The sequence below is a fragment of the Actinomyces bouchesdurhonensis genome, assembly GCF_900128465.1.
Taxonomy (GTDB): Bacteria; Actinomycetota; Actinomycetes; order Actinomycetales; family Actinomycetaceae; genus Pauljensenia; species Pauljensenia bouchesdurhonensis.
In genome coordinates, this window is record NZ_LT635862.1 from 64,861 (window position 1) to 122,531 (window position 57,671).

Below are 57,671 nucleotides of genomic sequence, written 5' to 3' on the forward strand. Positions count from 1 at the left end.
CATGGCGCCCCTAACCCCCCCCCGCCGCGTCCAAGACCTCGTGCTAGCCGCCGAGCCGGGCGTCGTCATGGTGGGCGGGCGCATCCAGGCGGCCCTCATCGGCCCTGGTTTGGATGAAGACCGCCGTGAGGATGCTCTCGAACTGGCTCAATTCTGTGGCCATTGTGGGATGCCGCTCGTTATCGATGCGTGGGCCCTCGACCTGGTCCCCGATCTTGCTGACGTCATCAACCCTGAAGTGACGGTCCTCACGCCACACCATGGGGAGGCCGCGCGCCTGCTCACCAGTCTGGGCGCGCCGACCGCCAGAGAAGACGTATCAGCGGACCCACTCCGCTACGCGAACCTCCTCCACGAGGCCACGGGATGCCACATCGTCCTCAAGGGTCCCATCACGGTCGTTCGTTCCTTCGAATACGCGGACATGCTCCGTGACCAGGCGCTGTTGGCGAGCTTCATCAACCCGGAGTCGGGCTTCCCCGACCTGGACAGCATGGAACAAAACGTCGTCCGCCGCGACTCCACGGTGGTCGCGCCGACCACCACGTCGTGGGCGGGGGTTGCCGGCAGCGGCGACGTCCTGGCTGGCCTGACCGCCGGCATCCTGGCGCGCCCGGTCAGAGACGAGGGGGCGCTGCCCGGACCCGACGGGAAGGCGCAGGCTGTTACGCCTGAGCGACTGGCCACAGCCGTATGGATCCATGGAAGAGCGGCGACGATGGCTGCCGACCGGTACGACGGTCGTGCCCCCATCCAGGCGCGCGACATTGCCGACGCGATCCCGGAGGTCTTCGCCATACCAGGGTTCTGAGATGGGCGGTCACGGGGCTGAGCGCACCGCATCCGTGGACCGGCCAAGCGGCGGGGAGGGGTGCGCGTGAGATACTAGGGGAGTGACTTCCACGAACGAACNGCCGCATCATCCTGCGCGCGCACGGACACCGCTGGGACGGCATCCTCGACGCGCTCGTCGCCGCCCACGGGGGAACGCGTATCAACCAGGCCGGGATGCCCGGCGCGGACACGGAACCGGGTGCCAACGCTCCTGCCAGCGACGAGCGTACCCGCGGCGAGTAGGATTTCAGCGTGCGAGAGATAGCCCTGGACACCCAAGCCGCAACCGTCGTCGCCATCATCGATGAGGGTCGTGTCGTCGGTCGCGCCCGCAACGACTCCGGGCGACGCCACGCCGAATCCATCACTCCGCTCGTGCGTGCAGCACTGGAAAACGCGGGACTTCCTCCTACCCTGGCCAACGCGGGGATTGACCGCGTGCTCGTGGGCACCGGTCCAGCCCCCTTCACAGGACTGCGCGCTGGCCTCGTCTCAGCCCGCGTTCTCGCCCGCGTCGCCGACGTTCCCGCATACGGGGTCTGCTCGCTGGATGTCATCGCCCGCCAAGGCCTGGACGTGCTGGCCCCCGAGACCCGCGTCTACGCGATCGCCGACGCGCGCCGCCGAGAACTCTACTGGGGCTCCTACGTTGCCGCCGGGCCCAACGACGTTACCCTCGAAGGACGCCTCGAAGTCGGTGACGTCTCCACCCTGCTCTCCGCCATGCACAGCGCACCCGGCCTCGTGGTCGCCGGAGCGCCCGTCCCCGCGCACTCAGCCTCGGCCCTGGCGCGCGTCGACGTCGGCCCCCAGGTGGAACTCGATCCTGCCGTCATGAGCCGCCTCGTCGCCACGCGGCTGGCCCACGGTCAGGGGGACCGCCTGCGAACCGACCCTCTCTACCTGCGTCGGCCCGACATTCAGGGCCAGCCCGCCGCGCGCCTATGATCAGCCAGCTGCGCGTCGCCGATCTTCGCGACCGCGATCTCTTCGCTGCCTTGGAAGCCGAGGTCTTCCCTGAGGACCCCTGGACTCCCATCATGATCGCCGAGGAACTCTCCTCGCCTGCCTCACGCTACTGGATCGCGACCGACGAGGCCGGGGTTCCCATCGGGTACGGCGGCGTGAAAGTTGGCGCAGACCAAGCGGACGTGATGACGATCGGCGTGCGCGAGTGCGCGCGCGGACAAGGCGTCGGCGCCGCCATCCTTGATGTCCTTCTCGCGTGGGCGAGTAAGGCCGGGGCCGTCGATATTTTCCTGGACGTGCGCCCCTCGAACGAAGGAGCCATCGCTCTTTACAAGTCACGTGGATTCACCGACATTGGGCGCAGGCCGCGCTACTTCCGCAACCCTGTCGAGGATGCCCTCGAAATGCGCGCATCCCTGCCCGGACCGGGCGCAGGGGCCGTCACCAAATAGGAACCGTCCGCATCACATTATTCGGCTATCGAAAGCTCAGTATCGGCAGCGTTAAACAGGGGTTATTTTCGACGCGTGAAGGTTCGTGGGAGGAGGCATAAACCGCGGGAAATAGCGGAAAATGACACGGTGTCAACGCGCGCTTTGCCAGGCCTCGTGCGATAGTCCTACAACCGGCGCTGACCACGCCGATATGCTTTCAAACATGGCCACTCAAAATGTCGCAACGAAGAAGCGCCGCGCGTGGACCACCAGCGTCTTTATGAAGCAGCTGATGGCCGTCTCGGGCTTCGTCTTCGTTTTCTTCTTGCTGTTCCACTCCTACGGCAACCTCAAGATGTTCCTGGGCGCGCAGGTCTACAACGACTACGCGCACTGGCTGCATGAAGAGGCTTTCGTGCCGATCTTCCCGCACGGCGGATTCATCTGGGTCTTCCGCGCCGCCATGGCGCTGATGCTCATCATCCACCTGTGGGCTGCCGCCTACACGTGGAGGCGCTCCCGTCGCGCTCGCTCCACCCGCTACGTTGTGAAGAAGTCCGTCACGGATTCCTACGCTGCGCGCACCATGCGCATGAGCGGCATCATCATCCTGCTGGTGCTGATCTTCCACATCGCTCACTTCACCACCGTGAGCCTGCCCGCGAAGATCGCGAACTTCGGCGCTGACGTCACCACGCCCTACGATCGCATGATCCACTCTTTCCAGTCGCCGGTCCTCGTGATTCTCTACGCCGTGTTCGTTGGCTGCGCCTGCATCCACGTCTCCCACGGCTTCTGGTCCATGTTCCAGTCGCTCGGATGGGTGCGCCCCGCGACCCGCAACCCCCTGGTCGTTCTCTCGGGATTCGTTGGCCTGCTCATCTTCGTGATGTTCATGGCCCCGCCCGTCGCCATCGTCACCGGCTTGATCCACTGAGGAAGGGCACGCAATCATGACCGACACACTCATCCACGGTCTCTACCGTGAAGGCGACAAGATCGCGGACACCAAGGCTTCCCACGACGTCCCGATCGCGCAGCGCTGGGCGCGCCGCCAGTTCGAAGCCGCCCTGGTTAACCCCGCTAACCGCCGTAAGCTGCGCGTCATTATCGTCGGCTCCGGCCTGGCAGGCGGCGCAGCAGCCGCATCGCTGGGCGAAATGGGTTACAACGTCGACTGTTTCTTCTACCAGGATTCCGCCCGCCGCGCGCACTCCATTGCCGCGCAGGGTGGTATCAACGCCGCGAAGAACTACCGTAACGACAACGATTCCGTCTACCGTCTGTTCTACGACACAGTCAAGGGCGGCGACTACCGTGCCCGCGAAGACAACGTCTACCGGCTCGCTGAGGTGAGCGCGAACATCATCGACCAGTGCGTCGCCCAGGGTGTTCCTTTCGCCCGCGAGTATGGCGGCCTGCTCGACAACCGTTCCTTCGGTGGCGTCCAGGTCTCCCGTACCTTCTACGCGCGCGGCCAGACCGGTCAGCAGCTGCTGATCGGCGCATACCAGGCGCTCGAACGCCAGGTCGCGGCCGGCACCGTCACCGAGCACTCACGCCACGAGATGGTCGAACTCATCGTCGACGAAGGTAAGGCGCGTGGCATCATCGCCCGCGACATGTCCACCGGCAAGCTGGAGACCTTCATCGCCGACGCGGTCGTCCTGGCCACCGGCGGCTACGGCAACGTGTTCTTCCTGTCCACCAACGCGATGGGCTGCAACGCGACCGCCATCTGGCGTGCCTACCGTAAAGGCGCATACTTCGGCAACCCCTGCTTCACGCAGATCCACCCGACCTGCATCCCCCAGCACGGAGACCAACAGTCGAAGCTGACTCTGATGTCGGAATCGCTGCGTAACGACGGTCGCATCTGGGTTCCCAAGCGCGCTGAAGACTGCGAGAAGGATCCACGTCAGATTCCCGAAGAGGATCGCGACTACTACCTGGAGCGCATCTACCCCTCCTTCGGTAACCTCGTGCCCCGCGACATCGCGAGCCGCCAGGCCAAGAACATGTGCGACGAAGGCCGCGGCGTCGGCCCGAAGATCGACGGTGTCGCTCGCGGCGTCTACCTCGACTTCTCCGAAGCCATCCAGCGCATGGGTAAGGCCGCCGTCTCCGCCAAGTACGGCAACCTTTTTGACATGTACGAGCGCATCACGGGCGACAACCCCTACGAGGTGCCCATGCGCATCTACCCTGCCGTGCACTACACGATGGGTGGCCTGTGGGTCGACTACGACCTCGAGTCGAACCTGCCCGGCCTGTACGTGGCCGGCGAGGCGAACTTCTCCGACCACGGAGCGAACCGCCTGGGAGCCTCCGCGCTCATGCAGGGCCTGTCGGACGGATACTTCGTCCTGCCCAACACAATCAACGATTACCTGGCGCACTGCTTCCACCTGCCCAAGCTCGACAAGAACTCGCCCTCCGTCAAGGAAGCACTCGAGTCGGCGCAAAAGCGCATCGACACCCTCATGTCGGTGAACGGCACCCGTTCCGTGGACTCCTTCCACAAGGAACTGGGCAAGATCATGTGGGAGTACTGCGGCATGGAGCGCACCGAAGCCGGCTTGAAGAAAGCCATCGGTCTGATCCGCGAGCTGCGCGCCGACTACTGGAAGAACGTTCGCGTCCCCGGCAAGTCGATCGGTGAACTCAACCAGTCCCTCGAGAAGGCCGGTCGCGTTGCCGACTTCATGGAGCTGGGCGAACTCATGTGCATTGACGCCCTGCACCGTGAAGAGTCGTGCGGTGGCCACTTCCGCGCGGAGTCCCAGACTCCCGAGGGCGAGGCCCTGCGTCACGACGACAAGTTCCTGTACGTGGCGGCCTGGGAGTTTGCCGGCGACGGCCAGCCCCCGATCCTCCACAAGGAAGACCTGATTTACAACGACATCGAGCTGAAGCAGCGGAGCTACAAGTGAACCTGACACTGAGGATTTGGCGCCAAAACGGTCCGACAGACAAGGGCGCAATTCATGAATACCAGGTGAAGGGAATCTCGGAAGAGTCCTCGTTCCTGGAGATGCTCGACGTCTTGAACGAAGAGCTCTTCGCACGAGGCGAGGAACCTATCGCCTTCGATTCCGACTGCCGCGAGGGCATTTGCGGTCAGTGTGGCATCGTTATCAACGGTATCGCTCACGGCCCGGAGGTCACCACGACCTGCCAGCTGCACATGCGTTCCTTTAAGGACGGCGACGTCATCACGATTGAACCGTGGCGCGCGTCGGGCTTCCCGGTCATCAAGGACCTGGTGGTCAACCGCTCCGCCCTGGATCGCATCATTCAGGCCGGCGGCTACATCTCCGTCAACACGGGTGCAGCCCCGGACGCCCACGCGACCCCCGTCCCGAAGCAGGACGCGGATCGCGCGTTCGAAGCTGCCGCATGCATCGGCTGCGGCGCGTGCGTCGCTGCCTGCCCGAACGCCTCCGCGATGCTCTTCACCTCCGCGAAGGTCACTCACCTCGGCCTGCTCCCGCAGGGCAAGCCTGAGAACTACAGGCGCGTCGTCGCCATGCTCAACCAGATGGATGAGGAGGGCTTCGGTTCCTGCTCGAACATCGGCGAGTGTGCGGCGGTGTGCCCCAAGCAGATCCCGCTTGACGTGATCGCAAACCTTAACCGCCAGCTCGGAAAGGCTGCCTTCAAAGGCATCTGACCTACCGGAGTGGCTACGGGCCCGGCGCACCTCGGTGCGCCGGGCCTTTGAGCACCGCAGCCTCCCATGTTTCGACGTCAGGGCTATCGGGTTCTTTGCACGTGGGTGCGTCCTTGCGTCTTCGTCTTGTTCCTCGCCCGTCATGACCCGTCAGGGGTTGGTCGAGGGTCCTGTGGCTGGCGAAAGACGCTTGCGAGTGCGATTTGGGCGTATCATGGTGAGACGTCATCGGCTCAGAGAGGAGTTCCGCCATGCAATTTGATGAAACTGGTCCGAACACGCATACGCGTCGTTACTGGGTCAGCGCAACTATCGGGATTGGCGCGATGATCGTTTTCGCTCTCCTGTCAATCCTGTTGCTCGTGGGTGTCGTTTTCGGCTCCCCCCAGGTCAAACCCGTCGCCGATTCGCTTTTCCCGTGGTCGCTGCTGGTGTTCGCCGTCGCTGGGGTCGCGATGTTCGTCGCGAACGCGCGGTCTGGTAAAGACAACGACGAATAGCCGATCAACGGCGTACGGCGACGGCGCGCGCACCGACTTACACTAGAGGACGTGAGTGAACCCCTGGTCCTAGGTATTGAGTCAACGTGCGACGAAACTGGTGTCGGCTTGGTGCGTGGCACACAGTTGCTGGTCGACCGCACGGCCACATCGATGGATGAGTATCCCCGCTACGGTGGCATTATTCCGGAGATCGCGTCGCGCGCGCACCTGGAGTCTTTTCTGCCGACCCTTGACGCGGCTTTTAACGAGGCCGGGGTGACTCTCGCGGATGTGGACGCGGTCGCGGTCGCCGCTGGACCCGGCCTGGTCGGGTCGTTGACGGTTGGTATTTGTGCGGCCAAGGCCCTGGCCTCTTCCCTGGGCAAGCCGCTGTATGGCGTCAACCATGTCATCGGTCACCTCGCGGTCGACAAGCTCGCGGAGGGGCCGCTGCCGGATCATTTCATTGGTTTAGTTGTTTCGGGCGGGCACTCGAACATTCTGGAGGTTCGAAACATTGCGACGGATGTCGTCGAGTTGGGCGGCACGCTGGACGATGCCGCTGGCGAAGCTTTCGACAAGGTCGGTCGTCTTCTCGGCTTGCCCTACCCGGGTGGCCCGCACGTGGATCGCCTGTCGCAAGAGGGCGATCGTGAGGCGATTCGCTTCCCGCGTGGCCTGGCCGCGGGTAAGGACAAGGAACGCCACAAGTACGACTTCTCGTTCTCGGGCCTGAAGACCGCGGTCGCCCGCTACATCGAAGGAACGCGGGATTCCGGCGAGCAGCTTCGCAGCGAGGACGTGTGTGCCGCGTTTTCCGAGGCCGTCAATGACTCCTTGACGGCCAAGGCAGTTCGCGCGGCGTTAGACACGGGTTGCAACACGATCGTCGTGGGCGGCGGATTCTCCGCAAATTCCCGCCTGCGTGCGTTGCTTACGCAGCGAGCGCAGGCCGTCGGCGTCCAGGTGCGTATGCCTCCGCTGCGTTTCTGCACGGATAACGGCGCCCAGATCGCGGCTATCGGTTCGGAGCTGGTGGCTGCGGGCCTGCCTCCGTCGGACTGGGATTTCTCGCCGGATTCCGGCATGGAACTCACGACGACCTACGTTCCCCCACGCGCCTGAACGTGTGGGGTTGTGCTCAGCGCAGCCCCTCCATGATGGATTCGGCGACAGAACCCCACGAGGTGTAGAAGCCACCTGCCATGTTCGCGCACACGCCGATGAGTGCGGCGCCGGCGAGCGCCGCAGCACTGAGGCAGCCGAGACGCGCCAGGTAGGTGACGCATGCCGCGATCGGGCGGGGGAGCGAAGCGATGATCCGCGGCATGGGTAGCCGAAAGAACCGGGAACGGGCGGCGACCTGGTCGGTGTCTCCCACCAGGAAGGTACGCCACGTCCCCCCGAAGCGCCAGGTCGCTGTCACGAACGCGGCGGTCGCCAGGATCAACACAATGAGAGCCAACACTCCGTTCGGGGCGGTGGGCCGCTCCGAACGCGTCACGGTCGTGGCCGGCACGATGGACGCGTAGGCATCGGAGGCCTGGGCGACCTGCGCGGTTGGTGCCGCCCCCACTGCGGTGGCGACCCGATCGGAAGACCCCCACCAGGCCAGCATCGTTGGGATGTGCTCACGCCATAGTGGCCCGGCGTGTCCGCCGGTGGGAGGCACGTCCGTTGTGACAGTATCGGGCGCCTTTACGGCCTCGGCCATCTTGATAGCCGCGGGTGCTCCACCCGCCCCGTCATCAGCGGCCGCCATCGCGTAGATGCGTAACCCGTCGGGGACTCGTTTGGCCAGCATGGTGGATAGCGTGTTGTCTGCCAGGTACTGGTCGCCCTGGTTGGTCATCTGTCCCTCAATTTGGGTGTCGTAGCCCGACAGTGAGGCGGCCGATCCGAAGGTCTGCGGCGTGCGCATGGCGGTCCACACCGCACAGTACGCTCCGGCAGAGAAACCGCCGAGCATCCACGCGTCGCGCTTGTCGGAGGCGCCGGGGAAGTTGTGACGGATGAACGCCGGTATCTCGCGTGCCGCCCACGTGTAGACGGCGGGGCGTCCTTCGATGTCCGCGCAGTCGTGCGCTTCCTCGTCGACGCTTAGGGAAGGCACGACGATGATGGTTGGCGGGATAATCCCGGCGTCGATGGCGTTGTCCAGAGCTTCCTGGACGTGAGCGCCCTGGGTGGTGCCGTCGGCTTCGCCCGGGTATCCGTGGAGTAGTTCAATGACTGCGTAGGTTTTGCCGTCTGTGGGGGAGTAGTCGCGGGGGGCGATGACGAAGACGGGCAGCGTGATACCGCTGATCGGACCTGTCCACGTGGTAGTGAGCATCCCGTCGTCGGTCCGCGTGAATGTTGCGTCGAGGGAGGCCGGGTCGATCGGCTGGTTGGCGATGGTTGCTTCACCCCCGGACTGTGCGTCCTCGCCCACGATGGTTGACGCGATGAGTTCTCCGAGATCGCCGCTGGTCTTAACGAGACCGAGGGAACGATTGAGAACAAGTGCGCCGCTGGAGGTGACGAGGAGCATAGGCACGAGGATGAGGGCTGCGCGACCCAGCCGGTGCCTCGCGGTTCGAGGAAAACGCCGGGGTGCCCAGCGCGGCAGCAGGAAAGCTCCGACGAGGAGAGAGAAGACGGCGAGCGCGGCGACGACTGTGAGGGTGTGCAGCGAGGTTAAAGAAAGCGAAGCGAGAAGGGACATGGTCAGTCCTTCGAGGAGGTGGCGGATGCGGCGGGGCGCTGCGTGGCGCGGGCCGAGCGCAGGTCACCGACACCCTTCGCGGCGAGCTTGGCGAGACCACCGGTCACGGAAGCTAACAGGGTGAGGGTTTGGGCGGGGGAGACCGAGGGAACGTAGGCGTGCGAGATTGCCAGTCCGACGGTGGCCAGCGCGGTGGGTTCGGGGACTGCCAGGTACAGGGGTTGCGTGCGCGGCTTGAACTTGCGCTTGAAGGCGTGCAGGGACGTGAACCCGTAGAGCGGCTCCATGATCGCCGCCAAAGCGTCGGTGAGGGGGCCGAAAACGGACGTGTCGTCCGCGGAGCGCCTCAGGGGTGCGCCGGACAAAGACAATAACTCTAGGCCTTCCTCCTGGGCGGACAGGGCCGCCTTACCGATGAGGAACTCGATGGCGGGGCGCCAGCCGGTTGTGCGGCGACGCATAACGTCGAGCGTGAGTCCGATGATCTTCCCGCCGCGATAGACGGGCAGCCATGAGGTGACTGCGTGGATCGTAGAATCAGCGTCGATCGCGACGAGGATACGGGTTTCGGGGACGGCGAGTTCGCGCACGCCGCCGAGCGTGAAACCCATTTCGGGCAGGGCCTTGTCGGAACTCCACGCTTGCGAGATAACGGTGATCTGGTCCTTCCACCCCTGCGGACATTCGTCCCAGGTGGTCCAGCGGGCCTCAACACCCTCACGGTTAGCGTGGTTTATAGCGGTGCGCACATCCTGGTAGGCCTTTCCCTTGAAAGCAAGGCCAGGCAGATCCAGGAGTGACTCCTCAGCGACCTGCATGATTGTCCAGCCCTGCGCGCGGGCAGCGTCGGCCAAGTCCGCGTGGATGGAATAGAGCGCCGGCGTGAGGCCCGCGGAGGCGGAGAAGGAAGAAAACTCAGCGATCGCCAGGGAGGCTTTGCCCTCCTCGTAGGCGAGGTCGGTGACGGTGAGCGCGACGCCCCCGGCACCCCGGTAGGCGACCCCGGCCTCGTCGAAGGGGGACACCCACACCTGGTTGCCCTCCCAGGTGTTCATCCAACCGAGCGTTCCACCTCCGTGTGCGCGCAGGAGCGGCGTGAGATCGTCGAGCGGCGAGGACGCGGGGACGCGCGGCAGAGCGAGGAGTGCACGCAGCACGAGCGCGAGGGTTCCCGCCCACGCGACGAGGGGCATCCACAGGACGGGAGCCTCAGCCAAGAGAGTCATGGGCACGAGCGAAGGCTCGAAGATCGAAGCTGTCGCCGTGGGCAGGAGCGCGAGGGCGTAGTCGTGGAACACCTGCAGGGGCGTGGCGTTGGGCGCCTCCGAGAGGTCTTCACCCGAGGCCAACGCGGAGAAAGGAATGAACGAGTCGCTTGTGAGGAGCCCGAGCACGAGGACGGTAGCCGCGCACACGGCCATGAGGATGAGCCAGCGGCGCGCCAGCGTCGAGGTCGTGGATGGCGCGGCGTGGATCGTGAAGGATCGGCGCATCCACAAGGTGACGGCGCACAGCGCGACATTGAGGAGGACTGGCATGAGCAGAAGCGAAGCAGCCGTCGTCACCTCGGGGCGCAGGGGATCGTCCGGTCCGTTCCACGCTAGGAGTTCGACGGTGGTTGACGTCAGCGTCGAAATGCCGAGGAGGCCCTGGAGAATGAGAGTGCCAATGTAGGCGGCTCGCCGCCCCTTACGCAGTCCGTAGGCGAAGACAAGCTGCAAGGTGATGGGTGCCAGGCACAGGAGCGTCGTGATGACTCCCGTACGGCCCTCGAGCCACCAAGCCGGCCCGAGCGACCAACGCATTTGCGCGAGGGGACCCTCGGGCGCGGAGGACACGACCGTGAGAGCTGCCGCGCACGCCCAGCACAGGGCAGCAATCGACACGAATTGGCGGCCGGTAGTGATGTCGTCCGATGCGTCGGATTCTGTGCCGCGCACTCCTGCCGCCCGCGCGGCGACCATGCCGGCCAGGAGCGCCCACACGCGCGCGTAGGAGATCGCCGAGCCGAGGATCGCGGAGGAGAGAACGAGGACGCCAATGAGGAGGAAGCGGGCCCTCCACCGCCAGCGCGAACCCAGGGACTGCACGGCAGCTCCCGCCAGAGCGACCAGGATGAGGCTGGTCCCCCACAGGGTTCCCTCACCGATTGCCTGGCCCCATTCTGAGATGGCGCGCTTGAGTAGGGGCAGGGTCGCCCACGTGGCGGCCACGCCGACGACCTGTCCGGACAGGGCCGCTGCCACCCACGCGCGTGTGCCGAGGTGACGTTCGATCGCGCCTCCGGCAACGATCATGGTGACGATGCCGAGCACCGCGGTGGCCAGGAAGTGGCCGGGGACCGCCCCGATGGAGGAGATGATTGACCACCAGTGGGATGAGGAGGGGTTGGCCTCGAGGGTGGCGAATTGGTCGCGCCACACGAAGTAGGTGGCTGAGACTAAGGCGAGGGCGATCGTCACGGCGGCCGTAGCCGGGGCGTGGGAGAGCCAGCGGGCGGTGAGCCGCGCTAGCGAGGAGACGAGGAGCCTCAGAGTTCGTGCCGTCGCGGCCAGTGGGGCGGTGATGCTTCGAAGGGCAGATGTGCGGGGTTCGGGCGAGTCAGTTTCATCCTCAGCCACGGCGGGTTCCTCTCAAACCGTTGTGATGCTTCCGAAGCATAGGATAAACCCGTATGNGGCCGCCGCGACCGCGCGCTGGCGCTCGTAGGCGGCTCCGATCGCCAGGATCGTGTCAAGGCCGGCGAATTCGCGCGCGCATCCCATGTCGGCAGCGATGGGCGCTAACTCTTCGCGCAGGCGCGCAATGCCGTCGCGGGCGCTCTCGGTTGCGCCGTCGCGTGAGACGATGAGAGTCGCGTCCATGCCGTAGCGGGCAGAGCGCCACTTGTTTTCAGCGACGAACCAGTCCGGCAGGAAAGGCAGCGGCTCGCCTGCGTCGTACAGGCGCGAGAAGTGCTCGACGAGGACGTGGGTGAGGGCCGCGAAGACACCGACCTCGGTTGCGTTCGTCGCCGCGTCGTACACGCGGTTCTCGATCGTGCCGAAGGCGGGCGAGGGGCGAATGTCCCAGCGGACTTCGTCGAAGCCCTCGATGACGCCCGTACGGATCATGTCGTCCGTGTAGGACTCCAAATCCTCCCACGTGTCGAACTGGCGGGGAATGCCGGCGGTGGGCAGCTGCTGGAAGACCATCGCGCGGTTGGAAGCGTATCCGGTGTCCTCGCCTGCCCAGAAAGGGGAGGACGCGGAGATGGCCTGGAGGTGGCCGAGATGGGCGGTTAGCGCCGCCTGAATCGGCAGGATCTTCGCACGGTCCTCGATGCCGACGTGGACGTGGACCCCGTACAGGAGCATTTGGTGGCCCCAGTAGGCGGTGCGCTCGACGAGCTGGGCGTAGCGCTGGGAGTCGGTGACGCGCTGGCGGCCGGGGCGCGCGAAGGGATGCGTTCCGGCTGTTGCCAGGTCGATTCTCAGGTCCGAGGCCAAGGGGTGCAGGAAGTCGATGCAGCCGGTGAGGTCGCCGATGCACTCGGCGACGGTCGCGCGAGGCTGTGAGACGACCTCGATCGTGTTGAGGAGCATCTCGCGGTGGATGCCAGGGTACAGCTTTCCGTCGATCGTGGCGCGGTCGATGATCGCGTCCGCGCTCTGACGCAGGTCGTGTGAGTCGCGATCGACCAGTTGGAGTTCCCACTCGATACCGATCGTTGAACGCTGGGAGGAACCGAAGGGCAGGGTCATGATGATCCTTTCGCTGATTGCCTCCATTGTGTCAGGGAGTTCCCCGGTGCCACTCGAGAGCTTCCTTACAGGTTTGCGGGCAACCGCCGACAGATGATCGCCCGGTGGCGTCCCCCCACGCGCGTCGCGATAACTGTCAATTCGGGGTTTGCGCCTGTGAGCTTGAGGGCTTTGCGCAACTCGTCGGGATTGATGTCCGCTCCTCGCTTCTTAATTTCGACGCTGCGGGCGTCTCGCGATCTGAGAGCTGCGGCGATCGCCTTGGAGCGCAGGTTTGTCACTTCGAGGACTTCGAAGCGATCGTAGAAGGGACTGTCAGGCATGTTGTCGCCTGTCAGGTATGCGATCTTGTCGGAGACGATGCCCGCTCCGGCCTGGTGCGCCAGGCGCGCCAGGAGACCTGAACGGATCACCGCTGGGTCTGGCTCTGCGATGATTCGACCCAGGGGAGCGACCTCCACGCGTTCGGCGGGTTCATTTGCCGCCATTGGTTCAGGACAAACGAGGCGGTGGGCCACCCCGGCCTCGTTCAGGAGCAAACACGAGCGGCCGGCGCCTTCCGGCGCGAGGGCAGGGGACCACAGGGAAGCCTCGACGAGCTTTCCATCCACGCTCACCCACTGGGCATGCCAGTGCGCCGGAATGAAGTCATACGCGATGCCCGGCGCCACCTTGACCCCTACTCGATCGATGGTGCGAGCCCAACTGAGAACCGTGGACAGGGGAGGGGACCAGGCCTGCGGGTTCGTGATCCGAGCGGAGCCTCGCGAGGCCCCGGTGCGCCGGGCGGGATCCGCAAAGAGCGCATCAACGCCCTCAGCGGCCAACTCGGCGATGTCCAGGTCCATGACGTCCCCCAAGCGCACCTGGGCGCCCTCGAAGTCCCGCAGATTTGCGGCCACCGCTCCGGCGGCATCCGGGTCGATGTCGACGGCCAGCACGTCGAGACCCAGCCCCGCCATTGCCAGGGCGTCCGCCCCGATCCCGCAGCCCAGGTCGCCCACCCGCGTCGCACCACAGTCGCGGAAACGCTGCGCGTGACGCACTGCCACTACCAGGCGAGTGGCCTGCTCCAGCCCGTCTCGCGTGAAGACCATGTGGGAGGCAACCGGACCGAACTTTGTGCGCGCCGCATGGCGCAGGGCCAGCTGGGTGAGAATGGCTGCCGTTAGTTCCGCTTCGATGCCGCGGGCGCGCAGAGCGCTGCCCAGCTCGGTCAAGGGGATCGGGTTGTTCTCCTGGCGGGCCTGCAGGGAGGCCAGCAGCTCCCAGCCGGGAGAAGAGAGGATCGAGGTCAGGGCGCTCACCGCCCCATTGTCCCATCTCTGCACGGGCGCGTGCGTGCCCGACGCTGCGAGGTGAGCAGTGTGGGCGAATCGCCCAGGGTGAACTGCTTGGCACTCAGGTTGCTCGAGTGCCAGGAGCGCAACTACACTCATGGAGGAAACGCGGGATCGCCCCGCGACCCGGTCCTGCACCTGACCCCCGCGACGGCAGGGAAAGGACGAGCACCTTCGTGACAAAGAGAAAGGGAACGACAATGTCGATCTCCATCAAGCCCCTCGAGGACCGCATCGTCATCCGTCAGGTTGAGGCCGAACAGACCACTGCCTCCGGCCTGGTTATTCCGGATACCGCCAAGGAGAAGCCACAGGAAGGCGAAGTTATCGCCGTGGGTCCTGGCCGCGTCGATGACAATGGCAACCGTATCCCCGTCGACGTTAAGGTCGGCGACGTTGTCATCTACTCGCGCTACGGCGGCACCGAGGTCAAGTACGAAGGCCAGGAATACCAGATCCTGTCCTCGCGCGACGTCCTGGCGATCGTGGAGCGCTGATCGCCTCAGCGGCCAGCCACTTGTGGGGCGGCCCGGAAGATTTTCTTCCGGGCCGCCCCCGTTGTATGCCCAATGCTGGGCGCTGCGTTGCGTTAGGAGACGGCCTCGGCGGCCTGGGCCAGCACGGTGTTACGCACGTAGGATGCGTCGCGGAAGCCGGGGATGTAGGCCTTGTTAATGAAGAGCGTGGGCGTTCCGGTGATACCGGCCTGATGGGCTTGGTCTTTGGCGGAGGCTACCTTGGTGACGGTCATCGGGTCGAGCATGGTCGCGCGGAACTTGTCCAGGTCAGGCACGCCGGCTGTCGCTGCGAAGTCCACGAGGGACTGCTCAGAGTACTGGGGGTGCCCGCTCGGGTCGGCAGCCGCGTACACGGCATCGTGGAATTCCCAGAACTTGCCCTGCTCTGCCGCGGCGATGCCCGCCTGGGCGGCCAGTGGAGACGTTTCGGTGATCTGCGCCAGGTCATACCACTCGATGCGAAGGGTGCCGTCTTCCACCAGGTCGGCCAGCGCGGGGTCGACCTGCTGGGCGAACTTCGTGCAGTAGGGGCACGCGAAGTCGGAGAAGACGACCATCGTGACGGGCGCGTTAATGTCGCCTTTCGCCTGCTGATCGCCAGCGTCGTGTCGTATGAACGAACTCATAATTGACAGGTTGTTCGGGTTTGTTTGGCTCGGTTCAGCGCTCTGCTCGGCCGTGGGCAGCTGGGATGAGGCGGTGGCGGCGGGGGTTGCCTGACTTGCCGGTGATGTGGAGGACAGTTGGACGCCCATCCACACGCAGGCTCCTGCGAGCATGGCGGTGACGGGCGCGGTGACCAAGAACAGGGTCTTGTAGACGTTGGGCTGGAACCGGTCGGTGTCCGTCTTCTTCTTACTCGTGGACGAGGCCTTGGCGTCGTTGGTGGTCATGCGTCCTCCTGTGGAACGTTAGTTGTGGTGCCGGCAGAGCCTGGGCATTAAAATGGTGCGGCATCGCGGTGGCGATGCCGCACCTGCAGTTCGGTTGCGCGTTAGGAAACGCGACGCCCGCGTCCGGAGGAGCGGATTTCTTCGCGTCGTTCTTCCTCGGTCATTCCGCCCCAGATGCCGTAGGGTTCCTGGGCAGCCAGTGCGTAGGACCGGCACTGTTCGATGACCGGGCAGGTTGAGCAGATCGCCTTGGCGTTTGCCGCGCGACGCCGACGCGTCGAGCCGCGCTCCCCCTCGGGGTGGAAGAACAGTTCGGTGTCCAGGTCTCGGCACGCCGCTTCGTACTGCCATTCCCAAGCGTCGATCATGGGTCCGGGCAGACGGGAGACGTCAGTCATGTGTGCCTCCTTCATGTCTGTCGTGCCGACATTTTCGGCACACGATGTCCGCAAGAATAAGCACTTATGCGGTAGTTATTCAAGACCCTTGTCAGAAGTATGAGACAGTTCTCATAGCGCGGGGCCTGGTCTGTACAAATGTCGAAAAGAATGCGGTGGACGCTGCGAACGACGCGTGAACAACTTGATGAACAACTATGGGCTACCAGCTATTCCTCTTCCTGTGGCGCTCGCGCGCCTAACAAGCAAGAATCTGAAAGAAACACGGAGACAATACTCGGGAGGGACCATGCCGCGAGCGATCCTGACCCACGCTGGCCGCGCCGACCGCTCACGCACCGTGTCCGCCGTCGCTGACGAACTCGGCGTCTCCGCCTCCACGCTGCGCACCTGGGAACGCCGCTACGGCCTCGGCCCCGAAAGACGCGAAGCCGGATCGCGACGCCGCTACCAACCAGAAGACGTCGAACGTCTGCGCGCCATGGTCAACCACCTGCACGCGGGCCTACCCGCGGGCGAAGCCGCCAAGCGCGCCCTCGCGGACGTGAGCGTGCACCCGAGTACGGGCCCCGCCAACGCCGCTCAGCTGCGCTCAGTCATCCTCGCTGACGACCTCCCTCGCCTCGAGGAAGTCCTCGAAGCCGCCGTCGCCAGCCACGGCCTCGTCCATACATGGTCACGTTTCGTCGAACCCACCCTCAAATCCCTGCGCTGTGCCCCAGCCGGCGAACCCGTCGGATGCCCACCGGCCCTCATGCTGGTCAACGCCTTCCAACGCCTGTGCCGAACCGTCTACCTCTCGCGACCAACCCGTTCACTCGTCGGCGGAGACCGCGTCGCCATCCTCACCGACCTCCTCCACGAGACCCCCGCCCAAGTCATTGGCGTCGCCCTAGCGTGGTACGGATGCGACGCGCGCCTGCTCACCAGTGAACAGTATGGGGGAGTGCGTGCTATCGACCGCTTCCGCGAATACGTGCGCGCCGGAGTACCAGCCCTGACCGTTGTCCTCGGGTCCGGCCCCTCCTGCGCGAACACCGTCCAAGACCTGATTGCCCGCTACGGCGGCCCCACGATCATCGTGGGCGCCGACACCCCTGACATCCTGGCCACCCAGGTTCAGCGGGTACGAACGGTCAGCGCCTGCGTCGAGGAAGCCCTCGCGCTTCTAGCACCTCAAGCCGACCTGCAGCTCATCGGCCGGTCCTAACCTGCCAGGCCCCTGCACCCTAGCCGAGACAGTCAGCCCCCTCGTGTCGCCCGCTCACGCCAAGAGTCCTGGTCAGGTGATACCGTGAGAGTACGCACCGGCAGGAGAACAGTCATGAACGCCCCCTGGAACAATGAGGATCTACGCCGCGCATTCGACGCCGACTTCGACGCGCTCGTTTCCTTCGCGTCCCGGTCGAAGGCGCGGGTCGGTTTTGCCTACCTGCGCGCCGACGGCCAGGCGGACCTCGGACGCCCCCTGGACGCGCGCATCAGCGCCCGCATGACCCACGTCTTTGCGCTCGCCCAGATGCGCGGCATTGAAGGGGCCTCCCACCTGGTCTCCCATGGACTCGCCGCCCTGACAGGCCCGCTGCGCGCTGCGAACGGCTCCTGGTACGCCGAGGTCGTCCCCACCTCCGAGACCAGCGCCACCCCCGTGCCCCGCGCAATCCTCTCCCAGCGCGCCCAATCCGCGATGATCGGCGCAGCTGCCGCCGCCATCCTGGCAGGCCACGAGGACGCGCGCACCCTCCTGGATGACCTCGACCGTGACCAGGATACGCGCTGGTGGGATCCCTCCTACGGAGCCGTACGCGAAAACATCGACGCGGCCAGCGGTAAGCGCTCGCCCCTGCGGCGCCTGTCCACCAACCTCGACACCGCCCAGGCCTACCTGGCTGCGTGGGAGGCCACGGGACAACGCGTCTGGTTCGATCGCGCACGCTCCATTGTTCGCCTCGTCGGGGAAGTCGCTGCGCGCTGCGGCTTCGCCCTCCCCGACTTCTACGACGAGGAGTGGCGGCCCCTACCCCCCTCCTGTGAGCAGCCTCCCCTCGAACTTATCCGGCCCGGCGACACCCTGCCCGGCCTCGGCTTTAAAGCCGCGCGTCTCATCGGCCAGACCCACGCGATTCTCACCCGCATGGGAGAGACCCCGTGCCTCTGGATGCTCGACACGGCAACAGCACTCTACGACCGCGCACTCGCCGACGGCTGGACCGATCAAGGCATCGGCGGCATCATCTACACGCGTGACCCCACCNCAGCGGCCCACCGCAGCAGCGTCGCTTGACCCCGGAGCTGCACCGGCCTCGAACCTATGGCGTATCTCGCGCGCCTCGGCCCGTATATGCGCCCCGGCCTCGTGCACGGCGCTCCGCGCAACACCCGAAGGGACGCGAAAGGCCCGCCGACCACCTACAATTGGCCCATGGGAGAACTCGCAACACATGATCCTTTCGGCCTGACCGGCCTCACCTACGACGACGTCCTGCTCCTGCCCGAGCTCACGGACGTCGTTCCTTCATCCGTTGACACGTCCAGTCGCCTCACGAAAAACATTTCCCTGCGCGTGCCGCTCCTGTCCGCCGCCATGGACACCGTCACCGAAGCCCGCATGGCCATCGCCATGGCCCGCCAGGGCGGCATCGGCGTCCTGCACCGCAACCTCTCCATCGAGGAGCAGGCCGCGCAGGTCCGCCAGGTCAAACGCAGCGAATCCGGCATGGTCGAGGACCCGGTGACCGTCGGCCCCGATGCGACCATCGACGAACTCGACCGCCTCTGCGGCCACTACCGCGTCTCCGGCCTGCCCGTCGTGAACGAGGACGGCACCCTCCTGGGCATCATCACGAACCGCGACCTGCGCTTCGTCCCCCAGGGCGAGTGGGCCACCCTGCGCGTGCGCGACTGCATGACCCCGCGTGACCGCCTCGTCGTCGGCCAGGTCGGCATCTCCCGCGAACACGCCAAACACCTGCTGGCCGAACACCGTGTCGAAAAGCTGCCCATCGTTGACGAGAACGACCACCTGACCGGCCTCATCACCGTCAAAGACTTCGTCAAGACCGAGCAGTACCCCAACGCCACGAAGGACTCGCGCGGGCGCCTCATCGTCGGCGCGGCCGTCGGCTACTGGGGCGACACCTGGGAGCGAGCCACCGCCCTGGCCGAGGCCGGCGTGGACGTCCTCGTCGTCGACACCGCGAACGGCGGCGCCCAACTCGCCCTCGACATGATCCGCCGCATCAAGGCCGACCCGACGTTTGAGGGCATCGACATCATCGGCGGCAACGTCGCCACAACCGAGGGCGCGCAGGCGCTCATCGACGCGGGCGTCGACGCCGTCAAGGTCGGCGTGGGCCCCGGCTCGATCTGCACCACCCGCGTCGTCGCCGGCGTCGGCGTCCCCCAGATCACCGCCATCCACCTGGCCGCCCAGGCCTGCGGCCCCGCCGGAGTCCCGCTCATCGCCGACGGCGGCCTGCAGTACTCGGGCGACATCGGCAAGGCCCTCGTCGCCGGCGCCGACACCGTCATGCTCGGCTCCCTGCTGGCCGGCTGCGAGGAGTCCCCCGGCGAAGTCGTGTTCACCAACGGCAAGCAGTTCAAGCGCTACCGCGGCATGGGTTCGCTCGGCGCGATGAGCTCGCGCGGGCGCAAGTCCTACTCCAAGGACCGCTACTTCCAGGCCGACGTCACCTCCGACGACAAGATCGTCCCCGAGGGCATCGAGGGCCAGGTGCCCTACACCGNGCCGGCGTCGGCGTCCCCCAGATCCCCGCCATCCCCCTGGCCGCCCAGGCCTGCGGCCCCGCCGGAGTCCCGCTCATCGCCGACGGCGGCCTGCAGTACTCGGGCGACATCGGCAAGGCCCTCGTCGCCGGCGCCGACACCGTCATGCTCGGCTCCCTGCTGGCCGGCTGCGAGGAGTCCCCCGGCGAAGTCGTGTTCACCAACGGCAAGCAGTTCAAGCGCTACCGCGGCATGGGTTCGCTCGGCGCGATGAGCTCGCGCGGGCGCAAGTCCTACTCCAAGGACCGCTACTTCCAGGCCGACGTCACCTCCGACGACAAGATCGTCCCCGAGGGCATCGAGGGCCAGGTGCCCTACACCGGTTCCCTCGCGTCGGTCATCTACCAGCTCGTCGGCGGCCTGCACCAGACCATGTTCTACCTGGGCGCCTCCACGATCTCCCAGGTCAAGGCCAATGGGCGCTTCGTGCGCATCACCAGCGCGGGCCTGCGCGAATCGCACCCGCACGACATTCAGATGACGACGGAAGCGCCGAACTACCACTCCTCCTCCGCGAAGTAATCGCAGGTCGAGCGGTTGATGCGGGCGGGAGCAGTCGGTGGGCTGCTCCCGCCCGCTTCTTGTCTTCAAGGGTGACCGGGGGAGATGCGCTGTCTGAGTTGGTAGCGGGCATGTTGTGTTGTGGAAACATACAAGGGTTTATGTGGCGACTGTGTGGGTGGGGGGCTGTGTAAAGAGGACGGGGAGCTGGTTCTTTCGTCAAGTCGTGGCAGTGTGGCCCGTCTTGTCATCCGGACTCTTCAGTGAGCTGTCTTGTTGGGGGTGGAGGAGGAAACTAAAGTAAAACCGACCGTCGGTTTGGAATGGAGGTTGTATGAATCAGGCCGAGAAATCCGAGCGTGCCCGTGAAGCGATCTGTCTAGCTGCCCGCCAGCTCTTCGCAGAGAAGGGCTACGACACGACCACCATGCAAGACATCGTCAGGACGAGTGGAATGTCGAAGGGGGCGATCTATCATCATTTCTCGTCAAAGCAGGAGGTGCTCCGTTCCGTTATAGAGGGAGAGTGGTGCTATCTCAACGTATTTGTCGAAGACCTTGCTGCGCAATCTGATGCGTCGGTGACCGATAGAATGACGGTCCTCGCGACGCACATGGTCGCGTCTAGTCCGCAAAGTGGTCTCGGGCGCGCCAACTGGGTGAGTGAGGTTCCTGAAGCCTTACTGGAATCATTGCGTCACTCGCTGACAAAGCTTGCGCCCCACCTGGAACAAATGCTGCGCCAGGGAATGGAGTCTGGTGAAATCGGCTGTATCTTCCCCCATGAAGTTGCTGAAGTGTTGGTCCTCCTTGTCGATGTGTGGGTCGATCCGCTGATCGTTGCGGATACGTATGAGCGAATGTGTCAAAAGGTGGACTTCATCGCTGCGTTCCTCGAGCGTTTCGATGCGCAGGTACTCAGTGAGGACGCTATCGCAGTTATCAAGAACGGGGTAGGTCGTTTCTATGAGTGAACGCAAATCCTACTCCATTCTCATGGTGAATTTGCCGTTTTCTGGACACACGAACCCGACGCTCGGCTTAGCTCGGATGCTCACTGATATGGGGCATCGTGTCACTTATGTTCATTCGCCTACGTGGCGAGAAGCGGTGAAAAATACGGGCGTACGTTTCGTCCCTTACGATGACTATCCCCTCTTCCCGAGTCCATTCCAGGATCGCATGCGCTGCTGGCGTGCGGCTTATCGGACAGTGCTGCGTATTGGCGCAGAATACGACTGTCTGATCTACGAAATGCTCTTTGTATCAGGCAAGGCGCTCGCTGACCGTTTGGGGATAGTCCCCATTAGGCTATTTTCAACCTTCGCACTTAATGAGCATGTGCTGGAAGACTTCGGGCGCAACGGCGGGTTGTACCTAACCTCAATCTTTCGTTTTCCGCGCCTGAGATCGCTCATCTCTGCACCTATGAGTAGGAGATATGGCTGGCGATTCCGAGAGCTTGAGGCTGAGATTGTGCGTAATAGCCCTGCTCTCAACATTACCTACACGCCTCGGAGCTTCCAGGTGTACGCCAATGAATTTCCTCAATCAAGGTATGCATTCGTAGGTGCATCTATCGATGGACGTCGCCACGAGCCATTTGAGCCTCCTGAGGGCAGTGGGTCTCTCGTCTACATATCTCTCGGAACAGAACTCAACAAATCCGAACGGTTCTTCCGTCGGTGCCTGGAAGCTTTCGGCAACACTGGTATGCGTGTTGTCATGGCAATCGGTGACTCGGTGCGCCCCGAGAGCCTAGGGCCCGTTCCTCCTACGATGATGGTTCGCCGCAGGGTTCCGCAGCTCGAGGTACTCTCGCGAGCATCTCTCTTTATTACCCACGGCGGTATGAACAGTGTCAATGAGGCACTCTTCTACGGTGTACCGATGCTGGTTGTTCCTGTTGGTAATGACCAGCCGACTGTGGCGCGGCGGGTGGAGGAACTGGGATTGGGTGAAGCGCTCGACATCCGCGAAGCAACTCCCGATGTCCTTCGTGAGGCGGCAATGCGCGTGCTATCGGATCGTGAGTGCCATGCGCGCCTGTCCGAGTTTCGCCAAGAGACGCGGAACGCAGGGGGCAACGCACAAGCGGTGAAGCTCATCATTAAACAGCTCGATCGAGCGTGAACTGCGGGCGGGAGCAGTCGGTGGGCTGCTCCCGCCCGCGCTATCCTAGTGGTGCGAAAACCCCACGACAGCGCAAAGGAGCCGCCCATGCTCATCCTCATCGATCACGCAAACGTCGATGCGATCGCTAAGACCCTCGAATACCTGCCCATCGACGGCGTGACGACCAACCCGACGATCCTGTACCGCGAAGGCAAGGAACCCCTCGAGGTCCTCCACGCGATCAAGTCTGTCCTGCCCGACGGTGCCCAGCTGCACGTCCAGATCGTCTCCCAGCGCGCCGACGACATGGTCGCCGAGGCCCGGGCGCTGCGCGGCGAAATCGGCGGCAACCTCTTCATCAAGCTGCCCGTCACGCGCGAAGGCTTCGCCGCCATCCCGCGCATCGTGCGTGAAGGCATGCAGGTGACCGCGACCGGCATCCACTCCTCGATGCAGGGCTTCATGGCCGCCAAGGCCGGCGCCCGCTACGTCGCCCCCTACGTCAACCGCATGGACAACTACGGCATCGACGGCGTGCGCGTCGCCTCCGAAATCCACCGCACGCTGCGCACCTACGACCTGAAGGCCGACGTCCTGGCCGCGTCCTTCAAGAACTCCGAGCAGGTCCTCGAACTGGTCCGCCAGGGCGTGGGCGCCATCACCGCCGCCCCCGACGTGCTGGCCGCCCTCATCAAGAACCCCGCGACCGACGCCGCCATCGCAGATCAGAACCGCGACTTCGGCATCCTCGTGGGCGAGCGCCGCACGTGGCTGGACCTCATCAACGACAAGTGAGCTGTGTGTAGAGGCCCGGAGGCGGAGTTCCGCCTCCGGGCCTTGCTGCGCCCTCTGCCTGGGCTGATCTGGATAGGTTATGCGCACGCGGATAGGTTATGCGCATCTGGATAGGTTATTAAGCTATCCGGATGTTCGTTACCTATCCGGATGTTCGCTACCTATCCGGATGCGTGTTGGTGGCCGGGGGCTGCGGCCCGGCCGGCGACCTCCACACTGGTGGTGCGTGGTGGGTGCTGAGCGGCTTCGCCCGCCTGCTCGCCGTTCGCGCCGCGAGCTTTGCTCGGCGCGTCGGCTCGAAGCCCGCCCGGCCCTGTGGCCTCTGGTGTGCCCTCTGCCTGGGCTTATTCGGATAGGTTGTGCGCACGCGGATAGGTTATGCGCATCTGGATAGGTTATTAAGGGCTCTTCCGAGTTGAGTGTGGGTGACCGGGTGTTGGTCGGGGGTTGCGGGTAGAGGTCGAGGTCCTTGATGATGAGCGGACTTCAACCCCCGCGATCTTCAAAGGACCTCGGGCGGTGTCTCACCCTACCTGCTGCTGCTGTGCGTCGCTTGATCGTTGTGATCGGTGTGATCTGCTCGTCGGTTTGGAGGGCTTCCATCTGATGAGCGTGACTCGCACCCCAGGGGCCCTGGTGCTCGATGTTGAGTCGTGCAACCAGCTGGTTGGCTGCCCTNCGACGACATGGTCGCCGAGGCCCGGGCGCTGCGCGGCGAAATCGGCGGCAACCTCTTCATCAAGCTGCCCGTCACGCGCGAAGGCTTCGCCGCCATCCCGCGCATCGTGCGTGAAGGCATGCAGGTGACCGCGACCGGCATCCACTCCTCGATGCAGGGCTTCATGGCCGCCAAGGCCGGCGCCCGCTACGTCGCCCCCTACGTCAACCGCATGGACAACTACGGCATCGACGGCGTGCGCGTCGCCTCCGAAATCCACCGCACGCTGCGCACCTACGACCTGAAGGCCGACGTCCTGGCCGCGTCCTTCAAGAACTCCGAGCAGGTCCTCGAACTGGTCCGCCAGGGCGTGGGCGCCATCACCGCCGCCCCCGACGTGCTGGCCGCCCTCATCAAGAACCCCGCGACCGACGCCGCCATCGCAGATCAGAACCGCGACTTCGGCATCCTCGTGGGCGAGCGCCGCACGTGGCTGGACCTCATCAACGACAAGTGAGCTGTGTGTAGAGGCCCGGAGGCGGAGTTCCGCCTCCGGGCCTTGCTGCGCCCTCTGCCTGGGCTGATCTGGATAGGTTATGCGCACGCGGATAGGTTATGCGCATCTGGATAGGTTANCCGGGAGCTGCGGCCCCGTCGGCCCCACACTGGTGGCGCGTAGCGCGTGCTGAGCAGCCGGATCCTGCCGCCCACCGGGCGCGACCCCGGCCACTGCCTCGTTCGGGCCTTCCCACACGGCTCATTCAGGCCCCTGTGCGCGGCACCTCAGACACAACGAAACGGGGGCCAGCCCTGCCGGCCCCCGCCCGAACTGCCCTTACTGCTGGTCGTCGCTGCGGCCTCGCGGTGTGATCTGCGGCCACTCGCGGTCGATGGTAGCGTCGCGGCCCTGCTTACGCAGGTACTTCTCGAAGTCCTCGGCCCAATCCTGGTGGGCATGACGCTGATAGTCGGTGAGTTCCAGGGCGCTCATGGACGCCAGCTGCGGGTACTTATCCACCATGCCCGCGAGCACGTCAAGCGTCATGGCCACGTCGACCTCGGCCGTGTGAGCGTCCGGGGAGGCGACCGCGCCGTAGACGGGCGCCATATCGGTGAGCGTCTTCTTGCCCTTGCGGAAGCGGTCGAGCTTCCGATCCAAGACGAGGGGATCAACGACCAGCATCGGCGCCCCCTCCAGGCGCTCCTCGAAGGACCCCAGGTGGTGGCGGCGCAGCTCCTGGTTGACCAGCGTGATGTCGTACGTCGCGTTGAAGGCGACGACCGGGTAGCCGCGCAGCCAATGTTCGACGATGGAACCGGCCAGCTCGTGGAGGACATCCTCAATCGGGCGGCCGTCGCGGCGCGCCTGCTCGGTCGTGATGCCGTGGACGGCGGTCGCCTGCTCGGGGATCTCGACGCCCGGGTCGGTCAGCCACGTGGCCACCTGATCGGGGGCGCTGACGCCGGACCGGTAGGATGCGCCGTCGATGCGCAGCACCAGCGCGGCGGTGACGAGGCGATCCTTGAGCGCGCGCACTCCCGTCGTCTCGGTGTCAAAACCCATCCACGGGTCCTCGATCCAGCTCATGATTGCTCCTGTCTTTGCCGGTTCCTCCAGTGTGGCAGAGGGCGGGCACATCTGCGTACCGGGTGTGCCTGGAAAGTGTCAGCACTGCTGGGTTTCGTGTCTGAGTATCTGATTAACCAGATGTTGATTTGAAGCTTTAAAGTAGACGAATGTATATGCTGTAAAAACAGCTGAGGCGAAGAGGAGTGCGGCTGTGGCATATGATGCCAATTGGGGGACCGAGGGGAAGACTAGTCCGAAGAATGTAGCCGCAAGTCCAAGCCAGCTAGCGTATCTGCTGCCGATTTCACTCACGATTTCCGGATTTGAAAGTCCTTCTCTTGCGCCTTTCCTTTTCAGTCGTTTCTGCCAAAGATTGAGGGCTGCATTGTGCTCGTACTTGCCTGGACCGCAGATCGTCTTGAATGCCCGCAGGGTTCTTTTATTTGTATAAAAGTTGTTGATGTCACGTGCCATGCCCTTTTGAATTTGGTTGACGCGATGGAGCTTTAGTGCGCATGTGGCAAGCAGGGTAAGTAGTATTGCCGGAATCGCGTAGTGAATGTAAGGCGGTTCCTCTGCTGATGCTTTCGATAATATGCTTTTTTGAAAAAATCAATTCCGTAAAGTGTGAGCAGGAAAGCAAATAGCTTTGTGAGTAGCTCATATTGCTGATTTTCAACCTTATAAAGCTCTTCTTGTGCACTAAATCTATTTTCTTCGTGTGCCTGAGTTTGTTGAGTGCCTCTGTTTTGGGTGTCGATGTTTCGTGTTGCCTGTGTGGTGTCTGATGAATTTACTTTTACTGTTTGCTTCTTTTTCTTGTGATTAGTGTTTCGTTTTCTGTTGTTATTTCCCATGTGGCTAGCTCTATTCCCGTTATTGTTAGTTGCGTCATATGTGCTGTGAAGTCTTTGGGTGGGGTGGCGGCGCCGTATGTTCTATGAAGTGCTAGTGTAAACCTCGTTTCGGTCTGATTTGTACGCGCTGTGTGTTAAGTGTAACGCGTTGTGGGCGTTGTGAGTGTGATGCTTGCCGATGTTGTGCGCGTTGTGTGGCAGAGGGCGGGCACATCTGCGTCTCGGAGGACGTAGAATCGGTTCATGAGCCACGAAGTCGAAATCGGACGCGGCAAGCGCGGTCGGCGCGCCTACACACTGGACGACATAGCGCTCGTGCCCGCCCGGCGCACGCGTGACCCCGAGGACGTCAATGTCGGCTGGCAGATCGACGCCTACCACGTCGACATTCCCCTCATGGCTGCCCCCATGGACTCGGTGATGAGCCCGGAAACCGCGATCGCGTTTGGTCGCCTCGGTGGTATCGGCGTCCTGGATCTGGATGGGCTGTGGACCCGCTACGAGGATCCCACCCCGATTCTTGATCAGATCGCTCACCTGGGCGAGGAGGAGTCGATCGCGACCCTCCAGCGCGTCTATTCGGAGCCGATCAAGCCCTCGCTGATCACGGAGCGGCTCAAGCAGCTGCGCGAGGCCGGCGTGGTCGTCGCCGGAAAGCTCTCACCCCAGCGCGTCCAGCAGTATTGGCGCGCGGTTGTTGACGCGGGCGTCGACCTGTTCATTATTCGAGGTTCGACGGTGTCCGCCGAACATGTGTCGTCTCGCCGCGAGCCCCTTAATCTCAAGCGCTTCATCTATGAGCTGGACGTGCCCGTCATAGTCGGCGGCGTGTGTACGGACGCGGCTGNAAGGCCAACGCCTGGCCGCTCGTCTCATCGAGAGCCTACCAGCCTGTTCCATCCCCGAAATCGCTCGCCTGGGCCGGACCCTACGCAAGTGGAAGGACGCATTCTTGGCCTACTTCGATACCGGCGGAGCAAGCAACGGCCCCACAGAAGCCATCAACGGAATCATCGAACTAGGCAGACGCACCGCCAGAGGCTACCGCAACCCCACCAACGACCAACTCCGAATGCTCCTCATCGCAGGAGGCCTAGACGCCTCCACCCACACCCAACTATGAAGAGCCTTATTAAGCTATCCAGATGTTCGTTACCTATCCGGATGTTCGTTACCTATCCGGATGTGCCTTGGTGGCCGGGAGCCCCAGTCCTTTACGAGGGCGGGACCGCGACCGCTGGTATGCGCGCCCATGAACAGCTAAACCCCAGTCCTTTACACGGACGGAACCGCGCCTGCTTGTACGTCGCAGCAGAGCCGCCCGCGATACGGTCCCTTACTCGGGTGTGTGCCGCGTTGAGGCTTGTTGCTCAGTGGTACACCACTTATGTGGGTATTACGCCAGTTCGGAGGTGGCGTCATGCTCCCTCACTGGCGTCATGTTCCCGAACTGGTGTCATGCCCTGGCCTGGGCTTGTGTGGGGTGCGAGAACGGTCGCGGGCATGGTTCCCCGACAATGTCGCACGTAATTCCCCTGCGGCTGCTTCAAACCTTGACTTTGCATCGTTGGAATTGCAACGTTTTGAGCAGTGCTCGAAAAATGACCGAGGGGAATTACGTGCGACTTTTATTCGGCGAGACACTGTGGCGCCGCCGGGCCCGCTGGCGCCCTCCGCACTGGTGGTGTGCGGTGCGTGGTGCGTGACCAGGGCCTGCGTTCCCTGACATGCCCTCCGCGTGGGCACATCTGGATAGGTTGCGCGCACGTGGATAGGTTATGCACATCCGGATAGGTTATTAAGCTATCCGGATGCTCGTTACCTATCCGGATGNGCGGGCGATCGCGTGTGGTGCGGACGCGGTGATGTTGGGTGCAGCTATCGCCCGCGCGGAGGAGGCGCCGGGGCGTGGTTGGCACTGGGGGTCGGAGGCCACCCACCCGGACATGCCGCGCGGCCAGCGCGTGTACGTGGGGACGACGGGCACGCTTGAGCAGATTCTGTACGGCCCGTCTACGCGCGCGGATGGTTCGCTGAACTTCGTGGGCGCGCTCAAGCGGACGATGGCTTCGACGGGGTATGCCGAGGTGAAGGATCTGCAGCGCGCTCAGGTGGTCGTCTCCCCGTATTCGGCGTCCTGACCGTCGTTCGCTCAGCGACGAGGCCGGGGCTGGGGGTGACGAGGCCGGGCACCTCAGCGGGTGTGAGGGAGTTTGACGAAGCCGGTGCAGATTTGACGCACGCGGGTGTCCTTTCTGGACGCATCTATGCCACTGGCTAGTAGCCCAGGAATTTTCCCGAGCGGTTTTATTTGTTTGTCATGTCGTATACACTTATCAAAATTCGTGTTGCTGCAGGTAAAGGTGCCTGCGGTCCGGGGCCGCGAGGTCCCTCACGGTGAGGTGAGGTTGAGAGGACATCCCGATGAAGTGCGGGACGCGATCACTAGCTGTACTCGGCGCGCTCACCCTGTCCGCGATGGGGCTTGTGCCCGCGTCCTGGGCGGTAGATGCCAGTCAGCCGGGCGCTTTCGGAGCGGCCCAGCCGGGCACAACGGAAGCAAGCCAGGTAGAAGCGGCGCAGGGAGAGTCCGCTCAGGTCGCCCACTCAGATGCCGCGCAAGCCACGCAACCAGCCCAACCCGTGAACTCCGCGCAATCGGGGGACCCGGGTCCAGGCCTCGTCGACACCCCAATCTCGGACATCCAGGCTGTTGGCGCGGGGGATGAGTCGGCGATGGTGGGGGCGGTCGTCACCACGGTGGGCGTAGTGACGGCCGCGTACCCGGCTGGGGAGTCGGGGCTGGCCACCACCTTGGACGGATTCACGATTCAGACGCCGGGCAGTGGTGGCGCGTGGGATGAGGGGCGCACGAATTCGGATGCACTCTTCGTCTACGTGGGGAAGAACGACCAGGTCCCGGCTCGCGGGACGTGCGTACGCGTGAGCGGCACGGTCGGGGAGTTCCCTGCTACGTTCGCGACAGACAATCCCTCGAGCCTGACGCAGCTGGAGGCGAGCGCCGTCACGCAGGTCGTCGGTTGTCAGGCTGTGACCCCCACGCCGGTCACCGGCGTTCCCGCGGCGGAGCAGGCGGAGTCCTACGAGTCCATGCTCCTCGCGCCACAGGGCACGTGGACAATCACGGGTAACTATCAGACGAAACAGTACGGAACGCTGTTGCTGACTCCCGGGGTTGAGCCGCTGCGCGCCGCCACCGATGTGGTCGCTCCCGGCCAGGCGGCCCGCGACTACGAGGCCGCTAACGCCGCGCGTGTGATCGCGCTTGACGATGGGACGAACACGAATCTGCTGCGGGGCGCAGCCACCGGGGTACCCTACGCGTACCTGGCAAATGGTGCTCAGGCGCGCGTCGGCTACCACGTGTCCTTCGACGAGCCCGTGGTGTTCGAACCGCGTCACGGATCCTTCGTTTTTCAACCAACGTCCATGGTGGCCGCGCATCCCGACCGTTCTCCGGTGACCATCATGGGGCAGTGTCCGACCGCCCCCACGGTTGGCGGGAATATCCGCGTCGCCACGTTCAATGTCCTCAACTACTTTTCCGACCTGGGGGTTGACGAGGCCGGGTGCACGGGGTTCCCGGACCGCACGGGCGCCTTCGTGACGGCGAAGAAGTGCAGGGTGCGTGGGGCGTACTCGCACGAGGCCTTCGCCAATCAGCAATCCAAGATCGTCTCTGCGATCAACGCTTTGGGCGCCGACGTAGTCGCACTGGAAGAGGTCGAAAACCCCCTCGCAACGGGCGCGAGGCCTTCCGCGGCCCGCAGTGCCTTCGCGCGCACGGGGGCCAGCGCCGAGGCGAGCATCGGTCTTGGGGTTCTCCTGGCCGGAGCGGGAGGCATGGCCGTGTCCCTCGCAAGGCGCAAGAAGCACCGATAGTAGCCCAAGCAATGTTTCTGCAAACACACAACAGGGGTGGCACTGACGCCTCCCAGAAAGGAAAACCCATGCATCACAGATGGACGCATCTGGCGCTCGCCTCGGTGGCGGCGCTGTCCCTCGCGGTCGTACCGAGCGCAGCTGTCGCACTTCCGCAGGAAGAGGCCACCCCAATTGTCTTGGACCTGTACAACCTCACGGATATTCACGGGCATATTCAGCAGGTGTCCAGTAAAGGCGTCGTGCGTGAGGCAGGCCTGCCCGCAGTGAACTGCTACTTGAAAGAGGCGACCGCTAAGAACCCGAACTCCTCCTTCACGCTGCTGGGTGACAACATCGGCGCGTCCCCCTACCTGTCGGGTTCGCTCAAAGACAACCCCACCATTGAGGCCCTCAATACGATGAACCCCCTGGCCTCGACGATCGGTAACCACGAGCTGGATATGGGGCAGGCGGTCTTCAAGCAGCGCGTCGACGGGTCCAACCCGAGTGAGTTCGTGCAGGCGACCTTCCCGTACCTGGGGGCCAACATCGAGGGCATGGGCACCTACGGGGACGGCACCCCCTACCTGGGGGACTACAAGCTGTGGGTATCGCCCTCGGGCATGAAGGTGGCGTTCATCGGCGCGATCGCGCAGGACGTACCCTACAAGCTCAGTCCCGGAACCACTGCGGGCCTGACCTTCACGGATCCGATCGCTCGCATTAACTCCCTGGCAGCCGAGCTGAAGAGCAGCGGAGAGGCCGACGTCGTCATCGCCATGCTCGACGACGACGTGAAGAACAACTACACCAAGGTCGGCAAGAACGTCGACGGCCTCATGGGTGGGGACACGCACGTGCCCTACGAGTTCGACCATGTCAATTCGGTCGAGGCCTTCAACTCCGCGAACCCGCGTCTGGCGGGCGTCGCGTCGGGCTCCTACACCGACAACCTGGGCTTGATCCGCCTGACGATTGACCCGGCGACGCGGCAGGTGACCAGCGCCGACTCGATCCTCATCCCCGCCGCCGAGGTCGCCCAGTGCGGCGCGGACCCCGCCACTCAGGCGATTGTCGATCAAGCCGAGGCCGACTCGAAGGAAGCGGGCAAGCGCGTCGTCGCGACCGGGTACACGGCCCCCTTCATGCGCGGCGTGTTCACCACCCCCGAGGGGGCGACCGAGCCGGGGTCGAACCGTGGCATCGAGTCGTCCCTGGGCGACCTGGTCGCCGATTCCCTGCGCGAGTCCATCCTCACCCCGGACGGGAAGAGCGTCGACATCGGCATGATCAACGCGGGCGACCTGCGCGCCGACCTGGTGCCCGGCGAGGACGGGACGATCACGTATGCGCAGACCTACGAGGTGGAGCCGTTCTCCAACGAGCTGGGGTATGTGACGCTGAAGGGATCGGACGTCAAGGACGCGCTCGAGCAGCAGTGGAAAACGGACCTGAACTCGCAGAACTCCCGGCCGATGCTCAAGCTCAGCCTGTCCTCGAACGTGCGCTACACCTACGACCCGGCCAAGCCCTACGGGGAGCGCATCACGTCGGTGACGATCAACGGCGAGCCCCTCAGGGCCGACGCGACGTACACGGTCGGGTCCCTGTCCTTCCTGCTCGCTGGCGGTGATTCTTTCGAGGCCTTGACTCGCGGGGGAGCGGCCACCACGAACGGAAACCTGGACCGTGATTCCTTCAACGCCTACCTGGGTGCGCATTCGGGTAGCGGGGATCGCTCCGCCGAGGCCTCGTCCGCGTTGAGCCCGCGCGCGGCGAAGTCCTCGATCGGCCTGACCCTGCCCACAGAGGCGGTCGCTGATGGGGCTACGGTAACGATTCCGCTGCGTGGCCTGTCCTTCTCCGAGGGGCCTTCCATCACCTCGAAGGTGCGCGTGAGCGCGGGCGGTGCGCAGGCGGTGGCCGAGGTCGACAATTCCCTGGTGGACGCGCACGCCTCGGACGCCGCCTCGGTCATTACGACGGACGGAGCCGGGCAGGCGAGCGTGACCGTGACGGTCGTGGGCGCCTGCGAGGGCAGGGCGTCCGGTGATGTCGTGACCGTTCCCGTCACGGTGGCCACCGACTTCGCGACGGTCGTCGAGGCCTCGGACGGGGTGACGATCCCCGTTGCCTGCGCGGGTACTGATGTTCCTGCTGCGGATCCGACGGTGTCGGTCGATCAGGGGCGAGGGAGTACCTCTGGGGTGATCGGTGGTGTGTCTTCGAGGAACAAGGCGGGCGCTGTACGACGTGGAGGTTTGGCTCGCACCGGCGCGACCACGCAGGGGCTGCCCTTTGCTTTGGCGATGTGTGCGGCGGGTGTCGCTGCGGTAGTGGCTCGTCGCCGTCGGCGTTGTCGCGGCGCAAGTGACCGGTAGTCACTGATGGGAACGGAGGCGGTGCGGGTCATGGCGAACGAACGTAATAGCCTGACTTTGCATATGTTCACTCGTCGATCGGTGGGCGTGGTCTGTGGCCCGCGCTGCTTTCGTCTCGTCCAGATGTCATGGGTTTGTGCGGACTCATGTGCGATGTCATTCGAGCAGCGGGTCTGGCGTTGGGACTGTCATCCTTGTGGTGGCTGATTGTGGCGCGCATGTGAGAGCTAACGGAGCCTGTCAATTTTTCTGTGTATGGGGGTTAGAGGTAGGGGGTGATTCGGTCGGGGTAGGCGGTGGTGAGTTGGGCGAGGGCTTGTTTCCAGTTGGTGGTGGTGTGTCCTTGGATGAGGCGTGTGTGTCCTGTTCGTTTGTTGGCGGGTTTGCCAGCGTCTGTGAGGCGCTGAGCGGCTCGTTTGTCTTCGATGTTGCAGATGGCGAGCCACAGGAGTTTGACGGCGGCTTCTTCGCTGGGGAAATGCCCGCGGTTCTTGGTGATTTTGCGTAGCTGGTAGTTCAAGGACTCGATAGCGTTGGTGGTGTACACGACGCGGCGCAGCATGGGCGGGAACGCCAGGAACGGCGTGAAGCGCTGCCAGGCGCGCTGCCAGGTCGCAACGGTTTGGGGGTAGCGCGCTCCCAGGTCACTGGCCGCGAAGTCTTCCAGCGCCTCTCGGGCGGTTTCTTCGTTGGGCGCGCTGTAGACCCGCTTTAGAGCCGCGGCGACGCTCTTACGGTCCTTGTAGGACACGAAACGCATGGACGCGCGGATTAAGTGAACGACGCAGGTTTGGACCATGGACTGGGGCCAGGTCGCTTCGATGGCTTCGGGCAGGCCAGCCAACCCGTCGCAGCACACGATCAGGACATCGCGTAGGCCTCGGTTGGCCAGCTCGGCGCACACGTGGGCCCAAAAGGAGGCGCCTTCATCGGCTTGGACCCAGATGCCCAGCACGTGCTTGACGCCCTCCATGTCCACTCCTACCGCCAGGTGAGCGGCCCGGTTCTCCACCCTGTGATCGCATCGGACTTTGATGCGGATCGCATCCAGGTAGATCACCGGGTAGAACGCTTCTAGGGGGCGGTGCTGCCACTCCAAGACGGCCTCGCACACCGCGTCAGTGATCGTGGAAATCGTCCCGGCACTGACCTCCACGCCCAGGGTGGAGGCCAGGTGATGGCGTATATCGCGTACCGTCATCCCCCCGGCATACAAGCTGATAATCATCGAATCCAAGCCATCGAGGCGCCGCTGCCCTTTACGCACCAGGCGCGGGGTGAACGAGCCTGCCCGGTCCCGGGGGACCTCGATCTCGAAGGCTCCCACCTCCGACATCACGGTCTTCTTCGTCGTGCCGTTCCTCGTGTTCGAGCGCGCCTGCCCACTGGTCTGGCCCTTCTCATACCCCAAATGCTGGGTCAGCTCAGCGGCCAACCCGCGCTCCAAGGCCTCCTTGAGCAACGCCGGCAACAAGCCCTGGCTGCCCGTCATCTCGACCTCGCCAGCATCAAGACGCTCAAACAACGCATCCAACGCCCCCGAGCTGCGAAGCTCCTCCACAGCCTCACGCCCACTAGCGCGAGCCACAACAACATCATCATTCATCATGCATCAATCCTTTCAAACAAGAAGACGGATACACAGACAATTAAACACGCCCAGCTAACGCCAGAAACGTTACCAATCCAACAATAGGTTGTCTTGACATGGTGAATGCCTGTCAGCACAATTCATAGCAGACGTAAAAGTCGATTCTTGCAAATGTTCATGCGATGGTTGTGTGGGCATGGTCTGTGGCATAGGCCACCACCGGTTCAAGGAAGAATCACCATCAACGGAGGAACACATACATGAAACACGTTGTGAAGATGTTCGCTGCGGCGGGAGCCATCACGCTCGCGCTCACCGGGTGTGGGGGAGGCGATGCCGAGGGCGCTGCCGACTTCAAGGCCTGCGCAGTCTCAGACTCCGGCGGATGGGACGACAAGTCCTTTAATGAGTCCGCGTACAACGGCCTGCAGACTGCTCACGCCAACCTGGGAGTCAAGATCAATACGGCTGAATCCACCTCGGACGCCGACTTCAGGCCCAACGTCGAGACGATGGTCGCCGACAACTGCAACCTGATCATCGGCGTCGGCTTCAGCCTGGAGAAGGCCGTGCACGCGTCGGCGGACGAGAATAAGGACCTGCACTTTGCTCTGGTCGACGCCAGCTTTAGCGATAAGAAGAATGAGCCGGTGACCATCGAGAACGGTCGCCCCCTGCTCTTCAACACTTCCGAGGCGGCATTCCTGGCAGGCTACGTCGCTGCGGGCATGACGAAGACGGGTAAGGTCGCAACTTTCGGTGGTATTCAAATCCCCGCCGTGACGGTGTTCATGGACGGTTTCGCTGACGGCGTCGCCGCCTACAACGACGCGAAGGGCGCGTCTGTGCAGCTCCTGGGTTGGGACAAGGCAGCCCAGGCGGGATCCTTCACTCAGTCCTTCGATGACCAGGCGCTGGGCAAGCAGCAGGCGCAGCAGTTTATCTCGCAGGGCGCCGACATTATCATGCCCGTCGCCGGACCCGTGGGCTTGGGGGCCGCGACCGCCGCACTGGCGGACGGCAACACCCTGATCATCGGCGTGGACTCCGACTGGTACGAGGCCAACCCCGACTACTCCTCGATCGTTTTGACCTCGGTTATGAAGGAGATCGGTGCGGCCGTCGAGCAGGCCATCACGGACTCGGTGAGTGGCAACTTCACGCCGGAACCGTATGTGGGCACGCTGGCAAACGGAGGGGTTTCCATTGCGCCCTTCCATGACTTCGACTCACAGGTCCCTAACGACATCAAGCAGGATCTGGTGACGCTCACAGAGAAGATTAAGTCGGGTGAACTGACCATCGAATCGCAGGCCGCTCCGAAGTGAGAGCCGAAGGCGAGCGGGTAGCGACGACGCGGCTCGCGACGCCAGGCCATCAGACGCACCTGGGGTATGTGCTCCACGGTGGGAAGGAAAAGGAATGAAACTAGAGTTGCGGGGGATCACGAAGAGGTTCGGTCCCCTCATCGCAAACGACTCGATCGACCTCACGGTCGAGGAAGGGCAAATTCATGCCCTGCTGGGGGAGAATGGCGCGGGTAAGTCCACGCTCATGAACGTCCTGTACGGATTGCATCAGCCCGACGAAGGGCAGATTCTTCTGGATGGACAACCCACCACGTTCAAGGGCCCGGGCGACGCAGTCGCGGCGGGTATTGGCATGGTGCACCAGCACTTCATGCTGATCCCGGTCTTCACCGTGGCTGAGTCGATTGCCCTGGGCTACGAGCCCACCGGGCCGGCCGGTATCATCAGCCTCGACAAGGCTCGTCAGACGGTCCGCGATGTGTCAGCGCGTTTCGGATTCGACCTGGATCCCGATGCTCTCATCGAGGATCTGCCGGTCGGTGCGCAACAGCGCGTGGAGATCGTCAAGGCTTTGTCGCGCGAGGCGAAGGTCCTGATCCTAGACGAGCCCACTGCGGTGCTCACACCCCAGGAAACGGACGAACTCATGGTGATCATGCGTCAGCTCGCGGACTCGGGTACCTCGATCGTGTTCATCACGCACAAGCTGCGTGAGATCCGTGCCGTTGCCGACGCGATTACCGTTATTCGGCGTGGTCGCATCGTGGGCGAGGCGTCGCCGTCGGATTCCGAGGCGTCTTTGGCTTCCCAGATGGTGGGCCGTCCGGTTCAGCTGCGCGTTGATAAGGCGCCGGCCAACCTTGTTGGCGATGGCCTGGCCTTCGACGACGTGACGCTCATCGGATCCGGGGGCGTTCCCCTCCTCGATCACCTCTCCTTCGAGGTGCGCAGGGGAGAGACGGTGGCGATCGCCGGTGTCCAGGGCAATGGCCAAAGTGAATTGGCCGAGGTCGTCCTTGGTCTGCGCACGCCGACCTCCGGTGCTGTTCGCCTGGGTGATCAGGACATTACGCACCTCAATCCGCGCCAGTCTTTGGACGCGGGCATCGGCTTCGTTCCCGAGGACCGCATGACGGACGGCATCATCGCCTCCTTCTCCATCGCGGACAACCTGGTCCTGGATCAATTCACCTCTAGTCAGTTTTCGGCGTTCGGTTCTCGCAAGCTTGCTGCGATCGCGCGCAACGCTGAGGAGAAACAGGAGGAGTACGACATCCGCCTGACGTCGATTAATGACCCGATTTCGTCCCTGTCGGGCGGTAATCAGCAGAAGGTCGTCGTCGCGCGCGAAATGTCGAAGGAGCTTCAGCTCCTGGTCGTCAATCAGCCCACGCGCGGCGTCGACGTTGGCTCGATTGAGTTCATTCACTGCAGGATCGTGGACACGCGCGATGGGGGCTGCGCAGTTTTGCTGATTTCGTCCGAGCTGGATGAGATTTGTGCGCTCGCGGATCGTATCGCCGTGATGTACCGCGGTCGTATCGTCGGCATTGTCCCGCCGGATACGCCGCGTGATGTCCTGGGCCTCATGATGGCCGGTGTTCCGCTGGACGAGGCCATGGCTTCGTCGTCTGGTTCGGCTGCCGCCGATCGCGCTGGCAGGGAGGAAAAGTGATGAGTAAGCAAAAGGGCGGAGCACGCCTGGCAATTGCCCGCGTGTTGGCGTCGCAGTGGTTTGTGTCGGTGCTGGCGGTCGTTATCGCTTTCGTCATCGGGGCGATCCTGATCGCGATGTCTGGCGCGTCGGTGACGGAGGCGTACTACGCGATGTTCCGCGGGGCCATCATTGATCCCGAGGCGAAGACGTTCACTCGCACGATCATGCCGTTGACGAACTCGTTGTTCTTCTCGATTCCTTTGATTATCGCGGGCCTGGGCCTGGCGATTGGTTTCCGTGCGAGCCTGTTCAACATTGGTGGCAAGGGCCAGATCATCGCTGGTTCGCTCGCTGCCGTGTGGGTCGGTTTCTCGCTGAACCTGCCTCCGGTCATTCATACGCTGGTGGCGATTGCCGCCGCTATGCTTGCGGGTGGCTTGTACGCGGGCATTGCGGGTGTTCTGAAGGCGAAGACGGGTGCCAATGAGGTCATTGTGACGATCATGTTGAACATGATTGCGGCCCTTGGTCTGGGATACACGCTCGGTTTGAAGTCGTGGCAGGCGCCGGGCTTGAACCAGCCGGTGACCGCCGACGTAGCGGAATCGGCTGAGTTGGTGAGGATTCTGCCCCTGCCGTTCCGTCTTCACGCTGGTTTCATCGTTTCGATTATTGCGTTAGCTTTCTTCTGGTGGCTGATGGAGCGCTCGACGCTCGGCTTTAAGATCCGCGCGGTTGGAACGAACGCAGCTGCTGCCCGTACTGCGGGTATCTCGGTGGAGAAGATTACGGCTGTGACGATGGTGATTTCGGGTGCGTTCCTCGGTCTCGCGGGTGCGAACGAGGCGCTGGGCACCCTGGGTTACGTGTCCCGCGATGTCGCCGGAACGATCGGTTTCGACGCGATCACCGTTGCTCTGCTGGGCCGCAATAAGCCCCTGGGCACGTTCTGTGCGGGTCTTCTGTTCGGCGCGTTCAAGGCTGGTGGTTACCTGATGCAGACCAAGGGCGTGCCGATCGACATGATTTTGATTTTGCAGTCGGTGATCGTGCTGCTGATTGCCGCCCCGGCGCTGGTGCGGTGGATGTTCCGTCTTCCTGACGCCCGACGCGTGGAAGCACTTGAGAAGGAGGTCAGTGATGAGCACAAGTGAGCGTGGAGCACAAACGCTGATTGAGACCAAGCGGTCCTGGAAACTTCCCGGGGTTTACGTTGCTGCCAGCGTTCTCCTGGTGATTCTTGCCGCCGTGACGAGTGGTGATGTGCGTATCATCCTCAACGATAAGTCGCAGTCGTACGTGATCCCTGAGATCGTGACTGCCGGCGCGCCCATTGTGTGGGGACTCGCGGTCATTGCGATCGCCGCTGCCGCGTGGTCCCTGGTGACGACGGCTCGCAGGATGCGGACCCCCTCGTGGGCACGGATCATCGTGGTGGTCCTCGTTGGCCTGTCGACTGTCTGTGGGTTCCTCGTGTTCGCCGGTTCGGGTTCTACCACTGGTGGCGTAACGCTTACCTCGGTCCTGGTGTCGACGGTTGCCTTGTCGACGCCGCTGATCTTCGGTGCTCTCGCCGGCGTTATTTCCGAGCGAGTCGGCGTGGTTAACATCGCAATTGAAGGTGACCTGCTGGTTGGCGCGCTCGCGGGTGTCCTCGTGGCCTCGTACTTCCACAATGCCTATGCTGGTCTGATCGCCGCGCCTGTTGCGGGCGCTTTCATGGGCCTGCTTCTGGCTCTGTTCTCCGTCAAGTATGGCGTTGATCAGGTCATCGTCGGTGTCGTGTTGAACGTTTTGGCGCTGGGCCTGACCACTTTCTTCGGTGGAACGGTCATGAAGAAGTCGACGCTGAACCTGAACACCAACCAGTTTTCGCTCTCGACCATTAAGATTCCGGGCTTGTCTGAGATTCCGGTGATCGGCCCCGCGCTGTTCAACCAGACGATCCTCGTCTACATCATGTACGTCGTGGTCGCCGCGCTGGCCTTCTTCCTGTTCCGTTCCCGTTGGGGTCTGCGCCTGCGGGCGTGTGGCGAGCACCCGCGGGCAGCAGACACGGTTGGCATCAACGTGCAGCGTACGCGTACGAACAACACGGTCTTGGGTTCGGCCCTCGCGGGTCTGGGTGGCGCGTTCTTCACGATTGGATCGTCTCTGGCATTCACGGACAATATCTCCGCAGGGAACGGCTACATCGCCCTCGCTGCGCTGATCTTGGGTAAGTGGAATCCGCTGGGAGCCATGGCGGCCGCTGTCATGTTCGGTTTTGCTCAGGCGACGGCACACCTGCTGCCCAATCTGTCTAACGCTGTCCCGGGCAATCTCGTGTCAATGATTCCCTACGTGGTGACGATCATCGCGGTGGCTGGGTTTGTCGGCAAGTCGCGTGCTCCCGCGGCTGAGAACGTTCCCTACATGAAGTGAAGGATGATGCACCGATGACGTCGATCAATTGGGATGCCCTGCTGGGTAGCGCCATTGACGCGATGAAGCGGGCATACTGCCCGTACTCGGGGTTCCCCGTTGGCGCCGCCGGACTGGCGCAGGACGGGCGAATCGTGAGTGGGTGCAACGTTGAGAACGCGGGGTACGGGGTGACGCTGTGCGCCGAGTGCGGCATGGTGTCGGAGCTGATCCGTAGCGGTGGTGGAGCGCTTGTCGCGGTCGTTGCTGTCAACGGTGACGAGGTCCCTGTCTCCCCGTGCGGGAGGTGCCGCCAGCTCATCTATGAGCACGGCGGCCCCTCCTGCCTGGTTCTCATGCCGGAAGGCGTTGCTCCCATGAGCGAGGTCCTCCCTGGTGCCTTTGGCCCACACGACCTGGACAGTGTCGGGGCGCTACCTGCCCCGGCCTCGTCCGACACGAAAGAAGGATACGATGGCGCTCTTTGATGCCGTTGACATTATTCGAACGAAGCGCGACGGGGGTGCCCTGACCCCCGAGCAGATCGACTGGACGATCGACGCCTACACGAAGGGCGTTGTCAAGGACGAGCAGATGGCTGCTTTGGCCATGGCTGTTTTCCTGCGGGGAATGACGCGGGACGAGATCGCCAGGTGGACGGACGCGATGATCCGGTCGGGGGAGCGCATGGACTTCTCTGGGATCGGAAAGCCGACTGCTGATAAGCACTCTACGGGAGGTGTGGGTGACAAGATCACGCTCCCCCTGGCGCCGCTCGTCGCGTGTTTCGGGGTGGCTGTTCCCCAGCTGTCGGGCCGAGGCCTGGGGCACACGGGCGGTACTCTGGACAAGATGGAGTCCATCCCTGGGTGGCGCGCTCATCTGTCCAACGAGGAGATCCTGTCCCAGCTCGGTAACGGCTGCGGCGCGGTCATCTGCGCGGCGGGGTCTGGTCTGGCGCCCGCGGACAAGAAGCTCTACGCTCTGCGTGACATCACCTCAACCGTTGAGTCCATTCCGTTGATCTCTAGTTCCATCATGAGTAAGAAGATCGCTGAAGGGACGGGCGCTCTCGTCCTGGATGTCAAGGTCGGGTCGGGAGCATTCATGAAGGACATTGACAGTGCGCGTCAACTGGCGCGCACTCTGGTGGACCTGGGACGCGACGCGGGTGTGGCCACGCGCGCCCTGCTCACCGATATGTCCGTTCCCCTGGGGCGCAAGATCGGCAACGCGCTCGAGGTCGAGGAGTCTGTCGAAGTCCTGGCCGGCGGTGGTCCCTCTGACGTCGTTGAGCTGACCTGCGAATTGGCGCGTCACATGCTTGATCTTGCTGGCGTGCACGACGTTGATGTGGAGGCGGCCCTTGAAGACGGGCGCGCGATGGATCGTTGGCGTGCGATGATCCGCGAGCAGGGGGGTGATCCGGACGCTCCCATGCCTCGTGCCGTGCACACCCATCAGGTGTGTGCTGAGGCTGACGGTATGATCGTCGGTATGGATGCCCTGAGCGTGGGTGTGGCGTCGTGGCGACTCGGCGCGGGGCGAGCCGTTAAGGAGGATCCGGTGCAGGCTGGTGCGGGCATCGAGATCCACGCTAAGCCGGGGGAGACCGTGTCGAGGGGACAGCCTCTACTGACTCTCCACACCGACGACGAGTGGCGAATTGCTCGCGCAGTTGAGACCCTATCAGGTGCAATCGAGATTACCGAGGGGGGCACGTTCGCTGCCCGCGGGGTTGTTCTGGAGACCGTGTCTTGATCGCGGCGCGGCCAGGGCGAGGAGGGAGTACACGTGGATAAGCGCGACGAGCAGGCTGTTGATGCTCTCAAACTCTATTACCAGCAGGATTTGAGCCAAGTTGACATCGCCGCCCGTATGGGGCTTTCGCGTCCTACCGTGGCTAAGCTCCTCGCCCATGGTCGCGATCGTGGTTTCGTGACGATCACGATACATGATCCTCGGGAGGAAGCTTCCGAACTGGCTGCCCGACTGGAGCAGCGCTACGGTCTGGCATGCGTGCGCGTCGCGCACGGGCACGCAGCGACCGAGGAGGAAGCTATCGATGAGGTTGGGCGCGTGGGCGCGGACCTGGTGAGCCAGTTGGTGCACGACGGCATGCGCGTGGGTATCTCGTGGGGTCGCACGATGTATGCGCTTGCTTCTCACTTGGAGCGTTCTCCGCGCCAGGGCGTGCGAGTTGTCCAGCTCAAGGGTGGGACATCTTTCTCCGCGCGTGCGACGCACGATTTTGAGGTGATGCGTGCATTTTGCGATGCTTTTAACGCTCAGCCGCGCTACCTGCCCCTGCCTGTCATTTTTCAGTCCACGAAGACGGCATCGATCGTGTGCAAGGATCGGGCGATCATGAAGATCCTGGAGGAGGGGCGCAAGGTTGACGTGGCTGTCTTTACGATCGGCGCGATCGGCGATGAAGTCATTTCTCTCAACCTCGGGCATCTGGATGGGGAGGAAGTGGATGCGCTGTTGCGCGATGCTGTCGGTGACGCGCTTTCTCACTTTTTCACGGCGGCTGGCCAGATTGCGCTTCCCGAGCTTGAGGCCCGTACTGTCAGCATTTCGTTGGAGCGTCTGTGTAGTCGGCCCGTGCGGCTGGTCGTTGCGGGGGGGTTCATGAAAACACGCGCGCTGGACACGGCGCTGCGCATGGGGATTGCCACGCATCTGGTGGTGGATCAGGATTTGGCTCTTGGGCTGCTGGAAATGAGCGAGTGAGAGGGCTTGGAGAAGGAGGTGTAGAGATAGAGAGAAAGAACACTTGTCAAAGTCAATATTGACATATTGATAATGTAGGGCCTAGCCTTGCCCTATAGGTAACGAAGCCTAGAGGAGCGCACAGCTCCCTGAGATGACAAAGGACACGACACATGCGTTCGACACCCCACATTGATCCCACCGGCCCCATCGCCGAGACCATCCTGCTGCCGGGCGACCCGCTGCGCGCCAAGTTTATCGCTGAGAACTACCTGGAGGACGTCCAGCAGTTCAACGCCGTGCGCAACATGCTCGGCTTCACCGGCACCTACCAGGGCACCCCCGTCTCCGTCATGGGTTCCGGCATGGGTATCCCCTCAATCTCCCTGTACGCCTACGAGCTTATCCACACGTTTGGCTGCAAGCGCCTGGTCCGCATCGGAACCTGCGGTTCCCTCCAGCCCAACATGCACCTGTACGACGTCGTCATCGCGCAGGGCGCCTGCACGAACAGCGCGTTCATGGACCAGTACCAGCTGCCCGGCCAGTTCGCCCCGATCGGCTCCTTCAACCTGATCGACGACGTGGTGCGCCGCGCCCGCGAGCAGGGCGTCCCCTTCCACGTCGGCAACATCATGTCCTCCGACGTCTTCTACAACGCGAACCCGACCTTTAACGAGGCCTGGCAGCGCATGGGCATCCTCGCAGTCGAGATGGAGAGCGCTGGCCTGTATGCGACCGCCGCGCACGCGGGTGTCGAGGCCCTGGCTATGTTCACGGTCTCCGATTCGCTGGTCACCGGTGAAGTCACGGACGCGCAGTCGCGCCAGACCGCCTTCACCGCGATGATGGAGCTCGCCCTGCCCCTGGCAGCGCTCTGAGACAAGGAGAAGGCTGCTCCATGAAGAAGCGTGACGTGGCCGCGTTGATCGACCACACGATCTTGAAGCCGGAAGCGACACGCCAGGACGTGGTACGCATTATCGAGGAAGGGGCCAGCGCCGGCACCTTCTCGGTATGCGTGTCCCCGTCCATGCTTCCGCTGGATGTGCCCGATGGACTAAAGGTGGCCTGCGTCGTCGGCTTCCCCTCGGGCGCGGTCAAACCGCAGGTCAAAGCCTTCGAGGCGGCGCAGGCAGTCGCCGACGGTGCGGACGAGATCGATATGGTCATCAACATCGAGCTGGTCAAGGACGCACGCCTGCACGAGCTGGAAGAAGAGATTGCTGCCGTGCGCCGCGTCGTCCCAGCCCCACGCGTCCTGAAAGTCATCATCGAGTCCGCAGCTCTCACTGACGATGAAATCGTCGCCGCCTGCACGGCATCCATGGCTGCCGGAGCTGACTTTGTGAAGACCTCCACGGGTTTCCACCCCGCAGGTGGGGCGTCCTTCCACGCGGTCGCCCTCATGCGCGCCACCGTCGGCGACGCCCTGGGGGTCAAGGCCTCGGGAGGCATCCGCGACGCCGACACGGCGCTCGCCATGATCGAAGCAGGAGCTTCTCGCCTGGGAGTCTCCGCAACTAACGCCATCTTGGCAGAATTGGAAGACTGACACTATGGAACTTCTTGAACTGGCCCAGCGCTGGGCAGACCATGACCCCGATCCGACCACGGCCTCGTCCCTGAGGGCCGACATTGAGGCCGCTCGTGGCGGCGACGAAGAGGCCCTCGCCCGCGTGGGCGCCGCCATGAACGGTCCCCTCGAGTTCGGAACTGCCGGCCTGCGCGGCGTCGTGGGCCCCGGCGAATCCCGCATGAACCTGGCCGTCGTTATCCGAGCGACCGCCGGCCTGTGCGAGGTCATTAAGCGTCACGCGACGGGTATCCCCACCCTGGTCGTGGGCTGCGATGCCCGCTACGGCTCCTCCGAGTTTGCTACAGCCGCGTGCCGTGTCGCTTCTGCCGCCGGCGTGCGTGTCCTCGCGCTGCCCCAGGCGAACCCGACCCCGCTGACCTCCTTCGCGGTGCGCCACTACGGCGCGGACGCGGGCGTTATGGTGACCGCTTCGCACAACCCCGCCCCCGACAACGGCTACAAGGTGTACCTCGGTGGAAGCGTCGTTACGGGCGATGGCCAGGGAGTCCAGATCGTCCCGCCTTTCGACGCCGAGATCGCGGCGGCCATCGAGGCCACGCCCCCCGCTGACGAAGTCCCCATGAACGATGACCTGGTCGAGGCCGTGGACCCGCGCGACGAGTACGTCGCGGAGGCCGTCAAGCTGGCCTCCGGCGACGCTGATGTCCGCGCGGACCTGCGCATCGTCCTGACGGCCATGCACGGCGTGGGCGCGTCCCTCACCTCGCGCGTGCTGGCCCAGGCCGGCTTCACGAACGTGTCAATCGTCGCCGCCCAGGCCGAACCCGACCCGGACTTCCCGACGGTTCCCTTCCCGAACCCCGAGGAAGCCGGAGCCCTCGACATGGCCATCGAGCAGGCTCGCGGCGAGGACGCCGACCTTATCATCGCTGTGGACCCCGACGCGGACCGTTGCGCGCTCGCGGTCCCTGACCCTGCGGCCGAGGCCGGATGGCGTCCGCTGAGCGGTGACCAGATCGGCTGCCTGCTAGGAGAATTCCTGGCGTCGCGAGGCCTGGAGGGGTCGCTCGCAAACTCGATCGTCTCCTCGCGTCTGCTGGCCCGCATTGCGCATGCCCACGGCCTCGAACATCACACGACGCTCACGGGCTTTAAGTGGATCGCCCGCGCTCCGCAGCTGGCCTTCGGCTATGAAGAAGCGATCGGTTTCTGCCCGAATCCCGCCATCGCGCGCGACAAGGACGGCATTGCGTCCTCTGTCGTTGCCGCGTCGCTGTTCGCCGCGCTCAAGGCTCAGGGCCGCACCGCGTGGGATGAACTGGACCGTCTGGCCCACGCTCACGGCCTGCACGTGACCGGACCGTTGACCTTCCGCGTCGAGGAGATTGAGCAGATTGCTACCGGCATGGCGCGCTTGCGCGCGCAGCCGCCGAGCGAACTCGCAGGTTCACCCGTCGTCGAGGTCTCTGACCTGGCGCAGGGCTACAAGGGCCTGCCGCCCACGGACGGTGTGCTGGTGCTGACCGAGGCCGGGGACCGCGTGATCGCGCGTCCGTCGGGCACGGAACCCAAGCTCAAGTGCTATCTCGAGGTCATCCTGACTGCCCCCGAGGGGGAGCCGGTTCCGTGGAAGGCGGCGTACGAGCGCCTCGAACTGATTAAGCGTGAGTTCGGTCAGATCATTGGTCTGTGAGCGCTGACGGAGGGTCTTCGTTCGACGATTGAGCAGGGGTGCATCTCTGCGCACGTAAATAGATAACGCTATACTTGCGTATATGTCACCTCACGTTGAATCGTCGGCGGGGACCCTGCCATATGCCAACCGGCCCGTCGAGAAGACGCCCGGTCACTGGGTGCTCGCCCGTGCAGGAAAGACAGTCCTGCGCCCCGGGGGTCTCGCGCTGAGCATGTGGGCCCTCAAACGAGCGGTCATCCCCGGCGCGGATGTCGTCGAATTCGCTCCAGGAATGGGAGTAACAGCACGCTCGATCATCAGTGTTGGCCCCGCCTCCTACGTGGGGGTCGAGCGGGACCCCGACGCGTGCGCGCGCGTCGATGCCATCGCCTCGGGCGTGGGACACTGTGTGAACGCGGATGCCGCCCAAACAGGTCTGCCGGACGCTAGTGCCGACGTCGTGGTCGGCGAAGCCATGCTCACCATGCAGGGTGAGAAAGCTAAGCGCGCGATCGTGGGGGAAGCGGCGCGTATCCTGCGCCCGGGTGGACGCTACGTCATCCACGAGCTCGCGATGCGCCCCGAGACCATCGCCGAGGAACCCGCCACCGAGATCCGCCGTGCGCTCGCGCGCGCGATCAATGTCAACGCGCGGCCACTCACGGTCGCCGGCTGGCGAGCGGTTCTCGAAGAAGCGGGCCTGGTCGTCGAAGAGACACGCAAGGCGCCCATGGCCCTGCTGAAACCAGGCCGCATGCTTGCCGACGAGGGCGTGCGTGGGACCCTGCGGATCGCCCGCAACATCGCCCGTGACAAAGACTTGCGCCGACGCGTCACCACGATGGCGCGCACGTTCAAGAAGTACGACCGACATCTGTGCGGCGTCGCCATCGTCGCACGCAAACCCAAGGAGAACAGGTGAGCCTCTCTCTCGATTCCAACACCGAGGTCCCTACGCCCATCATGACGGACCTGAGTGACATCGCTTCGATGATCCAGATCAACGAGGAAGCCACCGTCTCGCGCACGGTCATGCACGCAGAGGGCGTGCGCCTCGTCCTCTTTAGCTTCGATACCGGCGAGATCCTCAGCGAGCACACGGCGGCCATGCCCGTCATCCTGCAGACCCTCGAAGGTGCCCTCGAAATCGAGGCCGACGGTCGCACCGTGGTCCTTCGCCCCGGCGACGTCATCCACTTCGGCACGCGACTGCCTCACGCGGTCCGCGCGCTTGAACCCTCGAAGCTGGCGCTGTTCATGCTGGATCGGCGCGAGCGGCCCACCGCCTGACTGCGGCCTTCAAGCCCGGGAACCCTGGCCCCGTCTGAGAGCAACGAGGTCGGGGTTCCCACTCGATTGCGCGCAGCGCGCGGCCCCGGTGAACGACGATGTTACCTGAGCGCCGCCTTCCCAGCGCCGCGTGCGACCAACCACAGGCCGGCCTCGACAATCGCGCCGGAGAGGACGAAGACGAAGGGAATAGAGGCAGGTGCGTCCATGAANAGGCGCAGGCCCAGGGGCGGGCGGCATGCGTCCGCGCGCGCGGCCAGGCCCGAGGCAAAGAGGTAGAGTCCGCCCGCGATCAGCGTCAGGGCGAGGAGGACGAAGAGGACTGTCAGGGCGACGGACACGGGACCCCCAGGGACGGTGGATGTTTCACGGCCGTTTCACGCTGGCCGCGCGTGGGCCGCGAAACCATTCTAGCTGGCCCCGGCCTCGTGACCGACGAGGCCGGGGAAGCGTCGGGGGACCGACCTGAGTCGAGCCGTGGCCGAGCGCGCGTGTGCGTTCAGAAGTAGCAGGCAATCGGCCCGTTGGGTCCCGGCACCACCGTCACCGGGGTGTCGAAAATACCTGTGAGGACATCGTCGCGCATGATGTCCGCAGGTGAACCCATGAAAGCGACTTGCCCGTCCTTCAGCGCGCAGATCGTTGATGCGTAGCGGGCCGCGAAATTAATGTCGTGCAGGACGATGACGATCGTGCGCGAAAACTCGCGGGCAGCTCGCTCCAGCATGGTCATCATCTCCACGCTGCGCGCAATGTCCAGGTTGTTGAGCGGCTCATCCAGCAGAACGTAGTCGGTTTCCTGTGCCAAGACCATTGCGACATAGGCGCGCTGGCGCTGGCCCCCAGAGAGCTGATCCAGGTAGCGGCCTTGAAGGTCCCCCAAGTCAAGGAAGCCGATGTAGCGGTCGATGATGGCCTCGTCCTCGCTGTTCAGGTGCCCTCGAGTGTGCGGAAAGCGACCGAAACCAACCAGCTGTCGGACCGTCAAGCGCGAAATGAAATGGTTTTCTTGGCGCAGGATCGACAGGGTGCGCGCCAGCTGGGAGGACTTCGTCGTCGCCACGTTCAGGCCACCGACCTCGATGGTGCCCGCGTCAATGCCGAGGAGACGCCCGATCATGGTCAGCAGCGTGGACTTGCCCGCCCCGTTGGGGCCGACCAGCGCCGTAATGCCGCCCGCGGGGATCTCCAGGGAGATCTCGCCGATGCGCACGGAGGATGAATACTGTTTGACGACGGAATCAATGGAAATCACAGGCGGCCCTTCCGCAAAATAGTGACGATGAACGCGAGTCCGCCGACGAACTCGATAATGATGGAAACGACGCCCTGCGTGTTGAACACGTGATTCATGACGAAGTAGGCGCTGGCCAGGATCGCGATGGCCAGGACGACCGACATCGCAAAGATGTAGCGGTGGTCGTGGGTGTCGGAGAACTGGTAGGACAGCGTCGCGACGAGGAACCCGAGGAACGTCATGGGACCCACGAGGGCGGTCGACGTGGCCATGAGGATCGACACGAGGACGAGGACTGCCACCGATGTGCGCCGGTGGTTAAGACCCAGGTTTGTGGCGGTTTCACGGCCCAGAGAGAGGACGGATAGGCGTGTGTTCATGAGGAGGAGGGCGAGTGCCGCCACAGCAACGAGCGGAACGGCAATGGGGTAGTACTCCTTCTGCGCGTTCGCGATCGAGCCGAACAGGCGCGCAGTGAGCACGTCGAATTCGGAGGGTGTGAGCAGGCGCTGCATGAACGTCGAGATGGAGCCGAGGCCCGCCCCCAGCATGACGCCGATGAGGAGCATCGCGTGCATGGAGGCGCGCTGGGAGGTGAGCAGCCACGAGTAGAGCGCGAGCGTGAGGGCGATCATGAGGGCGAGCTGCCCGACAAAGTTGCCGACGGTGGCCGACGCGTTGAGTCCAGCGACGCCCAGGAAGAAAATCGTGGACGTGTGGATCGCCCGGTAGAGGGACTCGAAGCCCAGGATTGAGGGCGTGATGATGCGGTTGTTCGCCACCGTCTGGAAGGCGACCGTGGCCATCCCCTGGCACACGGCCACCAGGGCGATCGCGAGGATTGCGAAAGCGCGCCTGCGGGCGAGCCTCCAGAACACGGGGGTGCCGAATTGCGCCGGGTTCTTCCAGGTGAGCAGTCCGATGCAGGCCAGGAGTGCGATGGCGCACACGACGCTGAAAATGATCCACCAGCGTCGGCGGGCAGCGGGGGAGACGAAGGCCCCGGTGCGCCGCGTCGGGCGCGTGATGGACGAGGCCGTGGCCGGGGAGTGGGAACCGTCAGTTCCCGGAGCATAAACAATGGTCACAGTGTGGTCCCCTTCCTGGCTTGGCGCAGCACGAGCGCGACGAAGACGAATGCCCCGAGGATGCCCAGGATGACGGAGACAGGCATTTCGAAGGGGGAGATGATTGTTCGGGCGAGCAGGTCGGTGACTGTCACCAGGGCGATGCCCGCCAGGCACACCCACGGTAGGTTTGTGCGTAGGTTGTCGCCCATCGACATGGAGACGAGGTTCGGCACGATGAGGCCCAGGAACGGCAGGGAGCCGACGACGACGGTGACGACGCCGGTTGCGACGGCGACTAGGCCTGTCGCGATGAGGATCATGCGGTGGTAGTTGACGCCGAGTGACACGGCGATGTCTTCGCCCAGAGAGACAGCGGTGAGGCGGTCGGCTATGACGAAGACGATTGCGACGACGATTGTGACGATCCAGAGCACCTCGTACTGGCCTTCGTAGACGGAAGTGAAGGATCCCTGGAACCATACGGCGACGCTCTGCATGGTGTTCGTCTCCAGGGCGATGAACGTGGAGATCGCGGAGACGACAGCGCCGAGCATCATGCCCATGATGGGGACGAGCAGCGATGAGCGCAGGGAGACGCGGCGAAGCAGAGCGAAAAAGACCATGGTTCCCGCAAAAGCGAAGACGATGGCGCAGGTCATACGCACCAGGATGGGGGCGCCCGGCCAGGCGATCATGATGATGAGCAAGCCCAGGCCCGCCCACTCGGTCGTGCCCGTCGTTGATGGTTCGGCGAAGCGGTTCTGGGTCACCAGCTGCATGACGAGGCCGCTCATCGACATGGCGGCCCCGGACAGGATGAGCGCGATCGTGCGGGGGACTCGCACGGTCAGGAACATGTGCCAGCCGTCGTCCTGGGACAGGATCGAGTACTCGCCGGTGGACAGGGACAGGACCAGGAGGGCCAGGACGGTGAGGGTTGCGAGGGTGAGCGCCAGGGGGCGGCGTTTCGACGAGGCTGGGGTGGTCTCGCGCGTCGTGGCGGCGTCCGTGGGAGGCGCGGTGGCGGTGGAGTGTGTCATAAGAAAAGGGGGTGCGGGTGCCGCCCGCATGGGCGGCACCCGCTTGTGTGTCAGAGGATCACTTCTTCGCGGCTTCGAAGGCGTCTGCGATGGAGTTGAAAATCTCCGTGTAGGTGATGATGGATTCGTTGGTGTAGGTGTCGTTGGGTGCGTAGACCACCTGCTTGTTCTGCAGGGCGGTGACGTTTTGCAGAGCGGCGTTGTCGTTGATGACGGTTTCGGCTGGCGTGTTTGAGCCGTCCTTGGTGATGGCGGCGTCACGGTCGAGAACGAAGATCCACGCCGGGTTAGCTTCGGCGATGGCCTCGACGGAAATGTCGTCGCCGGTGTGCGAGTCGGTCGCGCCCTCAACTTCAAGGGCGGGTTTCAGGCCGAGCAGGTCGAAAACTGGTCCCCAGGTGCGTCCCTTGCCGGGTGCAACGTAGCCGATGTTGCCGCCGGAGACGTCAACCGCCATGACGGTGGAGGAGCCGTCGTAGGCGTTCTTCGCGCGCTCGATCGAGGCGTTGAAGTTGTCGACCAGCTGTTGGGCTTCGGCCTGCTTGCCGAATATCTCACCGAGGTCGGTGACTTCGCGGATGAGTTCCTCATTGAAGGGCTGCCCGTCGCGCGGTTCTAGGTTGATGAGCGGGACGTCGGGGGCCAGCTCTTTGATTTGCGCGTCGAACTTGGAGAAGCGCTGGCCGGAGATGATGAGGTCGGGTTCGGCGGCGACCAGGGCCTCCAGGTTGGGGTCGCGGTGCATGCCCACGTCTGCGATGTCATCGCCGTTGTAGGCGGTGACGGTGGAGGGGATCAGTTGTTTGGGCACTGCGACGAGCGGAACGCCCCACTGTTCGAGTACCTCGAAGGTTCGGTTGTCCAGGGAGGCTGCACGGGTCACAGGCAGCTTAATGTCGACGGGGCCGTCGTTCGCGTCGATCGTCACTGACGAGGCTTGGGTGGCCTGCGTGGTGGATGAAGAGGAGGCGGAGGACTGGGAGGAGGTTGTGCCGGAGGTGCATGCAGCCAGGCCGAGGGCGGCGACGGCGGCGATGGCGGCCAGGGAGGTGGTCGTACGAGACATCATTTCTCCGTCGTAGGTACTTGCGGTGGGACTGAAATAGGAAAAGCTAGGCTTACCTAACTGTCAAAACTAACCTTACAGAAATTTGGGCTCGCGTGCGTGTGGGTGTGCGCATAGTTTCGCGCCGCCCCGTTGGGGCCCCGTGTCTACGCGTTCGTCGGCGGCCTCTCCCTCGTTGGCCGTGTCTCCCTCCCGCTGGCTGTGGCCGCTTGTTGTCAAGCTCACGCTTTTCATAAATCTCGCACGTAATTTGGCTCACCTAATATTTATTAGCACGTTGAAAAACGGCGTATTTTCAACGTTTTCGGCGTGTGTTCGCGCGACGTCTCGGGGGAATTACGTGCGAAATTGTGAGTGCTGCTGTGAGTAAGTCGAGGGGCGGTGCTCGAATGAGCACCGCCCCGGGAACTAGCTCGGTCAGCCGAGCGTGCGTGAAGTCGGGAGCTAGCTCGGTCAGCCGAGCGAGCGTGAAGTTAGTCGACCAGACCCTTCACGGCCTCGTCGAGCTCTGCGACCCAATCCATCCCCGACGCGTCCGAAGGCATACGCCAATCCCCGCGCGGGGACAGGGAGCCGCCGGCCATGACCTTCGGGCCGTTAGGCAGCGCGCTGCGCTTGAACTGCTGGCTGAAAAAACGCCACAGGAACAGGCGCTCCCACGTGACGATCTCCTTCAGCGAGTACGCGACCTTGTCTTCCTCGGGGAAGCCGACCGGCCAGGAGCCGACAGAGGCGTCCGACCAGGCCTTCTCCGCCAGGAACGCGATCTTCGAGGGGCGCGCGCCGCGGCGCAGCACGTGGTAGAGCGTGAAGTCCTGGAGGTTGTAGGGGCCGATCTTGTCCTGCGTGGACTGCATCTTCTCGCCCGGCTTGGCGGGAACCAGCTCGGGGGAGATCTCCGTGTTGAGGATCGATAGGAGGACCTCGCCGACCTGGTTGTCAAACTGCTTGGAGGCCACCACCCAGCGGATCAGGTGCTGCATCAGGGTCTTCGGTACGCCCGTGTTGACCGCGTAGTGGCTCATCTGGTCGCCCACGCCGTACGTGCACCAGCCCAGCGCCAGCTCGGACAGGTCGCCCGTGCCCAGCACGATGCCGCCCAGGTGATTGGCCAGGCGGAACAGGTAGTCGGTGCGCAGGCCCGCCTGGACATTCTCGAAGGTCACGTCGTAGGTGGCCTCGCCCTCTCCGTAGGGGTGGCCGATATCGGCCAGCATCTGCGTGGCTGCCGGACGGATGTCGATCTCCTGGAACGACGTGCCCAGATAGCGGCACAGCAGCGTCGCGTTCGTCTTCGTGCGCTCGGAGGTCGCGAAGCCGGGCAGCGTGTAGCACAGGATGTCCGTGCGTGGACGGCCGAGCAGGTCCATCGCGCGGGAGGCCACAACCAGCGCGTGCGTCGAATCCAGGCCGCCCGAGACGCCGATGACGACCTTCGGGTTGCCGATCGCGCGCAGGCGCTGGACCAGACCGGCCACCTGAATGTTGTAGGCCTCGTAGCAGTCCTGCTCCAGGCGCGTGGGGTCGTTGGGGACGAAGGGGAAGCGGTTCACCGCTCGCTCCAAGCCCAGGTCGGTGCGCGGCGGATCGAGGGTGAACTCGACCTCCTGCGGGGACAAGCGCTCATCCCCCGCGAAGTAGCGCTGCGCGTTGTCCGTGAACGAGTTCTGGCGCTTGCGCTCGGTGCGCAGGCGCTCCAGGTCCACGTCGGCGATCGTGATGTGCGCGCCCTCCTGGAAGCGCTCGCCGATCGCCAGGCGTTCCCCGGCCTCGTAAATCATGGTCTCGCCGTCCCATGCGAGATCCGTGCTGGATTCGCCCATGCCGGCCGCCGTGTAGATGTAGGCAGCCGAGCAGCGAGCGGATACCGAGCGGACCATGAGCTCGCGGTCCGCGCCGCGCCCGACGGTGATCGGGGAGGCGGACAGGTTCGCCAGGACGGTCGCGCCTGCCAGAGCCAGCTCTGTCGAAGGGGTGAGGGGGACCCACATGTCTTCGCAAACTTCGATGCCGATCGTTAGGCCTGGCACGTCGTCGGCGGAGATGAGGACCTGGCCGAAGGGGACCCACGCGGGGCCGCCGCTGAATTCTTCGACGCCGCCCCACGGCACTTCGATGCGCTCGCAGGCGCGCGGGGGCATGGTGACGAAGTGGCGCTTCTCGTAGAATTCGCGGTAGTTGGGTAGGTGTGACTTGGGGACGATCGCGAGGACGCGTCCGCGGTGGATGGCGACGGCGCAGTTGTACAGGGCGTTGTCTTTGCGCAGGGGCGCGCCGACGATGAGGAGGGGGAGCAGGTTGGCGCTGGCCTCGACGATGCGCGCGAGGGCCTTCTCGACGTTGTCGAGCAGAACGTCCTGCAGGAAGAGGTCGTCGATGGCGTAGCCGGACACGCTCAGTTCCGGGTAGACGGCGACGGTGACGCCGCGCTCGTCAAGCTCTGTGGCGGCGTCGATGATCTCGCGCGCGTTGTCGAAGGGGCGCGCGGGGTGCACGGGCAGGGTGACGGCGGCGACGCGCGCAAAGCCCTGGTCGTAGAGGGAATGGAAGTTCATGATTCTCCTTTGGTACTGGGCTTATTCTTGCGTACTCGGCGCGCTCGCGCTCTTCGGTGACGAGGCTGGGGCTGGGGCGGCGGGTCGGCGCAGGGGTGGGTCGAGAACGAAGGCGGTTTCGTCGACGCCCGGGGCGAGGCGGTAGAGTGCTGCCGGGCGCCCTGCCCCCTCGCGCACGGTGCCTCCCGTCGGCTCGATGAATGACGCGGTTTTTGTGGCTTTGCGGTGGAAGTTACGCGGGTCGAGGGCCGCCCCCCAGATGGCCTCGTAGGTCGTGCGCAGCTGCGTTATCGTGAACTCGGGCCCGCAGAAGGAGGTGGCCAGGGGGGAGTATTCGATCTTGGAGCGGGCGCGCTCGACGCCGTCCGCGAGGATGCGCGAGTGGTCGAAGGCGAGAGGTGAGTTGGCTGCGAGGAGGGCGTCGACGGGGTGCCAGAGGACTCCCGCAGCGTCGCCGCCCGCGTGAGTGGGGGAGAAAGAGGGGGCGAGGAGGAGGTAGGCGACGGAGAGAACCGGGCCTCGAGGGTCTCTTCCAACGGGTCCGTAGGTGCACAGCTGTTCGAGGTGGCCCGGGGGAGTGATGCCCGTTTCTTCTTCAAGCTCGCGCGCTGCTCCCTCCTCGGTTTGTTCGCCTTCGCGCAGGAAGCCGCCGGGCAGGGCCAGGTGATTTTTGAAGGGGTCGATTCCGCGACGTACGACGAGGGTGTGGAGGGTGTGGTCGATAACGGTGAGGGCGACGATGTCGACCGCGATCGGGATGGTGAGGGGCTTAGTCATGGTGTCAGCATAACTTATTTGCGTCGAGTTGACATTAAATGTGCGGATAGATTATCGTCGTCTTGACATAAACGAGTGGTTCGCCACCCAACCAAGGAGCCATCATGGGAACCCTTCACCACCACCCATTCCTTAGCCGCTACCAGGGCGGAGCCGGAGACCACGTCGTCCAAATCCGCGCCGGACGCGCCATCAGAACCGGCGTCGGACAATCCTTCTGGCTACGAAATGGGCGCTGCGCGCTCGCGGAAATGCCAACCGCCAACCGCGCCCACAGCTTCCTCATCCAAGCCGCCACCGCCGACCAACAAAACATAAACGCCCAAGCCGTCATCACCTACCGCATCGAGGATGCCGAATCTGCCTGCGCGCACTACGACTTCGCGCTCTACCCGCGCGAAGCGGGAACCGACGCCCAAGGCCTATGGCAGATCGACGAGACCGTCACCCGAATCGCCCACTCCGCCCTGGCCTCGGCGATCGGAGAAATGACGCTCACAAACGCGATTACCGGCTCCCTCGAAAGGGTCGGTCGCGTCCTTACCCAAGCCTTCGCAGCAGACGACCAGCTGCGCGCCACCGGCATCGCCATCCTCGACGCGCGACTGCTCAGCCTACGCCCCGACGAAGGAGTCGAATCCTCCCTGCGCGCCCCGCTCCTCGAACAGCTCCAAGCCGAAGCCGACCGCGCCCTCTACGAACGCCGCGCCCTCGCCGTCGAACGCGAATCCCAGATCTCCGCAAACGAGATGCAATCCAAGCTCGACCTGGCCCGCAAACGCGCCGACCTAGTCGACCAGGAAGGCCACAACGCCAGGCGCGAGGCCGAAGAAAAGGCAGCCGCCGACGCGATCACCGTCGAAGCAGAAGCACGACGCATCGTCGAAAAAGCCAAGGCATTCGAGGTTGACTGGAACACGGCGGGACGCGCCCGGATCGAGACCGATGCCGCCTACATCGAAGCGCTCGCCAAGGCCGGACCCGAAGTAGCGCGAGCCCTCGCGTTCAAAGAAATGGCCAAGAACATGCCCTCCTTCGGCAACATCACCATCACCGCCGACGTGCTCAGCGATCTCGTGGCGGCCTTCACCGGCAAAGCGAAGGCTGGGAAGTNGCGCGTCTCGCGCGCCCCGCGCGCCCTCGCCCTCGTGGACCCGGCCGGCCTGGGGGAGGAGTGATCCTGCGGGGCAGCGTAAGGCGTGCATACGTGGATAGGTTACGAACATGCGGATAGGTTATGAAGATGTGGATAGGAAAATAAGCTATCCGGATGTGCACAACCTATCCATATGCGCACAACCTATCCACGTGTGCGCAGGGGAGGGGGCGCCTGCGCGTTGAGGCTGGGGCCCGTGAGGGAATCCCGTACGCCGCAAGCCCTACGCGGGCACGACGCCCTACGCGGGCACGACGCCCTGGGCACGCAGCTGGTCCATGACGCGGTCGAGGGTCGCGCCCACCGGGTCGCGGACGATCAGATCCGCGTGCGCGTCGGCCGAGGTCGGGGTGGCGTTCATGAGCACCAGGTGGTCCCCCGAGAAGTAGTTGATGAGGCCCGCCGCCGGGTAGACCACGAGGGACGTGCCGGCCACGATCAGCGTGGACGCCCGCGCGATGGCTGACACGGCGGCCTCGATGACGCCCTCGTCCAGGGACTCGCCGTACATGACGATGTCTGGGCGCATCTGCCCTCCGCACGACGGACACGCGGGCACGGGATCCCCATCAAGCGTGACAGCATCACCCAGCGCCGCGACGGTCCCGCAGCGCGTGCATACGAGGCGCTCCCAGTTGCCGTGCAGCTCCCACACGGTGCGCGACCCCGCCCGCTGATGCAGGCCGTCAATGTTCTGCGTGACGACTGCGTCCAGCCGACCGGCTACCTCCAGGGCGGCCAGGGCCCTGTGCGCGCCGTTGGGTTCGACGGGACGGTAGATCTCGTGGAACCACTCCCAGTACGCCTCGGGGTGCTTGGTGAAAAAGTCGATGCTCAGGACCGTCTCAAGGGGAATCTCGCGCTCCTGGAAGTAGAAGCCGTTCGCCCCGCGAAAGTCCGGGATGCCCGACTCGGTCGAGACGCCGGCGCCGCCGAAAAACACGGTGGACGGTGACTGAGCGATCCAATCCGCCAGGGTCGAAACGTCGCTGTTCATGAGGGCCTCCTCGCTCGCGCTACCATCCCAGGATACGCCCGAGGCCAGGGCCCCACGCGGGAACCCCGGCCTCGTGCGAAACAAACCGATCAGGCGAAGGTCAGCGCCTGGCGGGCGATCGCCAGCTCCTGGAGCAAGCCCGCACGCGGCGAATGAGCTGTCGGGCCTCACGTTGCCGGTTTGCCTGTGGTGGGCGCACTTGCGCGTGCATGTACGAGCTGGAGGAGGGAGAGATTCTCGGGAGACATGCCGGTCAGGGAGTCGAGGTGGGGGCGTGCCCTATCGAGAATCCGGATGTGGTGGATATTGTCGATGCTGCGTCGATGGAACTGGAGGGTGGATTCATACGTGAAACCTCCACGAAGATCAGCGAAAAAACTGTCTGCTACCCATCGGTAGGAGCTGTTGAGGACCAGTTGATAGTCGCAGGCGCGGCCAATGAGAGCAGCGATCCAGTCCGCACACTGGATGTTCGTCGAGAGCTCCGAGTCGATATATGCGGGTGCTTCGAGGATCCGCAGCATCTCCTGGTGTTCCTTGATGCGACCGTAGATGTGGGCATAGCTGCGTCTCACCTGGTGAAAGCGCTGCTTCTCGTTGATCATGTCCTGAAAGAGGAGGATGTTCTGGTCCTCGTGTTCGGCATACCTGCAGAGTCGGTTGATCGCCTCGCTCAAACATTCAAGGGTCCTCTCCTCGCGTTTATTTTCCCAGTTGTTGTCGGTGTTCTTGCCCCACACCTGGCCTGGGGAGCCGATGGGTTTTTCGCGTACGAAGTAGAAGAGCTTTCCGCCGTAATTACTCGATATTCGAGCGAGAAGCGAGCGCAGCTCAACTACTTCCTGTCGTCCTGCACGCCCCATTGCGTGCTTGCTCAGGAGGTCAGACCCTTTACGCTCCCATGTAGGAGCGTAGTTTCTGGGATCCTCCTCGCCGTCGCCGCAGAGAAGTGAGTAGAACTTCTGCTTGGTTATCGCGACATCTCGAGATAAAGCATGGACATGCTGTTCAGGAACAACAAAGCCGGCATAGCCGAATGCAGGGGATATTTTAA

Annotated in this window: 45 protein-coding genes and 9 pseudogenes (1 of these 54 running past the window's edge); 36 read left to right on the forward strand and 18 right to left on the reverse strand. The window is 63.9% G+C overall.

What is annotated here, in order from left to right; genetic code table 11:
- The 8 genes from BQ7477_RS00335 to tsaD form a co-directional block, all read left to right on the forward strand.
- The coding region (locus BQ7477_RS00335; RefSeq protein ID WP_129582447.1) for an ADP-dependent NAD(P)H-hydrate dehydratase at positions 1-811 on the forward strand (811 nt) is incomplete at its 5' end.
- A 275-nt stretch (positions 812-1,086) separates the two neighbouring features.
- Complete coding sequence (tsaB, locus tag BQ7477_RS00340; RefSeq protein ID WP_073982376.1) at positions 1,087-1,782, forward strand: tRNA (adenosine(37)-N6)-threonylcarbamoyltransferase complex dimerization subunit type 1 TsaB; 696 nt, start codon at positions 1,087-1,089, stop codon at positions 1,780-1,782.
- On the forward strand, positions 1,779-2,255 hold the full coding sequence (gene rimI, locus BQ7477_RS00345; protein WP_073982377.1) for a ribosomal protein S18-alanine N-acetyltransferase: 477 nt from the start codon (positions 1,779-1,781) through the stop codon (positions 2,253-2,255). Before tsaB ends, rimI begins: the two co-directional genes overlap by 4 nt.
- A gap of 205 nt (positions 2,256-2,460) precedes the next feature.
- Complete coding sequence (locus BQ7477_RS00350) at positions 2,461-3,174, forward strand: succinate dehydrogenase cytochrome b subunit (protein WP_073982378.1); 714 nt, start codon at positions 2,461-2,463, stop codon at positions 3,172-3,174.
- Positions 3,175-3,190: 16 nt separating this feature from the next.
- Positions 3,191-5,170 (forward strand): fumarate reductase/succinate dehydrogenase flavoprotein subunit, encoded by a 1,980-nt coding sequence (locus BQ7477_RS00355; RefSeq protein ID WP_073982379.1) that lies wholly within the window; start codon positions 3,191-3,193, stop codon positions 5,168-5,170.
- A complete protein-coding gene (locus BQ7477_RS00360) occupies positions 5,167-5,910 on the forward strand; it encodes a succinate dehydrogenase/fumarate reductase iron-sulfur subunit (RefSeq protein WP_073982380.1) in 744 nt (247 codons plus the stop codon). Before BQ7477_RS00355 ends, BQ7477_RS00360 begins: the two co-directional genes overlap by 4 nt.
- Before the next feature lie 251 nt (positions 5,911-6,161).
- Positions 6,162-6,410: a hypothetical protein gene (locus BQ7477_RS00365; RefSeq protein ID WP_073982381.1), complete on the forward strand. Its 249-nt coding sequence runs from the start codon at positions 6,162-6,164 to the stop codon at positions 6,408-6,410.
- 51 nt (positions 6,411-6,461) lie between these two features.
- Positions 6,462-7,517 carry a tRNA (adenosine(37)-N6)-threonylcarbamoyltransferase complex transferase subunit TsaD gene (gene tsaD / locus BQ7477_RS00370; protein WP_073982382.1) on the forward strand — a complete coding sequence of 352 codons (1,056 nt, stop codon included), beginning with the start codon at positions 6,462-6,464 and terminating at the stop codon, positions 7,515-7,517.
- A 16-nt stretch (positions 7,518-7,533) separates the two neighbouring features.
- Here tsaD and BQ7477_RS00375 read toward each other — a convergent pair whose 3' ends face one another.
- From BQ7477_RS00375 to BQ7477_RS00390, 4 genes and pseudogenes are all read right to left on the reverse strand, one after another.
- The gene (locus BQ7477_RS00375) at positions 7,534-9,099 is read right to left on the reverse strand and encodes an alpha/beta hydrolase (protein WP_073982383.1); all 1,566 of its coding nucleotides are present in this window, start codon (positions 9,097-9,099) and stop codon (positions 7,534-7,536) included.
- 2 nt (positions 9,100-9,101) lie between these two features.
- Entirely contained in the window at positions 9,102-11,720 is a 2,619-nt protein-coding gene (locus BQ7477_RS00380; RefSeq protein ID WP_073982384.1) for a bifunctional lysylphosphatidylglycerol flippase/synthetase MprF, read from the reverse strand.
- A 57-nt stretch (positions 11,721-11,777) separates the two neighbouring features.
- A pseudogene (locus BQ7477_RS00385) lies at positions 11,778-12,842 on the reverse strand (glutamate--cysteine ligase); the annotation flags it as partial.
- Positions 12,843-12,907: 65 nt separating this feature from the next.
- Positions 12,908-14,149, reverse strand: coding sequence for a THUMP-like domain-containing protein (locus BQ7477_RS00390; protein WP_073982385.1), 1,242 nt, complete (start codon positions 14,147-14,149; stop codon positions 12,908-12,910).
- Positions 14,150-14,382: 233 nt separating this feature from the next.
- On the opposite strand from BQ7477_RS00390, the gene groES reads away from it, so the two are divergent.
- Complete coding sequence (gene groES, locus BQ7477_RS00395; protein WP_073982386.1) at positions 14,383-14,679, forward strand: co-chaperone GroES; 297 nt, start codon at positions 14,383-14,385, stop codon at positions 14,677-14,679.
- Positions 14,680-14,771: 92 nt separating this feature from the next.
- Here the strand turns inward: groES and BQ7477_RS00400 are convergent, their stop codons facing one another.
- Positions 14,772-15,593, reverse strand: a complete 822-nt coding sequence (locus BQ7477_RS00400; protein WP_073982387.1) for a DsbA family protein — start codon at positions 15,591-15,593, stop codon at positions 14,772-14,774.
- Positions 15,594-15,694: 101 nt separating this feature from the next.
- Positions 15,695-15,991, reverse strand: a complete 297-nt coding sequence (locus BQ7477_RS00405; protein WP_073982388.1) for a WhiB family transcriptional regulator — start codon at positions 15,989-15,991, stop codon at positions 15,695-15,697.
- Positions 15,992-16,280: 289 nt separating this feature from the next.
- Between BQ7477_RS00405 and BQ7477_RS00410 the strand changes: the two genes are divergently transcribed.
- The 9 genes and pseudogenes from BQ7477_RS00410 to BQ7477_RS00445 form a co-directional block, all read left to right on the forward strand.
- Positions 16,281-17,201 carry a MerR family transcriptional regulator gene (locus tag BQ7477_RS00410; RefSeq protein ID WP_073982389.1) on the forward strand — a complete coding sequence of 307 codons (921 nt, stop codon included), beginning with the start codon at positions 16,281-16,283 and terminating at the stop codon, positions 17,199-17,201.
- A gap of 114 nt (positions 17,202-17,315) precedes the next feature.
- On the forward strand, positions 17,316-18,275 hold the full coding sequence (locus tag BQ7477_RS00415; RefSeq protein WP_234968595.1) for an AGE family epimerase/isomerase: 960 nt from the start codon (positions 17,316-17,318) through the stop codon (positions 18,273-18,275).
- A gap of 138 nt (positions 18,276-18,413) precedes the next feature.
- Positions 18,414-19,736 (forward strand): annotated as a pseudogene (guaB, locus tag BQ7477_RS00420) (IMP dehydrogenase); the annotation flags it as partial.
- A 2-nt stretch (positions 19,737-19,738) separates the two neighbouring features.
- Positions 19,739-20,299: pseudogene (locus BQ7477_RS00425) on the forward strand (IMP dehydrogenase); the annotation flags it as partial.
- A 313-nt stretch (positions 20,300-20,612) separates the two neighbouring features.
- Positions 20,613-21,251: a TetR/AcrR family transcriptional regulator gene (locus BQ7477_RS00430; RefSeq protein WP_073982391.1), complete on the forward strand. Its 639-nt coding sequence runs from the start codon at positions 20,613-20,615 to the stop codon at positions 21,249-21,251.
- Positions 21,244-22,410 (forward strand): macrolide family glycosyltransferase, encoded by a 1,167-nt coding sequence (locus BQ7477_RS00435; protein WP_073982392.1) that lies wholly within the window; start codon positions 21,244-21,246, stop codon positions 22,408-22,410. Before BQ7477_RS00430 ends, BQ7477_RS00435 begins: the two co-directional genes overlap by 8 nt.
- Positions 22,411-22,497: 87 nt before the next feature.
- Positions 22,498-23,187, forward strand: coding sequence for a transaldolase family protein (locus BQ7477_RS00440; protein WP_009055824.1), 690 nt, complete (start codon positions 22,498-22,500; stop codon positions 23,185-23,187).
- A gap of 519 nt (positions 23,188-23,706) precedes the next feature.
- Positions 23,707-23,865: pseudogene (locus tag BQ7477_RS12885) on the forward strand (ISL3 family transposase); the annotation flags it as partial.
- Between the two features lie 2 nt (positions 23,866-23,867).
- A pseudogene (locus BQ7477_RS00445) lies at positions 23,868-24,362 on the forward strand (transaldolase family protein); the annotation flags it as partial.
- A 318-nt stretch (positions 24,363-24,680) separates the two neighbouring features.
- Here the strand turns inward: BQ7477_RS00445 and BQ7477_RS00450 are convergent.
- The 3 genes from BQ7477_RS00450 to BQ7477_RS11200 all read right to left on the reverse strand — a co-directional run bounded on the left by BQ7477_RS00450 (position 24,681) and on the right by BQ7477_RS11200 (position 26,272).
- Positions 24,681-25,433 carry an exonuclease domain-containing protein gene (locus tag BQ7477_RS00450; RefSeq protein ID WP_073982393.1) on the reverse strand — a complete coding sequence of 251 codons (753 nt, stop codon included), beginning with the start codon at positions 25,431-25,433 and terminating at the stop codon, positions 24,681-24,683.
- A gap of 78 nt (positions 25,434-25,511) precedes the next feature.
- On the reverse strand, positions 25,512-25,889 hold the full coding sequence (locus BQ7477_RS11195; protein WP_129582448.1) for a hypothetical protein: 378 nt from the start codon (positions 25,887-25,889) through the stop codon (positions 25,512-25,514).
- 32 nt (positions 25,890-25,921) lie between these two features.
- Positions 25,922-26,272 (reverse strand): hypothetical protein, encoded by a 351-nt coding sequence (locus BQ7477_RS11200; RefSeq protein ID WP_129582449.1) that lies wholly within the window; start codon positions 26,270-26,272, stop codon positions 25,922-25,924.
- A gap of 243 nt (positions 26,273-26,515) precedes the next feature.
- On the opposite strand from BQ7477_RS11200, the pseudogene BQ7477_RS00455 reads away from it, so the two are divergent.
- The 5 genes and pseudogenes from BQ7477_RS00455 to BQ7477_RS00475 all read left to right on the forward strand — a co-directional run.
- Positions 26,516-27,118, forward strand: a pseudogene (locus BQ7477_RS00455) (IMP dehydrogenase); the annotation flags it as partial.
- Positions 27,119-27,170: 52 nt separating this feature from the next.
- Positions 27,171-27,395 carry a transposase gene (locus BQ7477_RS00460; RefSeq protein WP_420884426.1) on the forward strand — a complete coding sequence of 75 codons (225 nt, stop codon included), beginning with the start codon at positions 27,171-27,173 and terminating at the stop codon, positions 27,393-27,395.
- A gap of 712 nt (positions 27,396-28,107) precedes the next feature.
- Positions 28,108-28,413: pseudogene (locus BQ7477_RS00465) on the forward strand (GuaB3 family IMP dehydrogenase-related protein); the annotation flags it as partial.
- Positions 28,414-28,696: 283 nt separating this feature from the next.
- Positions 28,697-30,040 (forward strand): annotated as a pseudogene (locus BQ7477_RS00470) (ExeM/NucH family extracellular endonuclease); the annotation flags it as partial.
- A gap of 203 nt (positions 30,041-30,243) precedes the next feature.
- Positions 30,244-32,538 (forward strand): bifunctional metallophosphatase/5'-nucleotidase, encoded by a 2,295-nt coding sequence (locus BQ7477_RS00475; RefSeq protein ID WP_073982394.1) that lies wholly within the window; start codon positions 30,244-30,246, stop codon positions 32,536-32,538.
- A gap of 262 nt (positions 32,539-32,800) precedes the next feature.
- Here BQ7477_RS00475 and BQ7477_RS00480 read toward each other — a convergent pair whose 3' ends face one another.
- Complete coding sequence (locus BQ7477_RS00480) at positions 32,801-34,147, reverse strand: IS256 family transposase (RefSeq protein WP_420884423.1); 1,347 nt, start codon at positions 34,145-34,147, stop codon at positions 32,801-32,803.
- A 242-nt stretch (positions 34,148-34,389) separates the two neighbouring features.
- Between BQ7477_RS00480 and BQ7477_RS00485 the strand changes: the two genes are divergently transcribed.
- The 12 genes from BQ7477_RS00485 to BQ7477_RS00540 all read left to right on the forward strand — a co-directional run bounded on the left by BQ7477_RS00485 (position 34,390) and on the right by BQ7477_RS00540 (position 46,719).
- Entirely contained in the window at positions 34,390-35,457 is a 1,068-nt protein-coding gene (locus BQ7477_RS00485; RefSeq protein WP_073982395.1) for a BMP family lipoprotein, read from the forward strand.
- 94 nt (positions 35,458-35,551) lie between these two features.
- Positions 35,552-37,114 (forward strand): ABC transporter ATP-binding protein, encoded by a 1,563-nt coding sequence (locus BQ7477_RS00490; RefSeq protein WP_073982396.1) that lies wholly within the window; start codon positions 35,552-35,554, stop codon positions 37,112-37,114.
- A complete protein-coding gene (locus BQ7477_RS00495) occupies positions 37,114-38,250 on the forward strand; it encodes an ABC transporter permease (protein WP_073982397.1) in 1,137 nt (378 codons plus the stop codon). The genes BQ7477_RS00490 and BQ7477_RS00495 overlap by 1 nt, the downstream gene beginning before the upstream one ends.
- The gene (locus BQ7477_RS00500; protein WP_073982398.1) at positions 38,237-39,520 is read left to right on the forward strand and encodes an ABC transporter permease; all 1,284 of its coding nucleotides are present in this window, start codon (positions 38,237-38,239) and stop codon (positions 39,518-39,520) included. The genes BQ7477_RS00495 and BQ7477_RS00500 overlap by 14 nt, the downstream gene beginning before the upstream one ends.
- A 14-nt stretch (positions 39,521-39,534) precedes the next feature.
- Complete coding sequence (locus BQ7477_RS00505) at positions 39,535-39,987, forward strand: cytidine deaminase (RefSeq protein ID WP_073982399.1); 453 nt, start codon at positions 39,535-39,537, stop codon at positions 39,985-39,987.
- Complete coding sequence (locus BQ7477_RS00510) at positions 39,974-41,260, forward strand: thymidine phosphorylase (protein ID WP_073982400.1); 1,287 nt, start codon at positions 39,974-39,976, stop codon at positions 41,258-41,260. The genes BQ7477_RS00505 and BQ7477_RS00510 overlap by 14 nt, the downstream gene beginning before the upstream one ends.
- 33 nt (positions 41,261-41,293) lie before the next feature.
- A complete protein-coding gene (locus BQ7477_RS00515; RefSeq protein ID WP_073982401.1) occupies positions 41,294-42,235 on the forward strand; it encodes a sugar-binding transcriptional regulator in 942 nt (313 codons plus the stop codon).
- 152 nt (positions 42,236-42,387) lie between these two features.
- Positions 42,388-43,095 (forward strand): purine-nucleoside phosphorylase, encoded by a 708-nt coding sequence (deoD, locus tag BQ7477_RS00520; RefSeq protein WP_073982402.1) that lies wholly within the window; start codon positions 42,388-42,390, stop codon positions 43,093-43,095.
- A 20-nt stretch (positions 43,096-43,115) separates the two neighbouring features.
- Entirely contained in the window at positions 43,116-43,769 is a 654-nt protein-coding gene (gene deoC, locus BQ7477_RS00525; RefSeq protein ID WP_073982403.1) for a deoxyribose-phosphate aldolase, read from the forward strand.
- Between the two features lie 4 nt (positions 43,770-43,773).
- Positions 43,774-45,447, forward strand: coding sequence for a phospho-sugar mutase (locus BQ7477_RS00530; protein WP_073982404.1), 1,674 nt, complete (start codon positions 43,774-43,776; stop codon positions 45,445-45,447).
- Positions 45,448-45,529: 82 nt separating this feature from the next.
- The gene (locus BQ7477_RS00535) at positions 45,530-46,351 is read left to right on the forward strand and encodes a class I SAM-dependent methyltransferase (RefSeq protein WP_073982405.1); all 822 of its coding nucleotides are present in this window, start codon (positions 45,530-45,532) and stop codon (positions 46,349-46,351) included.
- Positions 46,348-46,719, forward strand: a complete 372-nt coding sequence (locus BQ7477_RS00540) for a cupin domain-containing protein (RefSeq protein WP_073982406.1) — start codon at positions 46,348-46,350, stop codon at positions 46,717-46,719. Before BQ7477_RS00535 ends, BQ7477_RS00540 begins: the two co-directional genes overlap by 4 nt.
- 499 nt (positions 46,720-47,218) lie before the next feature.
- On the opposite strand, the gene BQ7477_RS00550 is transcribed toward BQ7477_RS00540, so the two are convergent.
- The 6 genes from BQ7477_RS00550 to BQ7477_RS00575 all read right to left on the reverse strand — a co-directional run bounded on the left by BQ7477_RS00550 (position 47,219) and on the right by BQ7477_RS00575 (position 54,464).
- The gene (locus BQ7477_RS00550; RefSeq protein ID WP_073982408.1) at positions 47,219-47,974 is read right to left on the reverse strand and encodes an iron ABC transporter ATP-binding protein; all 756 of its coding nucleotides are present in this window, start codon (positions 47,972-47,974) and stop codon (positions 47,219-47,221) included.
- Positions 47,971-48,984 carry an iron chelate uptake ABC transporter family permease subunit gene (locus BQ7477_RS00555; RefSeq protein ID WP_390884550.1) on the reverse strand — a complete coding sequence of 338 codons (1,014 nt, stop codon included), beginning with the start codon at positions 48,982-48,984 and terminating at the stop codon, positions 47,971-47,973. Before BQ7477_RS00555 ends, BQ7477_RS00550 begins: the two co-directional genes overlap by 4 nt.
- A gap of 56 nt (positions 48,985-49,040) precedes the next feature.
- Positions 49,041-50,066, reverse strand: coding sequence for an ABC transporter permease (locus BQ7477_RS00560; RefSeq protein ID WP_073982410.1), 1,026 nt, complete (start codon positions 50,064-50,066; stop codon positions 49,041-49,043).
- Positions 50,067-50,124: 58 nt separating this feature from the next.
- Positions 50,125-51,132 (reverse strand): ABC transporter substrate-binding protein, encoded by a 1,008-nt coding sequence (locus tag BQ7477_RS00565; protein ID WP_073982411.1) that lies wholly within the window; start codon positions 51,130-51,132, stop codon positions 50,125-50,127.
- Between the two features lie 473 nt (positions 51,133-51,605).
- Positions 51,606-53,687 carry an NAD(+) synthase gene (locus BQ7477_RS00570; protein WP_073982412.1) on the reverse strand — a complete coding sequence of 694 codons (2,082 nt, stop codon included), beginning with the start codon at positions 53,685-53,687 and terminating at the stop codon, positions 51,606-51,608.
- 21 nt (positions 53,688-53,708) lie between these two features.
- Positions 53,709-54,464 carry an NUDIX hydrolase gene (locus tag BQ7477_RS00575; RefSeq protein WP_073982413.1) on the reverse strand — a complete coding sequence of 252 codons (756 nt, stop codon included), beginning with the start codon at positions 54,462-54,464 and terminating at the stop codon, positions 53,709-53,711.
- Positions 54,465-54,568: 104 nt separating this feature from the next.
- Here BQ7477_RS00575 and BQ7477_RS00580 point away from each other — a divergent pair.
- Positions 54,569-55,576, forward strand: a pseudogene (locus BQ7477_RS00580) (SPFH domain-containing protein); the annotation flags it as partial.
- Positions 55,577-55,861: 285 nt separating this feature from the next.
- On the opposite strand, the gene BQ7477_RS00585 reads toward BQ7477_RS00580, so the two are convergent.
- Both BQ7477_RS00585 and BQ7477_RS00590 read right to left on the reverse strand, forming a co-directional pair.
- Positions 55,862-56,617, reverse strand: a complete 756-nt coding sequence (locus BQ7477_RS00585; protein ID WP_073982414.1) for an NAD-dependent protein deacylase — start codon at positions 56,615-56,617, stop codon at positions 55,862-55,864.
- Between the two features lie 167 nt (positions 56,618-56,784).
- On the reverse strand, positions 56,785-57,671 hold the 3' portion of the coding sequence (locus tag BQ7477_RS00590; RefSeq protein ID WP_234968598.1) for a DUF3800 domain-containing protein. The gene runs 211 nt beyond the window's last position; 887 of the gene's 1,098 nt are visible here — the last part of the coding sequence; its start codon lies off the right edge, out of view; its stop codon occupies positions 56,785-56,787.

Bases quoted from the DNA above. Each gene is read 5' to 3' on its own strand.
- BQ7477_RS00490 (WP_073982396.1), top strand. From the start codon at position 35,552: ATGAAACTAGAGTTGCGGGGGATCACGAAGAGGTTCGGTCCCCTCATC.
- BQ7477_RS00440 (WP_009055824.1), top strand. From the start codon at position 22,498: ATGCTCATCCTCATCGATCACGCAAACGTCGATGCGATCGCTAAGACC.
- BQ7477_RS00530 (WP_073982404.1), top strand. From the start codon at position 43,774: ATGGAACTTCTTGAACTGGCCCAGCGCTGGGCAGACCATGACCCCGAT.
- deoC (WP_073982403.1), top strand. From the start codon at position 43,116: ATGAAGAAGCGTGACGTGGCCGCGTTGATCGACCACACGATCTTGAAG.
- BQ7477_RS00565 (WP_073982411.1), bottom strand. From the start codon at position 51,132: ATGTCTCGTACGACCACCTCCCTGGCCGCCATCGCCGCCGTCGCCGCC.
- BQ7477_RS00435 (WP_073982392.1), top strand. From the start codon at position 21,244: ATGAGTGAACGCAAATCCTACTCCATTCTCATGGTGAATTTGCCGTTT.
- BQ7477_RS00405 (WP_073982388.1), bottom strand. From the start codon at position 15,991: ATGACTGACGTCTCCCGTCTGCCCGGACCCATGATCGACGCTTGGGAA.
- BQ7477_RS00475 (WP_073982394.1), top strand. From the start codon at position 30,244: ATGCATCACAGATGGACGCATCTGGCGCTCGCCTCGGTGGCGGCGCTG.
- BQ7477_RS00495 (WP_073982397.1), top strand. From the start codon at position 37,114: ATGAGTAAGCAAAAGGGCGGAGCACGCCTGGCAATTGCCCGCGTGTTG.
- BQ7477_RS00410 (WP_073982389.1), top strand. From the start codon at position 16,281: ATGCCGCGAGCGATCCTGACCCACGCTGGCCGCGCCGACCGCTCACGC.
- BQ7477_RS00400 (WP_073982387.1), bottom strand. From the start codon at position 15,593: ATGACCACCAACGACGCCAAGGCCTCGTCCACGAGTAAGAAGAAGACG.
- BQ7477_RS00365 (WP_073982381.1), top strand. From the start codon at position 6,162: ATGCAATTTGATGAAACTGGTCCGAACACGCATACGCGTCGTTACTGG.
- BQ7477_RS00585 (WP_073982414.1), bottom strand. From the start codon at position 56,617: ATGAACAGCGACGTTTCGACCCTGGCGGATTGGATCGCTCAGTCACCG.
- BQ7477_RS11200 (WP_129582449.1), bottom strand. From the start codon at position 26,272: ATGGGAAATAACAACAGAAAACGAAACACTAATCACAAGAAAAAGAAG.
- BQ7477_RS11195 (WP_129582448.1), bottom strand. From the start codon at position 25,889: ATGGCACGTGACATCAACAACTTTTATACAAATAAAAGAACCCTGCGG.
- BQ7477_RS00350 (WP_073982378.1), top strand. From the start codon at position 2,461: ATGGCCACTCAAAATGTCGCAACGAAGAAGCGCCGCGCGTGGACCACC.
- BQ7477_RS00535 (WP_073982405.1), top strand. From the start codon at position 45,530: ATGTCACCTCACGTTGAATCGTCGGCGGGGACCCTGCCATATGCCAAC.
- BQ7477_RS00560 (WP_073982410.1), bottom strand. From the start codon at position 50,066: ATGACACACTCCACCGCCACCGCGCCTCCCACGGACGCCGCCACGACG.
- BQ7477_RS00500 (WP_073982398.1), top strand. From the start codon at position 38,237: ATGAGCACAAGTGAGCGTGGAGCACAAACGCTGATTGAGACCAAGCGG.
- BQ7477_RS00430 (WP_073982391.1), top strand. From the start codon at position 20,613: ATGAATCAGGCCGAGAAATCCGAGCGTGCCCGTGAAGCGATCTGTCTA.
- BQ7477_RS00505 (WP_073982399.1), top strand. From the start codon at position 39,535: ATGACGTCGATCAATTGGGATGCCCTGCTGGGTAGCGCCATTGACGCG.
- BQ7477_RS00510 (WP_073982400.1), top strand. From the start codon at position 39,974: ATGGCGCTCTTTGATGCCGTTGACATTATTCGAACGAAGCGCGACGGG.
- BQ7477_RS00485 (WP_073982395.1), top strand. From the start codon at position 34,390: ATGAAACACGTTGTGAAGATGTTCGCTGCGGCGGGAGCCATCACGCTC.
- groES (WP_073982386.1), top strand. From the start codon at position 14,383: ATGTCGATCTCCATCAAGCCCCTCGAGGACCGCATCGTCATCCGTCAG.
- BQ7477_RS00375 (WP_073982383.1), bottom strand. From the start codon at position 9,099: ATGTCCCTTCTCGCTTCGCTTTCTTTAACCTCGCTGCACACCCTCACA.
- BQ7477_RS00355 (WP_073982379.1), top strand. From the start codon at position 3,191: ATGACCGACACACTCATCCACGGTCTCTACCGTGAAGGCGACAAGATC.
- BQ7477_RS00575 (WP_073982413.1), bottom strand. From the start codon at position 54,464: ATGACTAAGCCCCTCACCATCCCGATCGCGGTCGACATCGTCGCCCTC.
- BQ7477_RS00450 (WP_073982393.1), bottom strand. From the start codon at position 25,433: ATGAGCTGGATCGAGGACCCGTGGATGGGTTTTGACACCGAGACGACG.
- rimI (WP_073982377.1), top strand. From the start codon at position 1,779: ATGATCAGCCAGCTGCGCGTCGCCGATCTTCGCGACCGCGATCTCTTC.
- BQ7477_RS00480 (WP_420884423.1), bottom strand. From the start codon at position 34,147: ATGATGAATGATGATGTTGTTGTGGCTCGCGCTAGTGGGCGTGAGGCT.
- BQ7477_RS00570 (WP_073982412.1), bottom strand. From the start codon at position 53,687: ATGAACTTCCATTCCCTCTACGACCAGGGCTTTGCGCGCGTCGCCGCC.
- deoD (WP_073982402.1), top strand. From the start codon at position 42,388: ATGCGTTCGACACCCCACATTGATCCCACCGGCCCCATCGCCGAGACC.